At 56.7% G+C, this 55500-nt stretch carries 64 protein-coding genes (2 of these 64 running past the window's edge); 58 read left to right on the top strand and 6 right to left on the bottom strand.

The window, feature by feature from the left end; all coding sequences use genetic code 11:
* The 33 genes from rpoC to rplQ all read left to right on the top strand — a co-directional run.
* On the top strand, positions 1-2512 hold the 3' portion of the coding sequence (gene rpoC / locus K8I84_RS15855) for a DNA-directed RNA polymerase subunit beta' (RefSeq protein ID WP_223795747.1). Its footprint begins 1703 nt before the window's first position; the window shows 2512 of its 4215 coding nt (coding positions 1704-4215); its start codon lies off the left edge, out of view; it ends in the stop codon at positions 2510-2512.
* Between the two features lie 168 nt (positions 2513-2680).
* Positions 2681-3055: a 30S ribosomal protein S12 gene (gene rpsL, locus K8I84_RS15850; RefSeq protein ID WP_008174844.1), complete on the top strand. Its 375-nt coding sequence runs from the start codon at positions 2681-2683 to the stop codon at positions 3053-3055.
* Positions 3056-3170: 115 nt separating this feature from the next.
* Positions 3171-3641 carry a 30S ribosomal protein S7 gene (rpsG, locus tag K8I84_RS15845; RefSeq protein WP_223795746.1) on the top strand — a complete coding sequence of 157 codons (471 nt, stop codon included), beginning with the start codon at positions 3171-3173 and terminating at the stop codon, positions 3639-3641.
* A gap of 18 nt (positions 3642-3659) precedes the next feature.
* Positions 3660-5762, top strand: a complete 2103-nt coding sequence (gene fusA, locus K8I84_RS15840; RefSeq protein ID WP_223795745.1) for an elongation factor G — start codon at positions 3660-3662, stop codon at positions 5760-5762.
* Positions 5763-5796: 34 nt separating this feature from the next.
* Positions 5797-6993: an elongation factor Tu gene (gene tuf, locus K8I84_RS15835; RefSeq protein WP_223795744.1), complete on the top strand. Its 1197-nt coding sequence runs from the start codon at positions 5797-5799 to the stop codon at positions 6991-6993.
* A gap of 187 nt (positions 6994-7180) precedes the next feature.
* Positions 7181-7492 (top strand): 30S ribosomal protein S10, encoded by a 312-nt coding sequence (gene rpsJ, locus K8I84_RS15830; RefSeq protein WP_004580743.1) that lies wholly within the window; start codon positions 7181-7183, stop codon positions 7490-7492.
* 76 nt (positions 7493-7568) lie between these two features.
* Entirely contained in the window at positions 7569-8207 is a 639-nt protein-coding gene (gene rplC / locus K8I84_RS15825; RefSeq protein WP_223795743.1) for a 50S ribosomal protein L3, read from the top strand.
* Between the two features lie 11 nt (positions 8208-8218).
* Positions 8219-8824, top strand: coding sequence for a 50S ribosomal protein L4 (rplD, locus tag K8I84_RS15820; protein ID WP_223795742.1), 606 nt, complete (start codon positions 8219-8221; stop codon positions 8822-8824).
* Complete coding sequence (rplW, locus tag K8I84_RS15815; RefSeq protein WP_206645231.1) at positions 8821-9114, top strand: 50S ribosomal protein L23; 294 nt, start codon at positions 8821-8823, stop codon at positions 9112-9114. The genes rplD and rplW overlap by 4 nt, the downstream gene beginning before the upstream one ends.
* Before the next feature lie 17 nt (positions 9115-9131).
* Complete coding sequence (gene rplB, locus K8I84_RS15810; protein WP_223795741.1) at positions 9132-9959, top strand: 50S ribosomal protein L2; 828 nt, start codon at positions 9132-9134, stop codon at positions 9957-9959.
* 23 nt (positions 9960-9982) lie between these two features.
* Positions 9983-10258 carry a 30S ribosomal protein S19 gene (rpsS, locus tag K8I84_RS15805; protein ID WP_007154011.1) on the top strand — a complete coding sequence of 92 codons (276 nt, stop codon included), beginning with the start codon at positions 9983-9985 and terminating at the stop codon, positions 10256-10258.
* Positions 10259-10274: 16 nt separating this feature from the next.
* Positions 10275-10607, top strand: coding sequence for a 50S ribosomal protein L22 (rplV, locus tag K8I84_RS15800; RefSeq protein WP_223795740.1), 333 nt, complete (start codon positions 10275-10277; stop codon positions 10605-10607).
* A gap of 11 nt (positions 10608-10618) precedes the next feature.
* A complete protein-coding gene (gene rpsC / locus K8I84_RS15795) occupies positions 10619-11302 on the top strand; it encodes a 30S ribosomal protein S3 (RefSeq protein ID WP_223795739.1) in 684 nt (227 codons plus the stop codon).
* A 12-nt stretch (positions 11303-11314) separates the two neighbouring features.
* On the top strand, positions 11315-11728 hold the full coding sequence (gene rplP / locus K8I84_RS15790) for a 50S ribosomal protein L16 (RefSeq protein ID WP_223795738.1): 414 nt from the start codon (positions 11315-11317) through the stop codon (positions 11726-11728).
* Positions 11728-11919, top strand: a complete 192-nt coding sequence (gene rpmC, locus K8I84_RS15785) for a 50S ribosomal protein L29 (RefSeq protein ID WP_223795768.1) — start codon at positions 11728-11730, stop codon at positions 11917-11919. The genes rplP and rpmC overlap by 1 nt, the downstream gene beginning before the upstream one ends.
* A gap of 1 nt (position 11920) precedes the next feature.
* Complete coding sequence (gene rpsQ, locus K8I84_RS15780; RefSeq protein ID WP_223795737.1) at positions 11921-12187, top strand: 30S ribosomal protein S17; 267 nt, start codon at positions 11921-11923, stop codon at positions 12185-12187.
* A gap of 18 nt (positions 12188-12205) precedes the next feature.
* Positions 12206-12574 carry a 50S ribosomal protein L14 gene (gene rplN / locus K8I84_RS15775; protein WP_206645236.1) on the top strand — a complete coding sequence of 123 codons (369 nt, stop codon included), beginning with the start codon at positions 12206-12208 and terminating at the stop codon, positions 12572-12574.
* Between the two features lie 17 nt (positions 12575-12591).
* On the top strand, positions 12592-12912 hold the full coding sequence (rplX, locus tag K8I84_RS15770; protein WP_223795736.1) for a 50S ribosomal protein L24: 321 nt from the start codon (positions 12592-12594) through the stop codon (positions 12910-12912).
* Positions 12913-12927: 15 nt separating this feature from the next.
* A complete protein-coding gene (gene rplE, locus K8I84_RS15765; protein WP_223795735.1) occupies positions 12928-13467 on the top strand; it encodes a 50S ribosomal protein L5 in 540 nt (179 codons plus the stop codon).
* Positions 13468-13480: 13 nt separating this feature from the next.
* Positions 13481-13786 (top strand): 30S ribosomal protein S14, encoded by a 306-nt coding sequence (gene rpsN / locus K8I84_RS15760; protein ID WP_223795734.1) that lies wholly within the window; start codon positions 13481-13483, stop codon positions 13784-13786.
* Between the two features lie 88 nt (positions 13787-13874).
* Positions 13875-14267: a 30S ribosomal protein S8 gene (gene rpsH / locus K8I84_RS15755; RefSeq protein WP_223795733.1), complete on the top strand. Its 393-nt coding sequence runs from the start codon at positions 13875-13877 to the stop codon at positions 14265-14267.
* Between the two features lie 9 nt (positions 14268-14276).
* Positions 14277-14810 (top strand): 50S ribosomal protein L6, encoded by a 534-nt coding sequence (rplF, locus tag K8I84_RS15750; protein WP_223795732.1) that lies wholly within the window; start codon positions 14277-14279, stop codon positions 14808-14810.
* Between the two features lie 9 nt (positions 14811-14819).
* Positions 14820-15167: a 50S ribosomal protein L18 gene (gene rplR, locus K8I84_RS15745; protein ID WP_223795731.1), complete on the top strand. Its 348-nt coding sequence runs from the start codon at positions 14820-14822 to the stop codon at positions 15165-15167.
* Between the two features lie 12 nt (positions 15168-15179).
* Positions 15180-15680, top strand: coding sequence for a 30S ribosomal protein S5 (gene rpsE, locus K8I84_RS15740; protein ID WP_223795730.1), 501 nt, complete (start codon positions 15180-15182; stop codon positions 15678-15680).
* Between the two features lie 4 nt (positions 15681-15684).
* Positions 15685-15873, top strand: a complete 189-nt coding sequence (gene rpmD / locus K8I84_RS15735) for a 50S ribosomal protein L30 (protein ID WP_223795729.1) — start codon at positions 15685-15687, stop codon at positions 15871-15873.
* A gap of 1 nt (position 15874) precedes the next feature.
* On the top strand, positions 15875-16309 hold the full coding sequence (rplO, locus tag K8I84_RS15730; RefSeq protein WP_223795728.1) for a 50S ribosomal protein L15: 435 nt from the start codon (positions 15875-15877) through the stop codon (positions 16307-16309).
* A 17-nt stretch (positions 16310-16326) separates the two neighbouring features.
* Complete coding sequence (gene secY / locus K8I84_RS15725) at positions 16327-17649, top strand: preprotein translocase subunit SecY (protein WP_223795727.1); 1323 nt, start codon at positions 16327-16329, stop codon at positions 17647-17649.
* A gap of 29 nt (positions 17650-17678) precedes the next feature.
* Positions 17679-17792 carry a 50S ribosomal protein L36 gene (rpmJ, locus tag K8I84_RS15720; protein WP_004580765.1) on the top strand — a complete coding sequence of 38 codons (114 nt, stop codon included), beginning with the start codon at positions 17679-17681 and terminating at the stop codon, positions 17790-17792.
* Between the two features lie 140 nt (positions 17793-17932).
* Complete coding sequence (rpsM, locus tag K8I84_RS15715; protein WP_206645246.1) at positions 17933-18289, top strand: 30S ribosomal protein S13; 357 nt, start codon at positions 17933-17935, stop codon at positions 18287-18289.
* Positions 18290-18302: 13 nt separating this feature from the next.
* Positions 18303-18692, top strand: coding sequence for a 30S ribosomal protein S11 (rpsK, locus tag K8I84_RS15710; protein ID WP_007153992.1), 390 nt, complete (start codon positions 18303-18305; stop codon positions 18690-18692).
* An 18-nt stretch (positions 18693-18710) separates the two neighbouring features.
* A complete protein-coding gene (gene rpsD / locus K8I84_RS15705) occupies positions 18711-19331 on the top strand; it encodes a 30S ribosomal protein S4 (protein ID WP_223795726.1) in 621 nt (206 codons plus the stop codon).
* Between the two features lie 35 nt (positions 19332-19366).
* Complete coding sequence (locus K8I84_RS15700; RefSeq protein ID WP_223795725.1) at positions 19367-20371, top strand: DNA-directed RNA polymerase subunit alpha; 1005 nt, start codon at positions 19367-19369, stop codon at positions 20369-20371.
* 33 nt (positions 20372-20404) lie between these two features.
* Positions 20405-20803 carry a 50S ribosomal protein L17 gene (rplQ, locus tag K8I84_RS15695; RefSeq protein ID WP_206645249.1) on the top strand — a complete coding sequence of 133 codons (399 nt, stop codon included), beginning with the start codon at positions 20405-20407 and terminating at the stop codon, positions 20801-20803.
* A 333-nt stretch (positions 20804-21136) separates the two neighbouring features.
* On the opposite strand, the gene uvrA is transcribed toward rplQ, so the two are convergent.
* Positions 21137-23959: an excinuclease ABC subunit UvrA gene (uvrA, locus tag K8I84_RS15690; protein ID WP_223795724.1), complete on the bottom strand. Its 2823-nt coding sequence runs from the start codon at positions 23957-23959 to the stop codon at positions 21137-21139.
* Between the two features lie 181 nt (positions 23960-24140).
* Between uvrA and K8I84_RS15685 the strand changes: the two genes are divergently transcribed.
* The 19 genes from K8I84_RS15685 to K8I84_RS15595 all read left to right on the top strand — a co-directional run bounded on the left by K8I84_RS15685 (position 24141) and on the right by K8I84_RS15595 (position 42014).
* Complete coding sequence (locus tag K8I84_RS15685; RefSeq protein WP_223795723.1) at positions 24141-25511, top strand: MFS transporter; 1371 nt, start codon at positions 24141-24143, stop codon at positions 25509-25511.
* Between the two features lie 45 nt (positions 25512-25556).
* Complete coding sequence (ssb, locus tag K8I84_RS15680; protein WP_223795722.1) at positions 25557-26102, top strand: single-stranded DNA-binding protein; 546 nt, start codon at positions 25557-25559, stop codon at positions 26100-26102.
* A gap of 265 nt (positions 26103-26367) precedes the next feature.
* The gene (locus tag K8I84_RS15675; protein WP_223795721.1) at positions 26368-27300 is read left to right on the top strand and encodes a biogenesis protein MshI; all 933 of its coding nucleotides are present in this window, start codon (positions 26368-26370) and stop codon (positions 27298-27300) included.
* Complete coding sequence (locus K8I84_RS15670; protein ID WP_223795720.1) at positions 27297-27902, top strand: PilN domain-containing protein; 606 nt, start codon at positions 27297-27299, stop codon at positions 27900-27902. Before K8I84_RS15675 ends, K8I84_RS15670 begins: the two co-directional genes overlap by 4 nt.
* Positions 27902-28591, top strand: coding sequence for an MSHA biogenesis protein MshJ (locus K8I84_RS15665; protein ID WP_223795719.1), 690 nt, complete (start codon positions 27902-27904; stop codon positions 28589-28591). The genes K8I84_RS15670 and K8I84_RS15665 overlap by 1 nt, the downstream gene beginning before the upstream one ends.
* A 1-nt stretch (position 28592) precedes the next feature.
* Entirely contained in the window at positions 28593-28940 is a 348-nt protein-coding gene (locus K8I84_RS15660) for a hypothetical protein (protein WP_223795718.1), read from the top strand.
* The gene (gene mshL, locus K8I84_RS15655; RefSeq protein ID WP_223795717.1) at positions 28937-30664 is read left to right on the top strand and encodes a pilus (MSHA type) biogenesis protein MshL; all 1728 of its coding nucleotides are present in this window, start codon (positions 28937-28939) and stop codon (positions 30662-30664) included. Before K8I84_RS15660 ends, mshL begins: the two co-directional genes overlap by 4 nt.
* A gap of 2 nt (positions 30665-30666) precedes the next feature.
* Positions 30667-31506, top strand: coding sequence for an ExeA family protein (locus K8I84_RS15650; RefSeq protein ID WP_223795716.1), 840 nt, complete (start codon positions 30667-30669; stop codon positions 31504-31506).
* Positions 31503-32624, top strand: a complete 1122-nt coding sequence (locus K8I84_RS15645; protein ID WP_223795715.1) for a tetratricopeptide repeat protein — start codon at positions 31503-31505, stop codon at positions 32622-32624. Before K8I84_RS15650 ends, K8I84_RS15645 begins: the two co-directional genes overlap by 4 nt.
* A 2-nt stretch (positions 32625-32626) precedes the next feature.
* Positions 32627-34396 (top strand): GspE/PulE family protein, encoded by a 1770-nt coding sequence (locus tag K8I84_RS15640; RefSeq protein WP_223795714.1) that lies wholly within the window; start codon positions 32627-32629, stop codon positions 34394-34396.
* A complete protein-coding gene (locus K8I84_RS15635; protein WP_223795713.1) occupies positions 34396-35625 on the top strand; it encodes a type II secretion system F family protein in 1230 nt (409 codons plus the stop codon). Before K8I84_RS15640 ends, K8I84_RS15635 begins: the two co-directional genes overlap by 1 nt.
* Before the next feature lie 6 nt (positions 35626-35631).
* A complete protein-coding gene (locus tag K8I84_RS15630; RefSeq protein WP_223795712.1) occupies positions 35632-36204 on the top strand; it encodes a hypothetical protein in 573 nt (190 codons plus the stop codon).
* A gap of 31 nt (positions 36205-36235) precedes the next feature.
* Positions 36236-36751: a prepilin-type N-terminal cleavage/methylation domain-containing protein gene (locus tag K8I84_RS15625; protein WP_223795711.1), complete on the top strand. Its 516-nt coding sequence runs from the start codon at positions 36236-36238 to the stop codon at positions 36749-36751.
* Between the two features lie 38 nt (positions 36752-36789).
* Complete coding sequence (locus tag K8I84_RS17030) at positions 36790-37230, top strand: type II secretion system protein (RefSeq protein ID WP_317848224.1); 441 nt, start codon at positions 36790-36792, stop codon at positions 37228-37230.
* A 28-nt stretch (positions 37231-37258) separates the two neighbouring features.
* Positions 37259-37714: a Tfp pilus assembly protein FimT/FimU gene (locus K8I84_RS15615; protein ID WP_223795710.1), complete on the top strand. Its 456-nt coding sequence runs from the start codon at positions 37259-37261 to the stop codon at positions 37712-37714.
* Complete coding sequence (locus K8I84_RS15610) at positions 37711-38199, top strand: prepilin-type N-terminal cleavage/methylation domain-containing protein (protein ID WP_223795709.1); 489 nt, start codon at positions 37711-37713, stop codon at positions 38197-38199. Before K8I84_RS15615 ends, K8I84_RS15610 begins: the two co-directional genes overlap by 4 nt.
* Positions 38199-38984 (top strand): Tfp pilus assembly protein FimT/FimU, encoded by a 786-nt coding sequence (locus K8I84_RS15605; RefSeq protein WP_223795708.1) that lies wholly within the window; start codon positions 38199-38201, stop codon positions 38982-38984. Before K8I84_RS15610 ends, K8I84_RS15605 begins: the two co-directional genes overlap by 1 nt.
* Positions 38974-39387, top strand: a complete 414-nt coding sequence (locus tag K8I84_RS15600; RefSeq protein WP_223795707.1) for a hypothetical protein — start codon at positions 38974-38976, stop codon at positions 39385-39387. The genes K8I84_RS15605 and K8I84_RS15600 overlap by 11 nt, the downstream gene beginning before the upstream one ends.
* A 173-nt stretch (positions 39388-39560) precedes the next feature.
* Complete coding sequence (locus K8I84_RS15595) at positions 39561-42014, top strand: DUF6701 domain-containing protein (protein WP_223795706.1); 2454 nt, start codon at positions 39561-39563, stop codon at positions 42012-42014.
* Positions 42015-42059: 45 nt separating this feature from the next.
* On the opposite strand, the gene ntrC is transcribed toward K8I84_RS15595, so the two are convergent.
* The 4 genes from ntrC to glnA form a co-directional block, all read right to left on the bottom strand.
* Positions 42060-43487 (bottom strand): nitrogen regulation protein NR(I), encoded by a 1428-nt coding sequence (ntrC, locus tag K8I84_RS15590; protein WP_223795705.1) that lies wholly within the window; start codon positions 43485-43487, stop codon positions 42060-42062.
* Positions 43484-44578, bottom strand: a complete 1095-nt coding sequence (gene glnL / locus K8I84_RS15585) for a nitrogen regulation protein NR(II) (protein WP_223795704.1) — start codon at positions 44576-44578, stop codon at positions 43484-43486. The genes ntrC and glnL overlap by 4 nt, the downstream gene beginning before the upstream one ends.
* A gap of 246 nt (positions 44579-44824) precedes the next feature.
* Entirely contained in the window at positions 44825-45349 is a 525-nt protein-coding gene (locus tag K8I84_RS15580; protein ID WP_223795703.1) for a DUF4124 domain-containing protein, read from the bottom strand.
* Positions 45350-45545: 196 nt separating this feature from the next.
* On the bottom strand, positions 45546-46949 hold the full coding sequence (gene glnA, locus K8I84_RS15575) for a glutamate--ammonia ligase (RefSeq protein ID WP_223795702.1): 1404 nt from the start codon (positions 46947-46949) through the stop codon (positions 45546-45548).
* 524 nt (positions 46950-47473) lie between these two features.
* Here glnA and typA point away from each other — a divergent pair.
* The 5 genes from typA (at position 47474) to K8I84_RS15550 (ending at position 53334) form a co-directional block, all read left to right on the top strand.
* Positions 47474-49285: a translational GTPase TypA gene (gene typA / locus K8I84_RS15570; RefSeq protein ID WP_302910702.1), complete on the top strand. Its 1812-nt coding sequence runs from the start codon at positions 47474-47476 to the stop codon at positions 49283-49285.
* Positions 49286-49413: 128 nt separating this feature from the next.
* Positions 49414-50376 carry a prolyl aminopeptidase gene (gene pip / locus K8I84_RS15565; RefSeq protein ID WP_223795701.1) on the top strand — a complete coding sequence of 321 codons (963 nt, stop codon included), beginning with the start codon at positions 49414-49416 and terminating at the stop codon, positions 50374-50376.
* 89 nt (positions 50377-50465) lie between these two features.
* A complete protein-coding gene (dtd, locus tag K8I84_RS15560; protein ID WP_223795700.1) occupies positions 50466-50927 on the top strand; it encodes a D-aminoacyl-tRNA deacylase in 462 nt (153 codons plus the stop codon).
* A gap of 501 nt (positions 50928-51428) precedes the next feature.
* Complete coding sequence (locus K8I84_RS15555; RefSeq protein WP_223795699.1) at positions 51429-52382, top strand: porin; 954 nt, start codon at positions 51429-51431, stop codon at positions 52380-52382.
* A 112-nt stretch (positions 52383-52494) separates the two neighbouring features.
* Positions 52495-53334, top strand: a complete 840-nt coding sequence (locus K8I84_RS15550; protein ID WP_223795698.1) for a CYTH domain-containing protein — start codon at positions 52495-52497, stop codon at positions 53332-53334.
* A 35-nt stretch (positions 53335-53369) separates the two neighbouring features.
* Here the strand turns inward: K8I84_RS15550 and K8I84_RS15545 are convergent, their stop codons facing one another.
* Entirely contained in the window at positions 53370-54518 is a 1149-nt protein-coding gene (locus K8I84_RS15545) for a potassium channel family protein (RefSeq protein ID WP_223795697.1), read from the bottom strand.
* Positions 54519-54597: 79 nt separating this feature from the next.
* Between K8I84_RS15545 and glnE the strand changes: the two genes are divergently transcribed.
* Positions 54598-55500: the 5' portion of a bifunctional [glutamate--ammonia ligase]-adenylyl-L-tyrosine phosphorylase/[glutamate--ammonia-ligase] adenylyltransferase gene (gene glnE / locus K8I84_RS15540; RefSeq protein ID WP_223795696.1), read on the top strand. It continues 2001 nt past the right edge of the window; 903 of the gene's 2904 nt are visible here — the first part of the coding sequence; it begins with the start codon at positions 54598-54600; the stop codon falls past the right edge of the window.

Here is a 55500-nt window from a genome sequence, read left to right as displayed (position 1 = left end):
GGTCGTTGAGACCACCGTTGGCCGTTCGCTGCTGTTTGATATCGTGCCGGATGGCCTGTCGTTCGATCTGGTCAACAAGCCGATGGTCAAGAAGGCCATTTCCGGTCTGATCAATACCTGCTATCGCGATGCGGGCCTGAAAGACACCGTTATCTTTGCTGACCAGCTCATGTACATGGGTTACCACTACGCGACCGTGTCCGGTATCTCGATCTGTTTCAACGACTTCGAGATCCCGCCCGAGAAGTACGAGATGGTCGACGCGGCTACCGATGAAGTTAAGGACATCGAAAACCAGTACGCATCCGGTCTCCTGACCCAGGGTGAGAAGTACAATAAGGTCATCGATATCTGGTCCCGCGCCAACGACAAAGTCTCCAAGGCTATGATGGAGCGTTTGTCGAAAGAGCAGGTTATCGGGCCTGATGGCCTGCCTGTGAAGGGCGAAGACGGCGAAGACCTGATGCAGGAGTCGTTCAACTCCGTCTACATGATGGCCGACTCCGGGGCGCGGGGTTCTGCGGCCCAGATCCGTCAGTTGGCGGGTATGCGTGGTCTGATGGCCAAGCCGGATGGCTCGATCATTGAGACGCCGATCACTGCGAACTTCCGTGAAGGTCTGAACGTACTCCAGTACTTCATCTCGACCCACGGTGCTCGTAAGGGTCTGGCAGATACCGCTCTGAAGACTGCGAACTCCGGTTACCTGACCCGTCGTCTGGTCGATGTATCCCAGGATCTGGTGGTCACCGAAGAAGACTGTGGCACGGCCGAAGGCCTGCTGATGACGCCGCACATCGAGGGTGGCGACGTTGTTGTGCCGCTGGGCGATCGTGTGCTGGGTCGTGTTACCGCTCGCGATGCGTTTACCCCGACCGACAAGGACAACGCGGTTGTTCCGTCCGGCACCCTGCTGGATGAGAAGACCGTCGAGACGCTCGAGCGGGCCGGTGTAGACGAGGTCTGGGTGCGCTCTGCGATCACCTGTGAAACCCGCCACGGTATCTGCTCCAAGTGTTACGGCCGTGATCTGGCCCGTGGACACCAGGTTAACGTTGGTGAGGCCGTTGGTGTTATCGCGGCTCAGTCCATCGGTGAGCCGGGTACCCAGCTGACCATGCGTACCTTCCACATCGGTGGTGCGGCGAGCCGGGCCTCCGCGGTGGATAACATTCAGGTCAAGCATGGCGGTACTGTTCGCCTGCATAACCTGAAGTCTATTGAGAAGACCGATGGCAGCCTGGTGGTTGTATCCCGTTCCTCAGCGCTGGCCATTGCCGATGAACAGGGTCGTGAGCGTGAGTGGTATAAGCTGCCCTACGGTGCCGTGCTGTCTGTTAAGAACGGCGATGCGGTTGAGGCCGGTGTGGTTGTGGCTAAGTGGGATCCGCATACCCACCCGATTATTGCCGAAGCCCAGGGTACAGCCAAGTTTGTCAACATGGAGCAGGGCATCAGCGTCCGCACCCAGACTGACGAGCTGACAGGCCTGTCTACCATGGAAGTGATCGACCCGAAGGATCGCCCTGCTGCTGGTAAGGACGTTCGTCCGGGTATCCAGCTGCTGGATGAGTCCGGTAATGAGGTCGAGCTTCCGGGTGGCGCAACGGCTATGTACTTCCTGCCAGCCAACGCCCTGGTCACCATGGCCAATGGCGCCAAGGTTGAGCTGGGTGACGTGGTTGCGCGGATTCCGCAGGAAAGCTCGAAGACACGGGATATAACCGGTGGTCTGCCGCGGGTTGCGGATCTGTTCGAGGCGCGTCGTCCGAAAGAGTCTGCGATCCTGGCAGAAATCAGCGGCACCGTGTCCTTCGGCAAGGAAACCAAGGGCAAGAAGCGTCTGGTGATTACGCCGAAAGATGCAGACGCTTACGAGGTTCTGATTCCGAAGCATCGTCAGCTTAACGTGTTCGAGGGCGAAACTGTTGAGCGGGGCGAGGTGATTTCTGATGGCCCGTCTAACCCGCACGACATTCTGCGTCTTCTGGGTGTGGTCGAGCTGGCCAAGTACATCACTAACGAAATCCAGGACGTGTACCGTCTGCAGGGTGTTGTCATCAACGACAAGCACATCGAAGTTATCGTTCGCCAGATGCTGCGCAAGGTTGAAGTGACCGACCCGGGCGATACGACTCTGCTTTCCGGCGACCAGGTGGAAATCAACCAGGTGCTCGAAGAGAACGAGAAGGCCGATGCTGCTGACAAAGAGCCGGCGCGCTTCGAGCGTCTGCTGCTGGGTATCACCAAGGCTTCTCTGGCGACCGAGTCGTTCATTTCTGCTGCGTCGTTCCAGGAAACCACGCGGGTCCTCACCGAAGGTGCGGTTACCGGCAAGCGTGATTACCTGCGCGGCCTGAAAGAGAACGTGGTTGTTGGTCGTCTGATTCCGGCCGGCACTGGTCTGGCGTACCACAGCGAGCGCCGTCGCAAGCGCGAACTGGGTGAGCAGGGTGTGACCGCGGCGGATGTCGAAGAGGCGCTCAGCGCAGAGCTCAACCGCGAAAGCTGAGTTGGGCTGGCGAGCCACCTCCGGATAGATACCTATTCCGAAGGTGGTTAAAAAGAGATCAGTCATCTTGACTGACATGGGCCGCAGGCTTAAACTTGCGGCCCTCAAATTTTACCCCCTGTACCCAGGGGGTAAGTTTCATTGGAATGGTTTTTGGAGTTTGCTTACATGGCAACGATTAATCAGTTGGTGCGTAAGCCTCGTAAGCGCAAGGTAGCCAAGAGCGACGTTCCCGCTCTCCAGGCCTGTCCTCAGCGCCGTGGTGTGTGCACTCGTGTGTACACCACAACGCCGAAGAAGCCGAACTCAGCACTGCGTAAAGTGTGCCGTGTTCGTCTGACTAACGGCTACGAGGTTTCCTCATACATCGGTGGTGAAGGTCATAACCTTCAGGAGCACAGCGTAGTGCTTATCCGTGGCGGTCGTGTAAAGGACCTCCCGGGTGTGCGTTACCACACTGTTCGCGGAACACTGGACACCCAGGGTGTGCAGAACCGTAAGCAGGGTCGCTCCAAGTACGGTGCAAAACGACCCAAGTCCTGATGTCCCTAATGGGTGTCTTTTATCGTTGCTTGTTAGAACGGTAAGAGTAAGGCTGAGTAGCAATTGGCTATCTCAGGGGTTCCTGAAGACCTTTTAAATAGATAAGGGCTTATCGATGCCTAGAAGAAGAGTTGCAGCTAAACGGGAAATTATCCCGGATCCTAAATTCGGCAGTGCACGCCTTGCCAAGTTCATCAACCACGTGATGGAAAGCGGCAAGAAGTCTGTTGCAGAGCGCATTGTTTACGGCGCGCTCGATATCGTCGCCGAAAAATCCAAGGAAGAGCCGATCGACATGTTCGAGAAGGCCCTGGAGAACATCCAGCCGATGGTTGAGGTTAAATCCCGTCGTGTTGGTGGTGCTACCTACCAGGTGCCTGTAGAAGTTCGGCCTTCCCGTCAGAACGCGCTGGCCATGCGCTGGCTCGTTGAATTCTCACGGAAGCGTGGTGAGAAGTCCATGGCTCAGCGTCTGGCCGGAGAAATCCTGGACGCCGTTGAGAGCAAGGGCGCCGCTGTGAAGAAGCGCGAAGACGTTCACCGCATGGCAGAAGCCAACAAGGCTTTCTCCCACTTCCGTTTCTAATAAGCCGAGGTTTATACAGTGGCACGCAAAACTCCAATCAAGCGATACAGAAACATCGGTATTTGTGCGCACGTTGATGCGGGCAAAACCACGACCACCGAGCGGGTTCTGTTCTATACCGGTCTGTCTCACAAGATCGGTGAGGTTCATGATGGCGCCGCCACCATGGACTGGATGGAACAGGAGCAGGAGCGTGGTATCACCATTACCTCTGCTGCGACCACCTGTTTCTGGCAGGGTATGGACAAGCAATATCCTGAGCACCGTATCAACATCATCGATACTCCGGGGCACGTAGACTTCACCATCGAAGTAGAGCGTTCCCTGCGTGTACTCGACGGTGCGGTGGTTGTTTTCTGTGGTTCTTCTGGTGTTGAGCCGCAGTCTGAAACTGTTTGGCGTCAGGCTAACAAGTATGAAGTTCCCCGCATGGTGTTCGTCAACAAGATGGACCGTGCTGGTGCTAACTTCCTGCGTGTTGTGGATCAGATCAAGAACCGTCTGGGTGCGACTCCTGTGCCCATTCAGCTGCCGATCGGTGCCGAGGAAGACTTCCAGGGCGTGGTAGACCTCATTCGTATGAAGGCTATCTACTGGAATGAAGCTGATTCCGGAATGACCTACGAAGAGAGGGACATTCCTGCTGAGCTGCTCGAAGAGTGTGAAATGTACCGTGAGCAGATGGTTGAGGCTGCTGCCGAAGCCAACGAAGAGTTCATGGACAAGTACCTGGAAGGCGGCGAGCTGACCAATGACGAGATCAAGGCTGGTCTGCGTCAGCGCACCCTGGCTAACGAGATCGTGCTGGCTACCTGTGGTTCTGCGTTCAAGAACAAGGGTGTTCAGGCGGTTCTGGATGCGGTTATCGAGTTCCTGCCGGCTCCGGACGAAGTTAAGGCCATCCGCGGTGAAGTTGACGACGAAGGTACCGAGGAAACTCGTCCGGTCGACGACAACGCCCCGTTCGCGGCGCTGGCGTTCAAGATCGCCACTGACCCGTTTGTTGGTACTCTGACGTTCTTCCGTGTGTACTCGGGAACCCTGGAAAGCGGCAATGCGGTCTACAACTCTGTGAAGGGTAAGAAAGAGCGTGTTGGTCGTATGGTGCAGATGCACTCGAAGGACCGTCAGGAAATCAAAGAAGTACTGGCTGGTGACATCGCTGCGGCTATCGGTCTGAAGAGCGTGACGACTGGTGACACCCTGTGTGATGAGAACAACAAAATCGTTCTCGAGCGCATGGAGTTCCCGGAGCCGGTTATCTCTGTAGCAGTTGAGCCGAAGTCCAAGGCTGATCAGGAAAAGATGGGTGTTGCCCTGGGTAAGCTGGCTCAGGAAGATCCGTCGTTCCGCGTTCGCACGGACGAAGAGTCTGGCCAGACCATCATTTCCGGTATGGGTGAGCTTCACCTGGACATCATTGTTGATCGTATGCGTCGCGAGTTCAAGGTTGAGGCCAACATTGGTAAGCCGCAGGTGGCCTACCGTGAGTGCATCCGGAAGCCGGTTGATGTCGAAGGCAAGTTCGTGCGCCAGTCTGGCGGTCGTGGTCAGTACGGTCACGTCAAGGTCAAGCTGGAGCCGCTGCCTCTGGACGACGATACCGAAAACTTCATTTTCGTGAACGAGATCGTCGGTGGTGTGGTTCCGAAGGAATACATCCCGGCGGTTCAGCAGGGCATCGAAGAGCAGATGCAAAACGGCTGTCTGGCCGGTTACCCGCTGCTGGGTATCAAGGCCACTCTGTATGATGGCTCCTACCACGATGTGGACTCCAACGAAATGGCGTTCAAGATCGCGGGTTCCATGGCCATGAAGAAGGGCGCGCTTGAGGCGAACCCGGCGCTGCTTGAGCCGATCATGAAGGTTGAAGTTGTCACTCCTGAAGACTACATGGGTGACGTCGTCGGTGACCTGAACCGTCGTCGTGGTCTGGTTCAGGGTATGGATGAAAATCCCTCCGGCAAGCTGGTTCGAGCTGAAGTTCCGCTGGCGGAGATGTTCGGTTATGCCACCGACCTGCGTTCTGCGACTCAGGGTCGGGCGTCATACTCCATGGAGTTCTCCGGTTACTCGGAAGCGCCGTCGAACATTGCCGAAGCAATCATGAAACAGGGTTGATTCCCGGACTTAAGAAACAGGAAGAGGTGTAACCGTGTCTAAAGAAAAATTTGAACGTAGTAAGCCCCACGTAAACGTGGGCACCATCGGTCACGTTGACCATGGTAAAACCACTCTGACTGCCGCTCTGACTCGTGTGTGTCACGAAGTATGGGGTACAGGTACTGCCAGTGCGTTTGACCAGATCGATAACGCTCCGGAAGAGAAAGCGCGTGGTATCACCATCGCTACTTCTCACGTTGAGTACGATTCTCCGACTCGTCACTACGCGCACGTAGACTGCCCGGGCCACGCTGACTATGTGAAGAACATGATCACTGGTGCGGCGCAGATGGACGGCGCGATCCTGGTTTGCTCCGCAGCTGACGGCCCCATGCCGCAGACTCGTGAGCACATCCTGCTGTCCCGTCAGGTTGGCGTTCCTTTCATCGTTGTGTTCCTGAACAAGGCCGACATGGTTGACGATGAAGAGCTGCTTGAGCTGGTAGAGATGGAAGTTCGTGACCTGCTGAGCCAGTACGACTTCCCGGGTGACGACACTCCGATCATCACCGGTTCTGCCCTGATGGCTCTGGAAGGTAAGGATGACAACGAAATGGGTACTACCGCTGTTAAGAAGCTGGTAGAAGCCCTGGACGACTACATCCCTGAGCCGGAGCGTGCCATTGACCAGCCGTTCCTGATGCCGATCGAGGACGTATTCTCTATCTCTGGCCGTGGTACTGTTGTTACCGGTCGTGTAGAGCGTGGCATCATCAAGGTTGGCGACGAAGTTGAAATTGTTGGTATCCGTGAGACCACCAAGACCACCTGTACCGGTGTTGAAATGTTCCGTAAGCTGCTCGACGAAGGTCGTGCCGGTGAGAACGTTGGTGTTCTGCTGCGTGGTACCAAGCGTGACGACGTTGAGCGTGGCCAGGTTCTGGCGGTGCCGGGTTCCATCACTCCGCACACCAAGTTCGAGTGCGAAGTGTACGTACTGAGCAAAGAAGAAGGTGGTCGTCATACCCCGTTCTTCAAGGGCTACCGTCCTCAGTTCTACTTCCGTACCACCGACGTAACCGGTTCTTGCGAACTGCCGGAAGGCGTAGAAATGGTTATGCCGGGTGACAACGTGAAGATGAGTGTTACCCTGATCGCTCCGATCGCCATGGAAGATGGTCTGCGCTTCGCAATCCGCGAAGGTGGCCGTACCGTTGGTGCCGGCGTGGTATCCAAGATCATCGAGTAATATTCTCGGGTGATCCTGAGAAAGGGGCTGATTTATCAGCCCCTTTTTCTATTTAAGTCGCAAAGTCCTTGCCCGCTCCCGTCGGTGGCTATAGCTGTTGACAGGGTTGGGTATTATGCATACAATGCGGCTCCTTTTTTTGAAGGTCGGCTAACTAGTAGCTGCTACGAGTGGAGTTTGGTGCATCATGCAAAGCCAAAAAATTCGAATTCGGTTGAAGGCGTTTGATTATCGTCTTATCGACCAGTCCACGCAGGAGATTGTCGATACCGCCAAGCGGACCGGCGCTCAGGTGCGTGGCCCTATCCCTCTGCCGACGCGGAAGGAAAAGTACACCGTTCTGATCTCTCCGCACGTCAATAAAGACGCGCGTGATCAGTATGAAATTCGTACTCACAAGCGTCTGCTCGACATTGTTGAGCCGACGGAAAAGACAGTAGATGCTCTGATGAAACTGGACCTGGCAGCAGGTGTAGACGTTCAGATCAGCCTCGGCTAATACCGCCCGGTATTAGTCTGTGTAACTGTCCTAAGGCCATAGAGGGTGAGAGCCCCGTACACTTAAGAGGTGAAACATGGCAATTGGTATTGTCGGTCGCAAGGCCGGTATGACCCGTATTTTTACGGATGAAGGGCACGCAGTGCCTGTAACGGTAATCGAGGTTGAGCCCAACCGGATTACTCAGTTGAAAACCCTTGAAAGCGATGGCTACCGCGCCGTTCAGGTGACCGTAGGTGCTCGTCGTGCTTCTCGTGTAACCAAGAGTGCAGCAGGTCACTTTGCCAAAGCCGGCGTAGAAGCTGGTCGTGGCGTGTGGGAATTCCGCCTGGCTGACGGTGAAGGTGAAGAGCTGGCGCTGGGTGGCGAAATTAATGCCTCCATCTTCGAAGATGGTCAGGTTGTCGATGCGATCGGTCAGTCCAAGGGTAAGGGCTTCCAGGGCGGTGTTAAGCGCTGGAACTTCTCCACGCAAGACGCTACTCACGGTAACTCCCTGTCCCATCGTGCGCCTGGTTCTATCGGTCAGAACCAGACTCCGGGTCGGGTATTTAAGGGCAAGAAGATGGCGGGGCAGATGGGTAATGCGCGTGTCACCGTGCAGAACCTGAAAGTTGTCCGTGTCGACGCCGAGCGCAACCTGCTGCTGGTAAGTGGTGCCGTACCTGGCGCAACTGGCGGCGATGTTGTCATCAAGCCTGCAGTTAAAGCCTGAGGAGCGGTGCGATGGAATTGACAATTACTGGTAGCGGAAAGGGCGTTTCTGTTTCCGACGCTACTTTCGCAAGAGATTTTAACGAGTCCCTGGTTCACCAGGTGGTAACTGCCTACATGGCGGCCGGCCGTCAGGGTACCAAGGCTCAGAAGACGCGTTCTGAAGTTAGTGGCGGTGGTAAGAAGCCGTGGCGTCAGAAGGGTACTGGTCGTGCTCGTGCGGGTACCATTCGTAGTCCGATCTGGCGTTCTGGTGGTGTGACTTTTGCTGCCAAGCCGCGCGACTTTGAGCAGAAGGTTAACCGCAAGATGTACCGTGCGGCCATGCGCTCTATTCTGTCCGAGCTGGTTCGCCAGGAGCGTCTGGTAGTGGTTGACGACATGAATGTCGAGACTCCGAAGACCAAGGCGTTTACTGCCAAGCTGAAGGATATCGGTGTATCTAATGCTCTGATCCTGTCTGACAGTGTGGAGCAGAACCTTCACCTGGCATCCCGCAACATTCCGCACGTTGATGTGCGTGATGTCGCTGGCCTGGATCCGGTTAGCCTGGTTGCCTTCGAGAAAGTCGTAGTGACTGTTCCCGCTCTGAAGAAGATCGAGGAGATGCTGGGATGAATCAGGAACGTATTTATAAGGTTCTTCTGGGACCTCACGTATCAGAAAAAGCGTCTCTGGCGGCAGAGCGTGGTCAGGTTGTCTTTCGTGTAGCGCCTGATGCAACCAAGCCGGAGATCAAGAAGGCCGTTGAGCAGTTGTTCAACGTCACTGTAGAAGGTGTTCAGGTTCTGAACCGCAAGGGTAAGCTCAAGCGTACTATCCGCGGGTTCGGCAAGCGTAATGACATTCGTAAGGCTTACGTAAAGCTGGCAGAAGGTCAGGACATCGATTTTATGGATGTGGAATAAGGTAAAGGGGTCGTAAAATGCCGATCGTCAAAACCAAGCCAACATCTGCCGGACGCCGTCACGTTGTAAAAACTTACAACCCTGATCTGTACAAAGGGCGCCCTTACGAGCCGTTGGTAGAGACTCTGAAAAAGTCGGGTGGTCGTAACAATGCTGGTCGCATTACCACTCGTCACATTGGTGGTGGTCATAAGCAGCACTACCGTGTCATTGATTTTAAGCGGACCAAAGATGGTGTTCCGGCGACTATTGAGCGTCTGGAATACGATCCGAACCGCTCTGCGCACATTGCTCTTCTGAAGTATGCCGATGGTGAGCGTCGTTACATCATTGCTCCCAAGGGCATGAAGGTAGGCGATCCTGTGCGCTCTGGCGTCGACGCGCCGATTAAGGTGGGTTCCACTCTGCCGCTCCGGAATATTCCGGTTGGTTCTGTGATCCACTGCGTCGAACTCAAGCCTGGCAAAGGTGCTCAGCTGGCTCGCTCCGCGGGCGCATCCGTACAGCTGGTGGCTCGGGAAGGTGCGTATGCAACCATCCGCCTGCGCTCAGGTGAAATGCGAAAGGTGCTTGTAGATTGCCGTGCAACGCTGGGTGAAGTATGTAACAGCGAGCACAGCCTCAAGCAGCTTGGTAAAGCGGGTGCATCACGTTGGCGCGGCAAACGCCCAACAGTACGTGGTGTTGCTATGAACCCAGTTGACCACCCGCATGGTGGTGGTGAAGGGCGTACCTCTGGCGGGCGTCACCCGGTTACTCCGTGGGGTGTTCCGACCAAAGGGCATAAGACTCGTAAGAACAAGCGTACTGACAAAATGATAGTACGTCGTCGTTCAGCCAAGTAAACGACTACATAGAGGTAATTGCTGTGCCACGTTCTTTAAAGAAAGGTCCTTTTATAGACCTGCATCTGTTGAAGAAGGTCGAGGCAGCTCTGGAAGCTAACGACAAGCGGCCGATCAAAACCTGGTCCCGCCGGTCCACAGTCTTCCCGGAGATGGTAGGCCTGACCATTGCAGTCCATAACGGCAAGCAGCACGTGCCGGTTTATGTCACCGAAGATATGGTTGGACATAAGCTGGGTGAGTTCGCGGCAACGCGTACTTATCGTGGTCATGCAGCCGACAAGAAAGCTAAACGCTGATTGTGAGGTAATAGAAATGGAAGTAGCAGCCAAGTACAAGGGCGCTCGCCTCTCAGCTCAGAAAGCACGTCTTGTCGCCGACCAGGTACGCGGCAAGGCTGTTGAGGACGCCCTGAATATTTTGACTTTTAGCCCGAAGAAGGCAGCTGTAGTTATCAAGAAAGCTCTTGAGTCTGCAATTGCCAACGCTGAGCACAACGAAGGTCTGGATGTGGATGACCTGAAGGTGTCTACCGTAATGGTGGACGAGGGGCCGACGCTCAAGCGCATTAAAGCTCGAGCCAAGGGGCGCGCTGATCGTATTTTCAAGCGCACCTGTCATATCACCGTCAAGGTCGCCGACAAGTAGGAGATGCTCAGATGGGTCATAAAGTAAATCCAACCGGCATTCGCCTGGGTGTGATCAAAGAGCACAACTCAGTCTGGTATGCCGACAAGAAGGACTACGCGAAAAACCTTTTGAATGATATCGAGGTTCGCGAGTTCCTGGACAAGCGTCTGGTCAAGGCGTCTGTCAGCAAGATTGTGATCGAGCGCCCCGCTCAGAACGCCCGTATCACGATCCATACTGCCCGTCCCGGTATTGTTATCGGTAAGAAGGGTGAAGATGTTGACCGTCTGCGTCGCGAAGTCAGCGACATGATGGGCGTGCCTGTGCACATCAACATCGAAGAAGTTCGCAAGCCGGATCTGGATGCTCGCCTGGTAGCACAAAACGTTGCTGGTCAGCTTGAGCGTCGCGTGATGTTCCGTCGTGCCATGAAGCGTGCGGTACAAAACGCCATGCGTCAGGGCGCCAAGGGCATCAAGATTCAGGTTGGCGGCCGTCTTGGGGGTGCTGAAATCGCTCGTTCCGAGTGGTATCGCGAAGGTCGTGTACCTCTGCACACACTGCGTGCAGACATTGATTACGCAACCTATGAAGCGCATACCACCTACGGCGTAATCGGCGTCAAGGTATGGATCTTCAAAGGTGAGATTCTTGGTGGTATGGAGCAGGTCCGTGCTGACAAGAAAGCCTCTGGGAAGAAAGGTTCTAAGTAAAGGGGCACTCTTATGCTGCAACCAAAACGCACCAAATTTCGCAAGGTAATGAAAGGCCGTAACACCGGTCTTGCTCAGCGAGCTAATAAGGTGAGCTTCGGTGAATACGGATTGAAGGCGACCAGCCGTGGGCGTATAACTGCGCGCCAGATTGAGGCAGCGCGTCGTACCATGACTCGTCGTATCAAGCGGGGCGGTAAGATCTGGATCCGGGTGTTCCCGGACAAGCCGATCACCGGTAAGCCGCTGGAAGTACGTATGGGTAAAGGTAAAGGTTCTGTCGAGTATTGGGTGGCTGAAATCCAGCCTGGTAGGATGCTTTACGAGATGGAAGGTGTGAGCGAGGAACTCGCGCGTGAAGCCTTCACGCTCGCGGCAGCCAAACTGCCGGTTCAGACCACCTTTGTAACGAGGACGGTGATGTGATGAAAGCAACAGAGCTGCGTGAAAAATCAGTCGAGGAGCTGAACAAAGAGCTGATCGACCTGCTGAAGGAGCAGTTCAACCTTCGCATGCGCAAAGCGACAGGTCAGCTGAATCAGTCTCACCTCCTCGCCAAGGTGAAGCGTGACATCGCTCGCGTGAAAACAGTATTGAACGAAAAGGCAGGACAGTGACATGACCGAAGCTACCCAAACTGCCAGAACTCTGAGCGGCAAGGTCGTGAGCAACAAGATGGATAAGTCCATCGTGGTTCTGGTTGAGCGTCAGGTTAAGCACCCTCTGTACGGTAAGTACATGAAGCGCTCTACCAAGATTCACGCTCATGATGAGAATAACCAGTGCAACATCGGTGACACTGTGACCATTCAGGAAACCCGTCCGGTCTCCAAGACCAAGACCTGGGCCCTGGTGGAAGTGACCGAAGCTGCATCCAAGGTGTAATTCGCCCGGAGAACAACCATGATTCAGACTCAAACAATGCTTGAAGTCGCGGATAACAGCGGTGCACGTCAGGTGATGTGCATCAAGGTCCTGGGCGGTTCACACCGGCGTTACGCTAGCGTTGGGGATATCATCAAGGTGACCGTCAAGGAAGCCATCCCCCGCGGTAAGGTGAAGAAAGGCCAGGTCCTGAAGGCTGTTGTGGTGCGTACTCGCAAGGGTGTGCGTCGCTCAGACGGTTCGCTGATCCGTTTCGACGGAAATGCTGCAGTACTTCTGAACAATCAGGACGCACCAATCGGTACCCGTATCTTCGGGCCGGTTACTCGTGAACTGCGTAATGAGAAGTTCATGAAAATTATTTCACTGGCACCCGAAGTACTTTAAAGGACCAGAGGCCGGTTATGAAAAAGATCAAACGAGATGACGAAGTAATCGTCACCACGGGGAAAGATAAAGGCAAACGTGGTAAAGTTCTGCGCGTTCAGGACGACGGCCGTGTTGTAGTTTCTGGTATCAATATGATCAAGAAGCACACCAAGCCGAACCCGATGCTGGGCACCCCGGGTGGTATCGTCGAGAAAGAAGCACCTATCCAGGCTTCGAATGTGGCTATTTTTAATCCGCAGACCGGCAAAGCCGATCGTGTAGGCTTCCAGGTTAAGGAAGACGGCACCAAGGTGCGGATTTTTAAGTCCACAAACGAAACTGTCGATAGCCAGTAATCGGGGGTGGTGACGATGCTGAACATGAAAGAGCAGTACACGAAAGAAGTGGTACCCGCCCTGCAGAAAGAGTTCGGTTACAAGAATCCGATGCAGGTTCCGCGTATCGAAAAGATCACCCTCAACATGGGTGTCGGCGAAGCGGTTGGCGACAAGAAGCTGATCGAGAACGCTGTTGCTGATCTTGAGCGTCTGGCAGGCCAAAAGGCTGTAGTAACCAAGGCGCGTAAGTCAGTGGCTGGCTTCAAGATCCGTGAAGGTTGGCCGATCGGCTGTAAAGTTACTCTGCGTGGCGAGCGTATGTGGGACTTCTTTGACCGTCTGGTGCACATTGCGGTTCCCCGCATTCGTGACTTCCGCGGTCTGAACCCCAAGTCGTTCGACGGTCGTGGTAACTACAGCATGGGAGTGCGTGAGCAGATCATTTTCCCGGAAATCGAGTACGACAAAGTCGACAAGATCCGTGGTCTGGACATCACCATTACCACCACAGCCGGCTCCGATGATGAAGGCCGCGAACTGTTGAAAGCCTTCGGCTTTCCGTTCAAGAAATAAAGGAACGAGTGTAATGGCTAAGGTTTCCATGAAAAACCGTGAGCTCAAGCGCGAAAAGACTGTGGCTAAGTACGCAGCCAAGCGCGCCGAGCTCAAGGCGATTATCAAGAACCCTAACACCAGCGATGAAGACCGCTGGGACGCGCAGATGAAGCTCCAGCAGCTTCCTCGTGACGCGAGTCCCGCACGTCTTCGGAATCGTTGCCAGGTAACTGGTCGCCCTCACGGCGTCCTGCGCAAGTTCGAGCTGTCACGGATCAAGCTCCGTGAATACGGCATGCGCGGTGACGTTCCGGGCCTGACCAAAGCAAGCTGGTAAGATAGGCAGCCTGACTTCGGTCAGGTGCCTGTTGGTAAGCGGTGCGGCAAGCCGCTGCACAACTAAAAAGATCAGGAGCCTCATACCAATGAGTATGCAAGACACGCTTGCGGATATGTTTACCCGTATTCGTAATGCTCAGATGGCGTCGAAAGCTGACGTGACGATGCCGTCTTCAAAAATGAAAGTCTCCGTAGCCCAGGTCCTGAAGGACGAAGGTTATGTTGAGGATTTCTCCGTATCAGCCGACGCGAAGCCCGAGCTGACCATCACTCTGAAGTACTTCGGCGGTAAGCCTGTGATCGAAGAGATCAAGCGGGTCAGTCGTCCGAGTCTGCGCCAATATAAAGGTGCTGAGGAGCTGCCGAAAGTTTCCGGTGGTCTTGGGGTCGCGATTGTCTCAACGTCCAAGGGCGTTATGACAGACCGCGCTGCACGTGCTGCAGGCGTGGGTGGCGAAGTCATCTGCACCGTATTCTAGGAGATACACATGTCCAGGGTTGCCAATAATCCTGTCGTGCTGCCTTCCGGTGTTGAGGTTAAGCTGAACGGACAGGAAATCAGTGTTAAGGGTTCCAAAGGGACTCTTGAAATGAACATCCACCAGGCGGTGGAAGTAAAGCAGGAAGAGAACGTACTGCGTTTCGCGGCGCGCGATGGCGCCAAGCAGTCCCGCGCTCTTGCAGGTACCACCCGTGCACTGGTCAACAACATGGTTGTCGGCGTTTCCACTGGCTTTGAGCGCAAGCTCCAGCTGGTAGGCGTTGGATACCGTGCCCAGGCGCAGGGCAAGAAGCTCAATCTGACGCTGGGTTTCTCTCACCCGGTCGAGTACGAGCTGCCTGAGGGTATTACCGCCGAAACACCTTCGAACACCGAAGTTGTGATTCGCGGTATCGACAAGCAACAGGTTGGCCAGGTCGCTGCGGACGTCCGCGCGTACCGTCCGCCCGAGCCTTATAAGGGTAAGGGTGTTCGTTATGCGGATGAGCAGGTCAGACGCAAAGAAGCCAAGAAGAAATAAGGCGGGACTATGAGCGCGAATATCGAAAGAATGCGTCGCGCACGTAAAGTGCGTATGAAGATTCGTGAGCTGGGTGTCAATCGTCTGTGTGTTCACCGCACACCGCGTCACATGTACGCCCAGGTTACTACTGCAGATGGCAGCAAGGTTCTGGCATCTGCCTCCACGTTGGATAAGGAACTGCGCCAGAGTGCAACCGGTAACGTGGACGCCGCCAAGAAGGTCGGTCAGCTGGTTGCTGAGCGTGCCAAGGCGGCAGGTGTTGAGCAGGTCGCATTTGACCGCTCCGGTTACCGTTACCACGGTCGTGTCCAGGCAGTTGCCGACGGCGCCCGTGAAGCTGGCTTGCAATTCTAAGAGGTGGAGAAAATGAGCGTTAACGAACAGAAGGCGCCTGAGCTCCAGGAAAGACTGGTTCAGGTGAACCGTGTCGCCAAGGTTGTTAAGGGTGGCCGTATTTTTGCCTTCACCGCACTGACTGTAGTGGGTGACGGCAAAGGTCGCGTTGGTTTCGGTCGTGGTAAGGCCCGGGAAGTTCCGGTTGCTATCCAGAAGGCCATGGAAGCTGCGCGCAAGAACATGGTTGACGTCCCTCTGGACGGCAACACACTGCAGTACCCGGTAAAGGCCCAGCATGGCGGCTCCAAGGTCTACATGCAGCCGGCTTCCGAGGGTACCGGTGTTATCGCCGGCGGTGCAATGCGCGCCGTACTGGAAGTGACAGGTGTTCAGAACGTACTGTCCAAGTGTTACGGGTCTACCAACCCGGTGAACGTGGTACGTTCCACCATCAAGGCTCTTCAGGCCATGCAGGCTCCTGAAGATATCGCAGCCAAGCGCGGGAAGACCGTGGAAGAAATTCTGGGTTGAAGTCATGGCGAACGCAAAAACGATCAAAGTAACTCTGACCCGCAGCCCAATTGGCTGTCAGCCCAAGCACAAACTGTGTGTAAAGGGCCTGGGTCTTCGTAAAATCGGTCACACCGTTGAAGTGGAAGATACTCCTTCCGTCCGCGGCATGATCAACCGGGTAGATTACCTGGTTCGGGTTGAGGAGAACTAAGATGCGTCTGAACGAACTTAGTCCAGAGCCCGGTTCACGCCCAACTGGTAAGCGCGTTGGTCGTGGTATCGGTAGTGGTCTCGGGAAAACTGGTGGTCGCGGTCATAAGGGTCTGAAGTCCCGTTCCGGCGGCTCCGTTGCTCCGGGCTTCGAAGGCGGTCAGCAGCCTCTGGCTCGTCGTCTGCCGAAGTTTGGTTTCACTTCTCGCCAGCAGCGTTACGTTGCTGAGATTCGTCTGAACGAATTGGCGAAAGTGGAAGGCGACGTTGTGGATCTGGCTGCTCTGAAAAAAGCAGACATCATTCGCGAGGAAATCCGTGAAGCCAAGGTTATTCTGTCTGGCGAACTGAGCCGTGCAGTAACTGTTAAGGGCCTGCGGGTAACCAAGGGTGCACGCGAGGCAATTACTGCCGCGGGTGGAAAAGTCGAAGACTAAGGCGAGTCGAGGACTAAATGGCCAAGACAGCATCATTGCCTGCGGGCGCAGGAAAAGGATTGGCAGAGCTTCGGTCGAGGCTCTGGTTTGTATTCCTGGCATTGCTGGTGTACCGGATCGGTGCCCACATCCCGGTGCCGGGGATTAATCCTGACCGGCTCGCAGCCTTGTTCGAGCAGAATCAGGGCACAATCCTGAGCATGTTCAACATGTTTTCCGGTGGTGCGCTTGAGCGCATGAGTATCTTCGCTCTCGGTATTATGCCGTACATCTCGGCTTCTATTATCATGCAGCTCATGACTGCGGTGAGTCCGCAGCTTGAGCAGCTGAAGAAGGAAGGCGAGGCTGGCCGTCGTAAGATCAGCCAGTACACGCGGTATCTGACAGTGGTTCTGGCCCTGGTTCAGGGCGCCGGCATTTCGGTAGGTCTGGCATCCCAGGGTGTGACCTTCAACGACAGCTTCAGCTTCCACTTCGTGGCGGTTGTATCTTTCGTGAGTGGCGCCGTGTTCATGATGTGGCTGGGCGAGCAGATCACCGAGCGGGGCGTTGGTAACGGTATTTCGCTGCTGATTTTTGCGGGTATCGTTGCTGGCCTGCCTGGCGCTATCGGTCAGACTCTGGAACAGGCCCGGAATGGCGAAATGAGCCTGCTGGTTGTCCTGGGTATTGGTGTTCTGGCAGTGGCTGTTATCGGTTTCGTGGTCTTCATGGAGCGTGGTCAGCGACGTCTGACGATCAACTATGCGAAGCGCCAGCAAGGGCGTCGCGTGTTTGCTCAGCAGTCGAGCCATCTGCCTCTGAAGGTCAACATGGCTGGTGTGATTCCGCCCATCTTTGCGTCTTCCATTCTGCTGTTCCCGGCATCGATCGGTCAGTGGTTTGGTCAGGGCGAAGGCATGGAGTGGTTGAGCAGCCTGTCCCAGGCGCTGGCGCCGAGTCAGCCGTTGTATATCATCCTGTTCGCAGCAGCAGTGGTTTTCTTCTGCTTCTTCTATACGGCTCTGATGTACAACCCGAAAGAAGTAGCGGATAACCTCAAGCGCTCTGGAGCGTTTATTCCGGGCATTCGTCCCGGTGATCAGACCGCCAAGTACATCGATGGCGTGCTGACCCGGCTGACCCTGTTCGGTGCTATGTATATCGCAGCAGTTTCCCTGTTCCCTCAGTTCCTGATGGTGGCCGGGAATGTACCGTTCTACCTGGGTGGGACGTCGCTGCTGATTGTTGTAGTCGTGGTGATGGATTTCATGGCGCAGGTACAGTCTCATCTGATGTCTCATCAGTATGAGTCCCTGATGAAGAAATCCAATCTCAAGGGCTATGGACGGAACGGCTGAGCCGTTCCCCTTGAAAACTGGAGTCGACAATGAAAGTACGCGCTTCGGTAAAGAAAATTTGCCGTAACTGCAAAGTAATTCGTCGCAATGGCTCAGTTCGAGTCATCTGCACGGAGCCTCGTCACAAGCAGCGTCAGGGTTAATCCTTATCCGGAAACCTGATTGCACAAAAGGCGATCGAAATGTTGGCGCTTGACTCCATAAGGGGTCAAGCGCTATTATTTCGCGCCCTTTTTGTGGCGGAAAATTCACACAGCAAAGCTTTGAACGCGGAGTAATTTGGATGGCACGTATAGCCGGTGTCAATATACCCGATAACAAACATGCTGTTATCTCGCTCACCTATATCTTTGGTGTTGGCAAGACAACAGCCCAGAAGCTTTGCGATGCAACCGGCGTTAAGCCGGACGTCAAGGTCAAAGACCTGAGCGACGAGCAGCTGGAGTCACTTCGTACCGAAGTAACCAAGCTGACTGTCGAAGGCGATCTGCGTCGTGAAGTTCAGATGAACATTAAGCGTTTGAAGGATCTCGGCTGCTTCCGTGGTCTGCGCCACCGTCATGGACTTCCGGTCCGTGGTCAGCGCACGAAGACCAACGCACGCACCCGTAAAGGTCCTCGCAAACCGATTCGCAAGTAACAGGTAGGCAATCATGGCAAAGCCAGGTACACGTACCCGTAAAAAGGTGAAAAAGACGGTTGTTGATGGCGTCGCGCACATTCACGCGTCCTTCAACAACACTATCGTGACCATTTCCGACCGTCAGGGCAACGTACTGTCCTGGGCCACTTCAGGTGGTTCTGGTTTCCGTGGGTCGCGTAAGAGTACACCTTTTGCTGCGCAGGTAGCAGCTGAAAGAGCCGGTAACGCGGCTGCTGAATACGGCCTGAAAAACCTGGATGTTGAAGTGAAGGGTCCTGGACCCGGACGTGAATCTGCAGTTCGCGCGCTGAACGCGTGTGGCTACAAGATCACCAACATCACAGATGTGACGCCGATTCCCCATAACGGTTGTCGCCCGCCGAAAAAGCGCCGCGTCTAACACAGGAGACAGTGAATTATGGCTCGTTATATAGGCCCGAAGTGCAAGCTGTCTCGTCGTGAAGGGACAGATCTTTTTCTGAAGAGCGGTGTTCGCGCACTCGACTCCAAGTGCAACATTGAGACAAAGCCAGGCATGCACGGCGCAGGCCGTGGTCGTCTGTCCGAATACGGCGTACAGCTTCGCGAAAAGCAGAAAGTTCGTCGCATCTACGGCGTTCTTGAGAAGCAGTTCCGTAATTATTACAAAGAGGCTGCCCGTCTGAAGGGTGCAACCGGTGAAAACCTGCTGCAGCTTCTGGAAGGCCGTCTCGACAACGTTGTATACCGCATGGGGTTTGGTTCTACCCGTGCTGAATCCCGTCAGCTCGTTTCTCACAAGGCGATTCTGGTAAACGACAAGGTAGTGAACATTGCTTCCTACCAGGTCAAGCCGGGTGACGTTGTGAGCGTGCGTGAAAAGGCCAAGAACCAGCTGCGTGTTAAAGGCGCACTGGAACTGTCTGCTAGCCGCGCACCGGTGAGCTGGGTAGAGGTCGACGCCAACAAGATGTCCGGCGTTTACAAGTCAGTACCTGAGCGTACTGAGCTGCCGGCTGACATCAATGAGAACCTCATCGTCGAGCTTTACTCCAAGTAAAGCCTAGTTAGCAACGATAGCAGATAGGGGCGTCTATGCAGCGTTCAGTACATGAGTTATTGACACCTCGTACGATTGACGTGAAGGAGTTGAGCGGCACGCGAGCCAAGGTGACGCTGGAACCTCTGGAAAGGGGCTTCGGTCATACCCTGGGTAGCGCTTTGCGCCGTATTCTCCTGTCTTCGATGCCGGGCTGCGCTATCACTGAAGCGCAGATCGACGGTGTCTTGCACGAGTACAGCGCCATTGAGGGTGTTCAAGAAGACGTCATCGAGATTCTCCTGAATCTCAAAGGCGTTGCCGTAAAGTTGGACGGTCGGGACGACGTTGAGCTGACGCTCAGCAAGAAGGGCCCGGGCGTTGTAACCGCTGGCGATATCAAGCTTGACCACGGTGTCGAGATTGCCAATCCGGACCATGAGATCTGTCACCTGAGTGAAAACGGTGAAGTGAACATGCGCTTGCGCATTGCCCGCGGTCGTGGCTATGAGCCGGCTGACCAGCGCGGTCTTGACGAGGACGAAACTCGCGCGATTGGACGCCTGCAGCTGGATGCGACATTCAGCCCAGTTCGTCGTGTGGCTTATGCCGTGGAAAGTGCACGGGTTGAGCAGCGCACCGACCTGGACAAGCTGGTTATTGACCTGGAGACCAATGGTACTATCGATCCGGAAGAAGCAATTCGTCGGGCCGCGACCATTCTCCAGCAGCAACTGGCAGTGTTTGTTGATTTCGATCACGAGAAAGAGCCTGAGCGTGTAGAAGAAGAGGAAGAAATCGATCCGATTCTGCTGCGCCCGGTTGATGATCTGGAATTGACAGTGCGTTCAGCTAACTGCTTGAAGGCGGAAAATATTTACTACATCGGCGATCTGATTCAGCGCACTGAAGTTGAGCTGCTGAAGACGCCTAACCTGGGTAAAAAGTCGCTGACCGAGATCAAGGACGTTCTGGCGTCCCGTGGTTTGTCTCTGGGCATGCGTCTTGATAACTGGCCGCCGGCGAGCCTTCGTGGCGACGACCGGGTTCTGGGCGGTTAATCGCCGATTAGTTTAAGGTAAGGAATCAGAGCAATGCGTCATCGTAAGAGTGGTCGTAAGTTCAGTCGGACCAGCGCGCATCGCAAAGCCATGTTTCGTAACATGACTGCGTCGCTGGTTGAACACGAGCTGATCAAAACAACGCTGCCGAAAGCCAAAGAGCTTCGTCGGGTGGCTGAGCCTTTGATCACGCTGTCCAAAAATGATTCGGTTGCAAACCGTCGTCTGGCGTTCGCGCGCCTGCGTAGCGACGAAGCGGTTGCCAAGCTGTTTGATGAGCTGGGCCCCCGTTACAGCGACCGTCCTGGCGGTTACCTTCGTATCCTGAAGTGTGGCTTCCGTGCCGGCGACAATGCCCCGATGGCATTCGTTGAGCTGGTGGGTCGTCCGCTGGATATCGAAGCGGAAGAGGTGGACGAAGACGAGGCGTAATAGCTTCGGATTTGTCCAGCGAAAAACCGGGTGCCGAAAGGTTCCCGGTTTTTTTGTGTCCGGAGTTTGGTGCCTGAGTGGGGGCGGAGGGTGGATAGGTTTTCTTATGGAAAAAGAAACTCGCTGCGCTCAGACAGCTTTTCCCAACTAAAACCTATCCACCCTCCTTGGCAAGCATCACCGGTCACCTTCTCCTGAATTTCTGACGGGAGGGGTCTGGGTGGTCTTTCTGCCGGGAAAATATGTCGGAGCGAAGCGAGTTATTTTTCCAGAAGAAAGGCTGCCCAGATCCCGTACTCCTTATTGCCGCAATTGTACCGATAGGAATTGGGCTTATTTCGACAGCATCGGCTTCAAATACCGCCCAGTATGAGATCTCTCATTCTCGGATACTTCCTCCGGAGTCCCCTCAGCAATAATCTGCCCGCCACCAGAGCCGCCCTCCGGGCCGAGGTCGACAATCCAGTCAGCGGTCTTGATGACATCCAGGTTGTGCTCGATCACCACGATCGTGTTGCCGTGATCACGCAGTCGCTCTAGAACGTTCAGCAGTTGTTGAATGTCGTAGAAGTGCAGGCCAGTCGTAGGTTCGTCGAGGATATAAAGAGTTTTGCCGGTATCCCGCTTGGACAACTCCTTGGCGAGCTTGACCCGCTGGGCCTCACCTCCGGAGAGGGTGACGGCACTCTGACCAAGACGGATGTAGGAAAGGCCTACGTCAATCAGGGTCTGGAGCTTGCGGGCAATAAATGGGACGGCATCGAAGAATTCCCGTCCCTCTTCCACGGTCATTTCCAGCACTTCGTGGATGTTCTTGCCCTTGTAGCGAACTTCCAGGGTCTCCCGGTTGTAGCGTTTGCCTTTGCAGACGTCGCAGGGAACATAGACGTCGGGAAGGAAGTGCATCTCAACCTTGATGACGCCGTCGCCTTGGCAGGCCTCACAGCGGCCGCCTTTGACGTTGAAGGAGAATCGGCCGGGTTTGTAGCCTCGGGAGCGGGCTTCCTGGGTGCCAGCGAACAGTTCACGGATCGGCGTGAAAAGGCCGGTGTAGGTGGCCGGATTTGAGCGTGGCGTTCTGCCAATCGGGCTCTGGTCAATGTCGATCACTTTATCGAGGTGATCGAGACCTTTCAGGTCGCCGTGTGGCGACGCGCTGAGACTTGTGGCTTTGTTCAGCTTGGTGGCTGCGACAGGATACAGGGTGCTGTTAATCAGTGTGGACTTGCCCGATCCTGATACGCCGGTAACGCAGGTCATCACACCAAGCGGAATCTTCAGGGTAACGTCTTGCAGGTTGTTGCCGCTGGCGCCCGTCAGCGTCAGGTATTTTCCCGTACCCTTGTTGCGCTCGGCGGGTACCGCTATCTCCTTGGTGCCATTCAGGTACTGGCCGGTGAGTGAGTCGGCATTGTCCAGAATCTGTTGGGGGGTGCCCTGGGCGATTACCTGGCCTCCATGCACGCCAGCGCCGGGCCCGATATCAACAACGTGATCGGCGGCGCGGATGGCGTCTTCATCGTGCTCCACCACGATCACCGTATTGCCCAGATCCCGCAGGTGGGTGAGGGTCGCCAGCAGGCGGTCGTTGTCCCGCTGGTGCAGGCCAATGGATGGTTCGTCGAGGATGTACATGACACCCACGAGGCCCGCGCCAATCTGGCTGGCCAGCCGGATACGCTGGGCTTCGCCTCCTGAAAGGGTGTCCGCGCTGCGCTCGAGGGTCAGGTATTCCAGGCCAACGTTGACGAGGAACTGGAGGCGTTGGCGGATTTCCTTCAGGATTTTTTCTGCGATTTCGCCTTTGCGGCCGGGCAGCGCCAGGGTTTCAAAATACCCATGGGCATCACCTACCGGGAGGCGGGTTACGTCCGCAAGGTTATGGTCCTCGATAAAGACATGGCGGGCGCTGCGGCGCAGGCGTGAGCCACCGCAGTCCTTGCACGGCTGGGTGCTGAGGTTTCTGGCCAGCTCTTCCCGCATACTCTGGGAATCGGTTTCCCGGTAGCGGCGTTCCAGGTTTGGCAGGATGCCTTCGAACGAGTGCGCCTTTTCCATGATGTGGCCACGAGAGTTCACGTAGCGGAACGAAATGGCTTCTTTGCCGGAACCATTGAGCAGCGTGTCCCGAAACCCTTCGGGCAGCTCCGACCAGGGCGTTTCCAGATCAATCCCGTAATGCTCGGCCACGGATGTGAGCATCTGAAAGTAGTACACCGCCCGGCGGTCCCAGCCCTTGATGGCACCGGCGGCGAGGGTCGCGTCCGGGTTCTGGATAATTTTGTCCGGATCGAAAAACTGTTTGACGCCCAGGCCATCGCAGGTCGGACAGGCGCCGGCCGGGTTGTTGAAAGAGAAGATGCGGGGTTCCAGTTCACTCAGGGCGTAACCGCACTGGGTACAGGCATAACGGGCGGAGAAGATATGTTCTTCACCCTCGCCGCTCATGGGGGCGACCATGGCGATGCCATCGGCCAGCTCCAGCGCGGTTTCGAAGCTCTCAGCCAGGCGTTGCTCCAGTCCGCCTTTGACCTTGAAGCGGTCCACGACAACATCGATCTGGTGTTTGCGCTTTTTATCCAGGGCGGGCACGTCGTCGATGTCATAAACCGTTCCGTCCACGCGCAGGCGAATGAAGCCCTGGCTTTTCATGGTCTCGATGATCTGGTGGTGTTCGCCCTTTCGGTCCCGAATGACGGGCGCCAGAATCATCAGTTTGCTGTCGGCCGGCATGGCGACAACCTGATCCACCATCTGGCTGATGGTCTGGGCTTCCAGAGGTTGTCCGTGATCGGGACAGCGTGGTTCGCCAGCCCGGGCGAACAACAGGCGAAGGTAGTCGTAGATTTCGGTGATGGTGCCGACGGTCGAGCGGGGGTTATGGGACGTCGATTTCTGTTCGATGGAAATGGCTGGCGATAGCCCCTCTATGTGGTCCACATCGGGCTTTTCCATCATCGACAGGAACTGACGGGCGTAGGTGGACAGGGACTCCACGTAGCGGCGCTGGCCCTCGGCGTAAAGGGTGTCGAACGCCAGGGACGACTTACCGGAACCCGACAACCCGGTCACCACGATCAGCTTGTCCCGTGGCAGATCCAGGTCGATATTCTTCAGGTTGTGGGTGCGTGCGCCCTTGATCTCAATACGGTCCATAACACCTCGCTCAGAGAAAAAACGGAAAGTATAACGTGTTCACCGGGGGACAGCGAAAGCACTGATTGCGGTGGTCCTTGGCGGTGCCGGGCAGGTTTTCGTTCTGCTACAATGCGCCGCCTGCAACGGCTGCCTGATGTTCGGGTAGCTGGTGATCAATCCCGGTTTAGGTATCGCTTTCATGAATACGTTGGAACGTCGATCAGTCACGGCCCTCGCATCTGTGTACGCCATGCGTATGCTGGGGTTGTTCATGGTCATGCCGGTATTCGTGTTGCTCGGTGGCGATCTCAAGGGCGCAACCCCGGCGTTGCTCGGTTTTGCCATTGGTGCCTACGGGTTAAGCCAGGCTCTTTTACAGATTCCGTTTGGTTTGCTGTCCGACCGGGTAGGGCGCAAACGGATGATCTACATCGGCCTGGTGATTTTCGCTGCCGGAAGTCTTCTGGCCGGATCGGCTGAGTCCATATACGTTGTCATTCTGGGGCGGATTCTTCAGGGCGCCGGTGCCATTGCCAGTGTCTTGATGGCGTTGCTGAGTGATTTGACCCGGGAGGAAGAGCGCACCAAGGCGATGGCCACGGTGGGTATTTCCATTGGTTTGTCGTTCTCGGTGTCCTTGGTTCTGGGGCCCTTGCTAGGGAGCATCTGGGGGCTTTCCGGCATCTTTTACGCCACCGCGGTGCTTGCACTGATCGCGCTGGTGATTGTTAATCGTCTGGTTCCAACGCCGCATCAGCATAAAAACAGCGCGGATACCCATCCGGCAAAGGAAATGTTGAGCACCGTCTTGTCCGATCGTCGCCTGCTGCGGCTGGATTTCGGTATCTTTGCGCTTCATTTTGTTCTGACGGCGTTGTTTCTGTTGTTTCCCTCCATCCTGCAGGATCAGCTCGGGCTGGCCAGTAAGTCTCACTGGTGGTTTTACCTGAGCGTGATGGTCACCTCGTTCTTTGCCATGGTGCCGTTCATCATCATTGGTGAGAAGAAGCGCAAGATGAAGCCGATTCTGTGCGGCGCCATTGCCCTGCTTACGCTGGCCACGGCGGCGCTGACCTCGGCGACCACCGGCCTGGTTGTGGCCTGGGGGGTGTTGTTTGCGTTCTTCATGGCGTTCAATCTGCTGGAAGCCAGTCTGCCGTCGCTGATCAGCAAGGAAGCCCCAGCTGCGAGTAAAGGAACCGCCATGGGCGTGTATTCGACGTCCCAGTTTTTCGGTGCCTTCCTTGGCGGGGCACTGGGGGGCGTCCTGCTGGAAGCCGTCGGTTTTACCGGTGTACTCTGGCTTATGGTCGGTGTTTTGGGCGTGTGGTTGCTGATCGCGATGACGATGCCAAGCCCGGGATACACGACCAGTTTCGTGGTACAGTTGCAGCAAGTAGTTGGTGACCAGTTCGACCAGATCGATGACGATCTTCGGAAATTGCCCGGCGTGAAAGACGTGGTGATTGTCGAAGAGGCGGCGACAGCCTATCTGAAAGTGGATCGCCAACAGTTTGATGAAGCTTTGCTGTCGAATGTTGCATTCGTTCGGCAGGGTGAAGGTTCTTAAATTTGAACGCCCGATTTTCCCGGGATACTCAGTCAGGAGCAAAGCATGGCACGAGGTGTAAACAAAGTTATTCTCATCGGGAACCTTGGGCAGGATCCTGAAACCCGCTATACCCCTAGTGGCAATGCGGTGGTCAATCTGAACCTGGCCACCGACGAAAGCTATAAGGATCGTCAGACCGGCCAGATGGTGCCCAAGACCGAATGGCACCGCATCGTGATGTTCGGCAAGATCGCCGAGGTCGCTGGCCAGTACCTGCGCAAGGGTTCCAAGGTCTACATCGAAGGCAAGCTGCAAACCCGTAAATGGCAGGACCAGAGCGGTCAGGACCGTTACACCACCGAAGTGGTGGTCGACATCAACGGCCAGATGCAGATGCTCGATAGCCGTGGCGAGGGCGGAGGCATGGGGCAGGGCGCTCCGGCGGGTCGTCCCCAGCAGTCCTACAACCAGCCGGCGGCTCAGCAGCAGCCACAGGGTGGCGGTTATCAGGGCGGCCAGTCTGGTGGTTATAACCAGCCGGCACCGCAGCAGCCTCAGGGCGGCATGCCTGAGCCGGTTGACGATTTTGACGACGACATTCCCTTCTAGGAAGTCCATCATGCAGTTTGTAACGTAAGTCCGTTACGAGTAGTCATAAAGCCCCGCTATGTCGGGGCTTTTTTGTGGGCGCTGATTGGGATCGGTTACAGGCCGCGTAATGTTATCGAACTGCAAAAATATGTGAAACGGTTCACAAAACGTCAATCCATTAACGCTTTTTCATTTTTTATGTAAGTCAATGTAAAAACTGCTGAAAGTTCAATCAGAATAACTAGAATCGGGGCACATAGGCAGCTTCCTTCTGTAGGAATTCATGACACAACGCTCTTTGCTTTCAAAGATAACCGGCTTGCTGAACGGGGCTGGCGGACGCCTTCAGGTTTTCCTTGAGGTGCGCCCCGACGGTATTGCATGGGCAGAAATCGCTGGCGGCAAGTCGTCCGGTGCAGGCTTTGTTGAGTGCATGCCGGCCAGGCGTCTGAAAGCGTTGCAGGATCTGGTTGACCAGCGACATTGGCGTGGGGCAAAGGCCACGCTTGTATTGCCACTGGATCAGTATCGGGTATTCCAGATGGAGCGGCCCGAAGGCATTGAAGACTCTGAACTGGGCGACGCATTGAAATGGAAGCTCAAGGACTTTCTGGATTTCCCGCCGGCCGATGCCATTTCTGATGTCTTTCCATTTCCTGAAGATGCCTCTCGTGGGCGTGGTTCCCTGGTGAATGTGGTTGCTGCCCGCAAATCGCTGGTGCAGGAACTGGTGAGCCTGGTTCGGGAATCCGGGCTGAAGCTGGTCTGTATTGATATCGCCGAACTGGCCCTGCGCAATCTGGTCAGTGCCCTGGATGAGAACGGTCGCGGTGCGGCCTTGGTTCACCTGCGTGATAGCTACGGGCAGATGGTGGTGTGCCGGGACGATACCCTCTATCTCTCCCGTCGCCTCGACGTGGCGGCCGATGATCTAAAGGATGCGGCACGCCAGGGAAGCGCCGTTCAGTCGCTGGCTCTGGAGATGCAGCGTTCGCTTGATTACTACGAGAGTCAGCTTGGGCAGGTGCCCCCGGCGACGATCCAGCTTGTGGCCCGGGACAGTTCCTTGCCCCTCGCCTCCATGGTGTCGTCCTATTTGGCCGTCGGTGTCCAGATGCTGGACTGGTCTGCGCTCGGGGGGGATCCGTCCGCGGACAGCCGCTGTTTGCCTGCCTGGAGTGCCGCCCTGGCGATGACCGGAGGAGACCGTTCATGAGCCAGAGCGTCAACCTGTATACCGAAGAGTTGCGCCCACGTCGGGAAAGCCTGCAGGCAGGGACTCTGGTGGTCCTGGTCGCGCTGGTGGTGGTTGGATTAGTGGCCGGTAGTGGCTTGGCTCACTACCGGTCCAGTGAATTGCAGGCACAGATTGAAAAACTTGAGGCGGATAATCGTGGCCTCGAGCAAAGCATTGAGCGTCAGACCGTGGCCGTGCTGGCACGTCGTCCTTCTCCGGAGATTCACGAGCAGCTGGCGGATGTGACCGAGCGGCTCGCCCGTCGTCAGCGTTTGCTCGAACGCGTGGAAAACCTGGTGCTGGGTGTTGGCGGGCAGTTCTCCCCGCAAATGGCGGCACTGGCCCGTCAGATCCCGGACGACGTTTGGCTGACCGGTGTGTGGCTGGACGCGGAGCAGTCGCAGGTTGCCCTCGAAGGCCTCGCCCGTTCCGGGGCATTGGTACCTTCCTATCTTGAAAATCTGGGTGACGAGCCCGCGTTCAGTGGCAGGACCTTTGGCGCCTTCCGTCTGTCCCGGCCGGAAAACGAACGGGGTATCCGTTTTCATGTGGCCACGGACCGTAACGGGGAGGACAGCTGATGGCTGAGTCCCTTAAAACCTCGGTCAAGCAGGCCGCAGACTGGTTTAATGCACGCCCCCTGCGTGAGCGTGGCCTGATTACGGCAACCGCCCTGATTGCCTGCCTGTTTGTAGGCTGGGAGCTGGGTGTCGCCCCGGCGCTGAAGCAGAAAGAGGCATTGGCAAGCCAGCTGAGTGTGCTGTTCTCCTCCCATGAGCGGCTGCTGATGCAACAGCAGAATCTCAATGATCAGCTGGCCACCGATCCCTCTCTGGAACTCCGTCAGGAACTGGCAGCCCGCCAGGGCCGGCTGGACCAGCTGGAACAGCAGATTGCCGACTCCACCGCCAAGCTGATTGCGCCGAAGGCCATGGTGTCTTTGCTCAGGGACATGCTCTCTGCCCAGCAGTCATTGCGTCTGGAGTCACTGGAGCTGAAATCACCAGAGCCCGTGTTTGCGCCGGCGGTAGCAAGTGCAGGCGACACAGAGACACCGGCAGATCGCGAGCCGTTGCTGTTTGCCCACGATGTGGAATTGAAAATCCGTGGCAGTTACCTGGACGTTCTCGCGTATCTCGAACGCCTGGAGTCGCTGGATGAGCGTCTGGGCTGGGTGACGTTTGAGTACGATGCCAACGCCTGGCCGGCGGGTGAAGCAATGATTCGGGTCCGGACCCTCAGTCTGGAGCCAGTATGGTTGGGAGTGTGAGATGAAGCAGTACACGCGTCTTAAATCCGTAGGCCTGATGGCCTCACTTCTGGCCGCGCTCTGGGCCTTTTCCGCGCCGGCGCTGGCGCTTAAGGATCCCACTCGCCCGCCGGGGTTCGGTGGTGCACCGTCAAAGGCCGTGCCCAAGACCAGTCTGGCTGTTCAGTCGATTCTTGTGGGTAATGGTCGCAAGGTGGCGGTGATCAATGGCGAGACCCGGGCGGAAGGACAGTCCTTCGGCAAAATCCGGGTGCGACGGATTCTCCGGGATCGGGTTGAGGTTCTGGACCATGGCCGGCTCCGCACGCTTTATCTGGAGCAGCTTCCGCAGGTGCGGAGGACTCAATGAACCAACAGCAGGCAATCATGACCAATAAGATCAAACCTCTGGCCGTTGCATTGCTGGCGGGCACGCTGGCGGCGTGCAGTAACAACCCACTGATGCGTTCGTCCAACGCGACATCCACCGATGTGGCGACCGCGATAGATGAGACGCTGGCGGCCTCCGAATCTCAGGCTGCTGCCTCAACACCGGCACCGACGACGGCAACGTCAACACTGCCGGCGGATGTCAGTGCCGCTCTGTTGCCGCCGTTATCGCCTAATCAAGAATTGGACGAACGCTTTGATGTCAACGCCCGTGCTATCGCTGCGGGTATTTTCTTCGAGTCGCTGGTGGAAGGTACCCGCTACAATGTGGTGGTTCATCCGGATGTGGATGTGGCCGTTGATCTGCGCCTGCAGGATGTCACCGTGCCAGAGGTGATGGACATTACCGCTGAACTGTACGGCCTGGATATCCAGCGCAGTGGTCGCCTGTTCAAGGTGCAGGCGGATCATATCCAGACCCGGATCTTCCCGATCGATTACCTGCACTTCAAGCGCAAGGGTGGTTCGGAAACGCGCGTGAGTTCCGGGCAGGTCACCAACACCCAGAGCAATGGCAATGGTGATTCGGTGGATAATCGCGGCCGCGCCGGTACCACGCTGGCAGGTACCACGATTTCCACCGAAACCGAGTCCAACTTCTGGGCGGATATCCGCGACGCGGTTTCCATGATCGTTGGTACCCGCGACAGCCGGCAGGTGATCGTGAACCCGGGTGCCGGCCTGGTGATGGTTCGTGCTGGCGGTGAGGAGTTGAGGCTGGTGGAGGAATACCTGCGCCGCACCGAGCTGATCATGCAGCGCCAGGTGGTACTGGAAGCCAAGATCCTGGAGATCATCCTCGACGAAGGCTACCAGCAAGGCATCAACTGGTCCGATTTGCAGAGTGGCAGCAGCATTGTGGCCTCTGACGGGCTGCCCGCAGACTTTACCGCCCAGGCGCTGGCCGGGCAGGCGATCCGGACTTCCGACATTGGCGGCCTGTTTTCTGCCAGCGTTCGCGCCGGCGATTTCTCCGCGCTGATCCAGCTGCTGGGTGAGCAGGGCAATGTCCAGATCTTGTCCAGCCCGCGAATTTCCACTGTCAACAACCAGAAGGCCGTGATCAAGGTGGGCACCGACGAGTTCTTCGTGACCGATATCGACTTCGACGACGACAACTCCACGTTAACCGGTTCCGACAGTACCTCTACCTCGGTGGAGCTCACGCCGTTTTTCTCCGGCATTTCCCTGGACGTGACCCCGCAGATTTCCGACAGCGGCAGCATTACCCTGCACGTTCACCCGTCGGTGAGTGAAGTGAACGATCAGGAAAAGGTCATCACTATCGGAGAGCGGGATGTAACCCTGCCGCTGGCCATCAGTACCGTGCGGGAGACCGACAGCGTGATCCGCGCCGAGAGCGGGCAGATTGTGGTGATCGGTGGCCTCATCCAGAACACCAGTGACGATTCGAATTCCGCCGTGCCCTTCTTCAGCGATATCCCGGTCGTGGGTGAGCTGTTCAAGCAGCGGCGTTTCCAGTCTCGCAAGAGCGAACTGGTGATCCTGCTGCGTCCGGTTGTGGCGTCGGCGGAACAGATGAACGCCGATGTTTCGGCCAGCCGTGAGCGTATGAATGTGCTGAAGGAACTGCTGCAGTCGTCCCAATCCGTGACTCCGAAGCCCGAGCGAGCCGTTCGCTGACGATGTACGAATCCCATTTCGGACTGCAGGAAGCACCGTTCGCATTGACGCCCAACACACGCTACTTCCTGCGTGCCCCCAGCCATGGGGATGCGCTAGAACTGCTGCTGGTGGCGCTGGGCGAACGGGAAGGCTTTATCAAGATTACCGGCGAAGTCGGCACCGGCAAGACACTGTTGTGCCGGCTGTTGCTGAACGAGCTGGAGTCCAAGGCGTATACCGCATACCTGCCGAACCCACACTTGGCACCGGACGCCCTTTATGAAGCGGTGGCCGAGGAGCTGGGTGTGGATGTCTCCCGGTGTGCCAATACCCATCAGGTGCTGAAGGCACTGAATGCCGCCCTGATTGAGCTGGCGATGGAACAGAAGCCTGTGGTTCTGGTGATCGATGAAGCCCAGGCCATGCCGGAAGACACCATCGAAGCGCTCCGGCTGTTGACCAACCTGGAAACCGAGAGCACGCGCCTTCTGCAGGTGGTGCTGTTCGGTCAGCCGGAGCTGGATGCGATGCTGGCAAAAGACAGCCTGCGCCAGTTGCGTCAGCGCATTACCTTCCACTACCGCCTGATGCCCCTGACCCGGGATTCCGTGGCCCAGTATCTGCGCCATCGGTTATCCCAGGCCGGTTATAACGGCCCGGAACTGTTCTCGGCGGGTGCCCTGCGTCTGCTCACCCGGGCTACCGGAGGCATTCCCCGGCTGGTGAACATACTTGCCCACAAATCCATGCTAGCGGCGTGGGGGCAGGGCGACCGGACAATCTCCCGTGGCCATGTATTTCGTGCCATTCGGGACACGGAAAGTGTCCGGCCCCCTGGATTACTGGCGAGGTGGCTATGAGCTTGCTGAATGATGCCCTGCGCGCTGCCGAGCAACGTCAGAATCGCCCCGAGGGTGTGGCCGCCTACACCGGACAGCCCGGTGTGCAGCCTGCTCGCCCGTGGCGTTTGCCCGTGGCGGTGCTGGCGATCGCCGCCGTTGCAGCTGGCGGATACATGCTGCTTGACCGTGAACAAAATGTGCCATCGGGAGTCATGGAGGCTTCACCTGTGGTTGTGCCTCCAGCGCAGGAAAGAGTCGCATCGGATGAGGCAAAAGCCAACGTGGCACCCACGCCTAGGCCGGAGCAAGAAGCGATGGTGGTTTCGGATCAGGTGGTGAGTTCAGAGTCTCCCGCGCAAGCCAGGCCATCGCCCGAGCAAGAGCCAGAGATAGAGGTCGCACGAGTCAAGCCCCCGGTTCCTGCTCGTCGTGAGGTGGCAGCGGCTGATGAGGCTTCTCTTTCAAACGTGAATAAGCCCGAAACGGATGAAACCAAAACACGGGAATCCGCTGTTGCAAGCCAGGATTCTGAGGCTGCGCAGACCACGGTCAAACAGGTTCGCGAAACACCGGAAGCCATTGATCGCAGAGTCAGTCGTGAGCTTGAGCGTCTGCTCCGCGCTGGCGACTCCCGGCAGGCCGAGCAAAAGCTGGTTGAGCTGGCTTCAGGTCAGGCCGCACCTGTGAGCAGGGAGGTGTTTGCCCGCGCCATGCTGTTGCAGCAACAACCGGACCGCGCCCTGCGCTGGTTGAGTGACTCAGAGGTTAGCGCTTACCCCGCTCTCAGGCTGCTTAGGGCAAGGGCTTTGCTGACTACGGGTGACCTTTCCGGCGCGGTAGGTAGCCTGCGCGAGCAGGTGCCGCCGGTGCCAAGCCACATTGAGTACCGCGTCACCCTGGCAACCTTGCTACAGCAAGCCGGTGACAGCGAAGAGGCCGCCCGCCACTGGACAGCGCTGATTTCGGTGGATGACAGTCGCGCCGCCTGGTGGGTTGGGTTGGCCATTGCCCTCGAATCCCGTGGTGAACTGGCCAGCGCCGCCAGAGCTTACGGCCAGGCGGCCCAATTACCGGGGCTCTCGCCCTCGCTGGCGGATTATGTTCGCGAACGGCTAGAAACACTGCAGGCAGGTTAAGTATGACGGAACCGAAAAAGAAAATTCGACTTGGTGACCTGCTGGTTCATAACGATGTCATCAGTGAACAGCAGCTGATGACCGCGTTGCGGGAACAGAAGAACACGGGGCGAAAACTGGGTCGTACCCTGATCGATCTGGGGTACGTAGATGAGGACAATCTGCTCAACATCCTTTCTCGTCAGCTTGAGGTGCCTTTTGTCCAGCTACGGCACTATCGGTTCAACAATGAACTGGTGAAGAAACTGCCCGAGGCCATGGCCCGCCGGTTCCGCAGCATTGTGCTGGACGAACAGGGTGGCGAGCTGCTTATTGGTATGGCCGATCCATTTGATATCTTTGCCTACGATGAGCTGGTACGGATTCTCAAGCAGCCGGTCCGGCAGGCCGTTGTAAGTGAGAGTGAGCTGCTCAATACTCTCGATCTGGTATATCGCCGTACCGATGAAATCGCGTCCCTGGCGGAAGAGTTGGAAGATGAGCTGGGTGACGATGCCTTTGATTTGGCGGACCTGTCGGCGGAATCCGAGAGCGCCGAGGCACCGGTAGTGAAGTTGCTACAGACCCTGTTCGAAGACGCCGTTCAGGCCCGCAGTTCTGATATCCACATCGAACCCGATGAGACTTTGGTGCGGATTCGTCAGCGTGTGGATGGCGTGCTGCAAGAACAGGTGATGAAGGAAAAGAAGGTGAACGCCGCGCTGGTTCTTCGTCTGAAACTGATGGCGGGCCTGAATATTTCCGAGAAGCGTCTGCCACAGGACGGCCGGTTCAATATCCGGGTCAAGGGCCGCAGTATCGACGTGCGGGTGTCCACCATGCCGGTGCAGTATGGTGAGTCCGTCGTTATGCGTCTGCTCGATCAGAGTAAAGGCATGCTGAATCTCGACGGTACCGGTATGCCGGAAAATCTGCTGACACGTTTCCGCCAGATGATTCGTAAGCCCCATGGCATGATTCTGGTCACCGGACCTACCGGTAGCGGCAAGACCACCACCCTGTACGGCGCGCTGAACGAACTCAACCGCCCCGAGGTGAAAATCATTACCGCGGAGGACCCGGTGGAATACCGCCTGCCTCGGATTACCCAGGTTCAGGTCAACCCGAAGATCGGCCTGGAATTCGCCAGTGTCCTGCGGGCGGCACTTCGTCAGGACCCGGACGTGATCCTGGTAGGTGAGATGCGGGACCGTGAAACCGTTGAGATCGGTTTGCGGGCGGCGATGACCGGTCACCTGGTGCTGTCCACCCTGCACACCAACGATTCCATCAGCAGCGCAATGCGCCTGATCGACATGGGTGCCGAACCGTTCCTGGTAGCAAGCTCCCTGCTGGGCGTGGTGGCCCAACGTCTGGTTCGCCGTGTGTGTGACAACTGTGCCGAAGCCTACGAACCGACAGAGCAGGAGCGAATCTGGCTGGACAGCTTCCATCTGAATCCACTGGATCTGGAGGCCGGTTTTGTTAAGGGCCGCGGCTGTTATCAGTGCAGCAACACCGGCTACAGGGGCCGGGTGGGAGTTTACGAGTTGCTGGAAATGAACGAGCCCATGCTCGACGCGCTGCGGCAGAAAGACGTGGCAGCCTTCACCCGCGCAGCACGGCTGGGTGATGTATACCGGCCTCTGGGGCAATGTGCGATGGATTACGCCTTGCGTGGCGTGACCACCCTGGAAGAGGTTGCCCGTGTGGCCGCCACTTCGGAAGCCGACTTTGGCGGTAGTAGAACCAAGACGCTGGCGGATCTGGCGGTGGAAGAAGGTATGGCCTGATGCAGTTCAGTTATCGGGGCAAAGATAATCGCGGTATGACCCAGCAGGGCGCCATCGTGGCGGCCAGCGCGGACGCGGCTGCCACCGAACTGATGCGTCGGGGCATTACGCCCTTGGAAATCGAAGAACATTACGAGAAGGCGTCTGTTGGTAGACGCCTGGGCGGCCTGTCCCTGTTCCGTGACAAGGTCACGCTGGACGAACTGATCGTCTTTTGCCGCCAGATGCATGCGTTGACCAAGGCGGGCATCCCCATCATCCGTACCATGCGGGGATTGGCCGATACGACACGCTCGGAGGCGTTGGCGAAGGTACTGCGGGATGTGACAGGCAGGCTGGAAGGCGGTACCACCATGGCTATCGCCATGCAGGCCCATCCCAGGGTTTTTTCGGAGCTGTTCATTGCCATGATCCACGTGGGTGAGAACACCGGCATGCTGGATGACGCGTTCCGGCGCCTGTCTGAAATCCTTGAGCTGGAGCGGGATACGAGGCGCCGCATGAAGCAGGCCCTGCGTTACCCCTCGTTTGTGGTGGTTGCGCTGCTGGCGGCTCTGATGGTGGTGAATTTCCTGGTGATTCCCAAGTTTTCGGCGGTTTTCGCCAAATTGGGCGCGGATCTACCGTTCCTGACCCAACTGCTGGTAGACACTTCCGGCCTCCTGCTGAACTACTGGTACATCGGCCTCTTTGCTGTGGCCGCCGGCGCGGTTTTGCTGAGGCAATGGAAGCAGACCCCGCAGGGGCGCCTGACCTGGGACCGTTACAAACTTCGGGTACCCATTATTGGCCCGTTGCTGGAGCTGATTACCCTGAGCCGCTTTGCCCGGAACTTCGCCACCATGTTGTCGGCGGGGATGCCAGTGAGCCGCGCACTGACTGTGGTTTCCGATGCCACCGACAATGCCTGGATTTCCTCGCACATCAAGGAAATCCGGGCCGGTATCGAACGGGGTGAGAGTCTCGTGCGTGCTGCACGCCAGAGCCAGATGTTTACACCACTGATCCTGCAGATGATTGCGGTCGGTGAGGAAACCGGCTCGGTGGATGAAATGCTGAATAACGTGGCGGACTTCTATGACGAGGATGTGGATTACGGGTTGAAGCGACTGGCGGAATCCATCGAGCCCATATTGATCGTAGCCATGGGTGTTCTCGTACTGATCCTGGCTCTGGGGGTATTCCTGCCCATCTGGGATCTGGGTGCAGCTGCCATAGGGCGCGGGTAACACCGGGTGAAAGCACTGCCCGCAATCGACCGGTTGGCCTTGATAAGCAAGTTTCGGCTCGGTGTGTCGATGGTGGTGTTGGGGCTTCTGTACTGGTTCTTGCTCGCTGTGCTGGAGCGGGAAGCAGGCAAGGCAGAAGAACAGGCTGCCAACCTGGTGTTTAACCAGTTGAGTGCAGCACTGATGATACGGGGAGCAGAAGCAATGCTGAGCCGGACTGAGACGCTGGAGGGGCTGGTTGGTGCCAATCCGTTCGAGTGGCTCGAGCATTCCTGGCATAACTACGCCGGAGTTTGCCGACAGTGGCCCGAGCCCAGACAGTGGTGCTTTCTGCAACGGGAACAAAAAGAAACAGTTAGCGGTGCGAAAGGATGGTTAATTTATAACCCAGAGCAGCCGATAACGTTGAAAGGACAACAGACACAACCGGGGCAGCTTGTGGTCTGGCAAGTGGCGACTGACTTTGCCGACAGGAACAGCAATGGCCGCCGGGACGCCGGGGAAAGATCCTACGGATTGAAGCTGGCAGAAACCGTGCTCACACGACATGAAACGGCAGGCCTTGAAGCCGTGAACTAAACGCAACAGAAGTAAGGAAAGAGGCTGATCTATGACGCATTACAGTACCGAACAGAGGAACCGCGGTTTCACCCTGATCGAATTGGTGGTGGTTATCGCTATTCTGGCGATTCTGGCAGCGTTCGCCCTGCCACGGTTTGCCCAGCTGTCCCAGCAGGCCCATAACTCAAGTGTCGACGCGGCCACCGGCGCACTGGCTGCGGGGGTGGCACTGGCAAAAACACAGTGGGTGTCAAACGGATTTACTGCAGCGACCACTAACGTGGTTGGCTTTGGGAACGACACCATTGATGTCAGTGGCGATGGCTGGGCAGTCAGTACCACGGGTAATACGGTTCCTGCGCTGATGACTGCGGGCGAGTGTGTCGAGGTATGGAACGGTTTGCTGCAGGCTAACGCTCCTTCGGTGGCTACAGGCGCTGCGAGTACTCCTGATTACCTGGCATCCATTACTGCTGCCGGCTGTTTGTTCACCTATCAGCTGGACGGTCAGGGCACGACCATTTCCTACAACGCTGGCAACGGCGAAGTAACCAATAGTCTTTGAGTCATAACAAACGTCCTGAGGACAAATGGAGAAGTACCATGAAAGCAATGCCAACTAAAAAAGAGCAAGGTTTCACACTCATCGAGCTGGTGATGGTGATTGTTATTCTGGGCATCCTGGCTGCGTTTGCACTGCCGCGGTTTGCGGATTTGGGTGGAAACGCTCGTGCAGCCGTATTTGAAGGTGCGGTGGGCGCTGCTCGCTCAGCCAATGGCATCGTGCACAGTGCCGCTCTGGCCTCGGGTGCAACAGGCGCAACGGGCTCAGTTTCGCTTGAGGGAACACCCATCAACTTGGTGTATGGTTATCCTGCCGTTGCAGACCTTGATGACGCAGCTCAATTCGACGGTGATATTGCCTACGATGCAAGCGCAGGCACCATCACTGTAGGTTCCTGTGTAGCTACCTACACGGAAGCGACTGCAGCTGCAGCTTCTGGTATTGCCATCACCACTGGCCCTGCGTCAGGTGAGTGCTGATAGCTAGAGTTGTTCATCGGGAGTACCAATGAAGCCTCAATTGGTCAAATCCGCAGGCTTCACTGTGATTGAACTGGTGATGGCTATAGTGCTGATTGGTGTGATTTCAGCGCTGGGGATCGGTTTATTCGCAAGTCGATCCGCCTTCTCCCCACTCCTGGCCACCCAGCAACTCGCCTCCGCCACGCTGCTTGCCCAGCAAGCAGCGCTGGCGGGCAACTCCGCCGGTACGCTCACTGTTGAGCAAGCGGCGGAATCCTTTAGGTTTACCGTCGGTGCCGGTTCCCCGGAGGCTCGTGTCTTCAGCGTCGAGCGCGCCGGAACCAGTCTGACTGGTGTCGCGCTTCCCCTGACCCTGTCCTTCAATAGCCTCGGTGAAGTTTCAAGCGGTAGCAGTACTAGTTTGACCTTTGCCGGCGACAGCACTTACCAGACCTGCATCAGTTCCCTGGGAGCAGTCTATTCCGGAGGTTGTCTGCCATGAGGCGCGAACAGGGAGCAACGCTGGTGGAGCTGGTGATCACGATTGTGATTATCAGCATCGCCATTGCCGGCGTAGTGGGCGCGTTTTCTCTCATATCCGGTCGCAGTGCCGATCCGCTGAACGAGACCCGGGCAGTGGCGCTGGCCCAGCTGTATATGGATGAAATCCTCACCCGAAAATACGATGAACAGACCCCTCAGGGGGGCGTTCCCCGCTATAACGGTGCTTGCAGCATCGGATCAGACGGTGCTGAGATCCGGGCCACGTTTGATGACGTGGACGATTACAACGGATTAGTCGATTCACCGCCCTCCAGCGCCCTCAGCAGTCTGAGTGGCTACAGCGGATTCTCCGTTCAGGTGTCGGTGAGCTGTGCCGGTGCCGATGTCGGGCTGCCGGCCTCCGAGGCCAAGCGTATTGACCTTCTGGTGTCTGCCCCCGACAACCGGGATTTCACCTTTTCTGCCTACAGGGCGAATTTCTGATGCGCAGGGCGGAGGGCTTCACGCTCATCGAGCTGATCATGGTGATCGTTCTGCTGTCGATCGTCGCCACGATTTCCTTACGCTTTGTGACGCTGTCGACGCAGGGCGCCATTGATGTGGGTTCGCGCCAGCTGCGTTCGCTGTCCGGTGTTGTTCTCAGTGAACAGGTCAGCCGGGCTCTGCGAGAAGCGTTGCCGGGCTCGGTGCGGATAAACAGTGATGGTTCCTGCATCGAATGGATGCCTTTGCTGGCCGCTTCCAATTATCTCTCCCTGCCCGGTGGTGGAAGTCTGACCTCGTTCGAAGCAGTGCCGCTTGCGGGTGGTGAAACCGCGGCAGGTCGAGTTGTGGTTTACGGCTATGGCAGTGACCTGTATTCAGTGAGCAATCCTGGCCCGGTGTCGCCGGCAGCCACCTTGCCGACGGGCACGTCACCCGTCACCGTGAGCTTTGACGGCGGTGCCAGCCACCGCTTCTCGGGCCAGTCCCCGGCTCGAAAATTCTTTGTGATTGATGAACCGAGAACCCTGTGTCAGCAGGGGCCGTTCCTGTTCCGATATTCAAACTACGGTATCCAGTCCTCCGTGGCGTCGGGGTTGCCAACCGGGGCGCCAAACCGTGAAGTGCTGGCAGCTGGGCTTGTGAGCAATTCCCTGCAATTCGAGGTGGTGCCTCCCACACTGCAGCGTAACGGTGTCGTGGCGTTCACTTTCCAGCTGCAAAGTGAGCAAACCGGCGAGGTGACCACCGTGAGTCAGGAGGTGCAGATTCGTAATGTGCCCTGAGTCTTCCCTGCAAAAGCAGTCTGGTGCCGGTCTGCCGGTGGCGATTTTTGTGATGACAGTGCTGGCCTTGTTGGTGGTGGTCATGGCCCAGCTCCAGCAGGGCAGTGCCGAGGCGGTAAGTCTGCAGATACAGTCCCAGCGGGCGTTGTTCAGTGCTGAAAGCGGTGCTCAGGTCGGCGTGCGTGAGGTACTGGAGGCGAACAGTTGCAGCGGTCTTTCATCACCCAAGGTTTTTTCTTCGACTGGGCTGTCGGGCTGCCAGGCCGAGGTTTCCTGTGAGTCAGTGCTGGCGGATGTGCAGGGCTCGGGGGGAGCTCAGCCGGTGTTCACATTGATTAGTGCCGGCCAATGTGGCGCGGGGCTGGATCAGGCCCGGCGTGTGGTGGAGGTGAAGGTCCGGTGAAAGGCACGCTTCCTGCCATTGTAAGATTCTTTCGTTCGCTGGTGGTTCTCTGCACGGGCGTACTGGCTTCTGCTAACGCCCTTGCAGAGTGTTCTGCCTATTGGGGGCAGGCAACTATTAATGAGGTGCATAAACAATCTGAAGGCCAAACGAATTGGTTTGTCGAATTAAAAATGCTGTCTTTTTCGGCAACCGACAGTTATTCCGATTGGTCGCTGTCGCTGTGCAGTAATGCAGGTTGCAGTGGTGATATACCGTTAAGTGCTGCCACGGCATTGAGCCTTCCCTGGCTGGTGGTCGAAAAAGCGCAGATTGAAAATGGGGACGTCATCAACTTCCAGGCAATGGATATCCTGCTGAAAGATGGTGAGGGCAATACCATTGATTATCTGAGCGTTAATGGATTTGTCGACCAGGAGGATATGAATTGTGAACCGGCTTACAGTTGGCAAGCTTCGGGAGCTCAGACCAGCTCCAAGACCATATCCAGGCGTCCCGATGGCACGGGGGGGTGGCCCACCGAGCCGCCCAAAGGTAATGCGGACAAGCCAACTCAAGGTGGGTCCAACAATAACTCTGGCGGTGGCAATAATCTGGGTGGCTTTGAAGTTCTGGTGCCAGCGACTGGCAGCGTCTGTGCGCCGGTCGAGGTGACCATACGCGCCCTGAATCAGGGCGGAAACTTGCTGGCGGGTTACAGCGGGCAGATTGCTGTGCAGACAAGCTCCGGAAGCGGAAACTGGGCGGCAGGCAGCGCTGACGTACCTGCAGGTGTTTTAGCTCCAAATCCAGACACAGATAACAATGGTGGGGTTACCTACCAGTTCGTACCTGCGGATGGGGGGGCGGTGTCTTTGGCCTTGTCTAACGCAACGGCTGATGAGCTCACTATACAGGTAACAGAATTATCCGGTGTGGAGTCCCAGTCTTCTGCCATCCAGTTTCTGGAGAATGCTTTTCTGGTTGAAAGCTCGGACGTTAATGGACTCGATATTGTGGCTGAGCGCGACCATCAGTTTGTGGTCCGGGCCGTACGTCGCGATCCTGTAAATGGTGAGTGTGGCTCGATTCCGGATTACGAAGGCAGCATCGGGCTCAAAGCCTGGCTGTCCCGTACCGGAGATGACCCCGGCGGAAACGCGCCAGGCCTGAATATCGGAACGAGCACTGCGGGTGTTGCGAATGCGCTGCCCTCGGCGAACAACCTTTCCCTCAACTTTACGGGTGGCGAGGCATCGTTTTCACTGGTGACTTCGGATGTTGGTCAGTACGAGCTTAATCTGCTGGATGACACGTCCGGAATTGTACAGGACGTCATGGGGAGTCCGCTGCCGGTGGCGGGCGTCAGTGATCTCTGGACCGTCCGGCCTGACCGGTTCGAACTGTTCGTATCCGGCAATCCCTCTGCGAGCGATGCTTCCGGGCCGGTATTCCGGGCTGCGGGGGAGGCCTTTGACGTGCAACTGGCGGCGGTTGGTGCAAACGGCACGCCGCTGGCGAGTTACGGGCAGGAAGGTACTCCCCAGGGCGCTGACCTTACCCATACTCTGGTTCAGCCAGTTGGCCCTGGAAGCGAGGTGGGGCTGCTGTCCGGGGCTGGGTTGCTGTCAGGGTCTCTGTTCAGCAATGGCCAGGCGCTTGTCAGTGGCGTGAGCTGGAACGAGGTGGGGATCATAGCGCTGGCCGCGCGCAATGATTCCTACCTTGGTGCTACGCCACCGTTTCAAGGTCTGTCAGCCAACGTAGGGAGATTCATTCCGGACCGGTTTGAATTGTCGGTATCACCAGGGGAACTGGCTCCGTTTTGCAGCACCGGATCGCCGTTTACCTACACCGGGCAGGCCATGAGCTGGAACCTGATGCCGGAAATCACCATTTCGGCGATGGGGCCCGGCACGTACGTCACTCGCAACTACACAGAAACGGGGTTCATGAAGCTGAATGCTTCTGGCGTTAGTCGGACTTCGCCAACGACTGACAATGTCCAGACGGGGCTCTCCGGCGCATTAATACCCGTTACCGCCTCCATTCAAACCGGCATGGTGACAGTCTCCAGTCCCGGACAGGTGTCCTACATCTTCTCCAGTATGGACTCGCTGGTTTACGATAAATCCCCCGATGGCAAAGTCGGGCCGTTTGCTCCGAGTCTGACGCTTACGGTGACGGGCGTCGTCGATAGCGATGGTGTCGTTGCACCTTTGGTGCCAGTCCAGATTACGCCCGGCGCGCCCCTGGAAGTGCGATACGGTCGCTGGCATCTGGAGAATGTCTACGGACCGGAGAATGTCGCTTCGCTGTCGATGCCGTTTCGGGCGGAAGCCTGGAATGGCAGCCGTTTTGTCGAGCACGCCGATGATGGCTGCTCTGCCTGGAGTACGGCAAGCATCAGCGATCCGGAGGTGTACCATACGTTATCCGCCGATGCCGGCACGATTGGCGCTGGCAGCGGCGGCCCACTGACACTACAGCCCAACGGAACCCAGGGTACAGATGCGCTGACCTGGGATGTGCCCGGTTGGCTGGAGGCTGACTGGGATGGCGATGGTGCTCTGGACGATCCGGTCGGTCTGGCGACTTTCGGGGTTTACCGGGGGCACGACCGGGTGATTTTCTGGCAGGAGCGTTAAGGGAAACTGAAAGGCTCCTCCCCGTGTAAAGGGAGGAGCGTGGACTTACTCTTCTTCGTGTTCCGGGTGATCCATGCCCAACTCGTTGATCTTCCGGGTCAGGGTGTTGCGCCCCCATCCCAGCAGGATGGAGGCATCCCGACGGCGGCCGCCCGTATGCTTGAGTGCGGTCTCGATCATGATCTTTTCGAACTCGGGTACCGCGGTATCCAGAATGCCTTTCTTGCCCCGCTTCAGCTCCTGCTCTGCCCAGTTTCTCAGGCCTTCCTGCCAGGTCGATCCGGCGGTAGGTGTTTCGGCCTGATGCAGAAGTTCGGGGGGCAGGTCGTCGATATGGATCTCACGACCACTGGCCATCACGGTCAGCCAGCGACAGGTATTCTCCAACTGGCGGACGTTGCCGGGCCAGGGCAGGGTGGAGAGGTACTCCTCTGCATCCGGGCGTAACAGCTTGGATTCAACCGCCAGTTCTTTCGCAGCGCGCTTCAAGAAGTGCTGCATCAGTCGGGGAATGTCTTCCCGACGTTCTGCCAGCTTGGGCAGGTGCACCCGAATCACGTTCAGGCGGTGGAACAGGTCCTCCCGGAAGGAGCCTGCTTCCACCAGTTTTTCCAGATTCTGGTGAGTGGCCGCAATGATGCGCACATCGACTTTGATGGGTGTGGTGCCACCCACCCGGTAGAACTCGCCATCGGCCAGAACCCGCAATAATCGGGTCTGGGTGTCGGCGGGCATGTCGCCGATTTCGTCGAGGAACAGAGTTCCCCCGTTGGCCTGTTCGAATCGTCCCTGGCGCGCAGCGCCGGCACCGGTAAAGGCTCCTTTCTCGTGACCGAACAGTTCCGATTCAATCAGATCCTTGGGAATCGCCGCCATGTTCAGGGCGATGAACGGATGCTTGGCTCGTGGGCTGTGGTTGTGCAGGGCTTGGGCCACCAGCTCCTTGCCGGTACCGCTTTCACCGTTGATCAGAACGGTGATGTTGGAGTGGGAGAGCCGGCCGATGGCGCGAAAAACCTCCTGCATGGCCGGCGCTTCACCAATGATTTCGGTATTGCGCTGGAGGTTTTCCGGCTGCTTTTCCGTGCTGGCCCTTTTCTCGTGACTGTGGGCGACCGCACGTTTCACCAGAGCAACGGCATCGTCCACGTCAAAGGGTTTGGGCAGGTACTCAAACGCACCGGTCTGGTAACTAGTGACGGCACTTTCCAGGTCCGAATGCGCGGTCATGATGATTACCGGTACATCGGGGTGGTCGGCGACGATATCCGACAGCAGGGTGATGCCATCGACACCCGGCATTCGGATGTCGCTAATGACAGCGTCGGGCTGTTCGTGCTGCAGGCGCGTGGTGATGCCCTCGCCACTCTCAAAGACCCGGGGGTGCATGCCGGCTTGATTGAGGGCGCGTTCCAGCACCCAGCGAATGCTCCGGTCATCGTCGATGATCCAGACGTTAGCCGGTTGGCTCATGGGGTGTCCTCCAGAGGCAGGAAGATAGTGAAATCCGTCTGGCCGGGCTCACTGTCGCACTCAACCAGACCGTGATGTTGACCAATGATGCTTTGGGTGATGGACAGGCCAAGGCCGGTACCGCTGGCACGCCCACTGATCATTGGATAGAAGATGTTTTGCCGCAGTTCCGACGGAATGCCGGGACCGTTATCGATGACATTCACCCGGCACACCAGGCGGTGGCGGCGGTTGCCAATGGTAAACTGGCGCAGGGCCCGCGTCCGGAACGTGATGGTGGGTGGTTCATCACTGTCATGGTCGTTCTGGTTTTCGAACGCGGCTTCCATGGCGTTGCGGGCAATGTTCAGGAAGGCCTGAATCAACTGCTCTTTGTCACCGGGGAATTCCGGAATGCTGGGGTCGTAATCCCGCCGGAATAGCAGGCGGCCTTTGCTCTCGGCTTCCAGCAGGGTGCCAACGCGCTCCAGTATTTCGTGAATGTTGGTCGGCGCTAGCTTGAGAGCCTTGTTGGGGCCCAGCATCCGATCCACCAGGCTGCGAAGCCGGTCTGCCTCGTCAATGATGACCCGGGTGTATTCCCGCTGGTCTTCGTCATTCAGTTCCCGGTCCAGAAGCTGTGCCGCTCCGCGAATGCCCCCCAGAGGGTTCTTGATTTCGTGGGCCATGCCCCGTACCAGAATGCGAGTTGTTTCCTGCTGGGAGATGATGTCCTCTTCGCGGGTAATACGCAGCAGCCGGTCCCTGGGCTGGATCTCGATCAGCACCTCGGTGGGATCAATGCTGATCGGCGTGACCGAGTAATCGGCCGTCAGCCGCGAGCCGCTGGCCAGCGTAAACTCCGCTTCCCGCCGGGTATAGGACTGGCCGTTTTCCAGCGCGGCGTAGAGGGTTTCAAGGGCTTCCTCTGAATCGATGAGGATGGAGCCGAAAGGCTGGCCGAAACTGCGGGTCATGCTGGTCTCGAAAAGGCTTTCCGCCGCCGGGTTGAAGTATCGAATCTTGAGATAGTCCCCCAGCACCAGGACCGCCGTGGAAAGGCTGTCGAGAATGCTCTTGTAGCTCGGTGTGATGGGCTTGGACAGTGCCATGCGCGAATCCCGTTGAACGACCCGGTTTGTTTTAATATGTCCAAAGGATTGCAAGAAGCGAACCAGTTTAGACACCGTTGGTAAAACACAGGGCGATACGCGTATAAACGAGCCAAAACTGGCGGAATTATGCCGTAAGCTGGTGCAGGAGAGGGTATTTACTCTAACCAGCGGGGCTGTAACGCCCTGATGCTGGTCAGAGTATGGCGTGTTCTTGGTGCGAATGCACTGAAATGGTGCGCGGTATTAGTTCGCGACTGACGGGCGGTGCACGGTAAAGCTGATGGCGGAGCCGGTTTTCACCTGAACGCCGTTCTCATCCACGATGTGGACGCGGGCATCGTGGGTGCCCCGGTTTACGTTACTGACTGCGACAGTGCCAGAGGTGCTCTGGCCAATCGGCTGGCCATCCAGCGTCACTTCGTATTTGTGCCCCGATTGCAGCGCAGGGGAGCTGCTGACTTCAAAGCGGACTTCGCCACCGCCGCTGTGGAATGCCTGGTTATTCTGCGGATAGATGAACGAAACACTTTCATAAACCGAGCCTTCACGTTTGACTTCTTCCCGGAGCTTGTCGGTTTCCCGCACATTCTGGGGTTTCGGGAGAGTCACGGTTGTCACCGGTTTCACATCGATGGCTTCTGCGCCTTCGGTCGGCTCGTCGGAGTAAGTGACGTTGCCATAGGCATCGACGTTTCGGTAAACCTCTGCGCTGACGGAAGAGGTGGCCAGGATAAGGGCTGCGGTGAGCAATCCGGTCCTCGGTTTCATAACTGCACCTGTTGTCGTGGTTTTTAACCGATTATCGATGGCGCCTGAGGTCTTTTCAACGGCTCCGGTGGCGGTTGTTGGTTACATATCGTTAACGGCGGCAGGCACTTGCGAGGATTTTCCGGGTGAGGCCTGAAGAGGGCGAAAAAAAGCCCCGCACGGGGCGGGGCTTTTGGTTCTGTTGAATCTGTGGTGATTAAACAGAGTAGTACATGTCGAACTCAACCGGGTGAGTGGTCATGTTCAGGCGCTCAACTTCGCCGCGCTTCAGGTCGACGTAGCCAGCGATCATGTCTTCAGTGAACACACCGCCCTTGGTCAGGAACTCGTGATCCTTCTCGAGGCAATCCAGGGCTTCCTGGAATGTCTCGGCCACGGTTGGGATGTTCAGTGCTTCTTCCTTCGGCAGATCGTACAGATCCTTGTCCATGGCATCGCCCGGGTGGATCTTATTCTGGATGCCGTCGAGGCCGGCCATCAGCATGGCAGCGAACGCCAGGTACGGGTTGGCAGACGGATCCGGGAAGCGAACTTCGATACGACGTGCCTTCGGGCTGTTCACGAACGGGATACGGATGGAAGCGGAACGGTTACGGGCAGAGTAGGCCAGCATAACCGGAGCTTCGAAGCCCGGAACCAGGCGCTTGTAGCTGTTGGTAGAGGCGTTGGTGAAGGCGTTGATGGTCTTGGCGTGCTTGATGATACCGCCGATGTAGTACAGGGCGGTTTCGCTCAGACCGGCATAGCCGTCGCCAGCGAAGATGTTCTTGCCATCTTTGTTCAGGGACATGTGAACGTGCATGCCAGAGCCGTTGTCGCCAACCACCGGCTTCGGCATGAAGGTGGCGGTCTTGCCGTAAGCGTGAGCAACGTTGTGTACGCAGTACTTCAGGATCTGAACTTCGTCTGCCTTGCGGGTCAGGGTGTTGGCGCCAACGCCGATTTCACACTGGCCAGCGGTGCCCACTTCGTGGTGGTGTACTTCGATTTCCAGGCCCATGGATTCCATGGCCGCACACATCGCACCACGCAGATCGTGCAGGCTGTCTACCGGCGGAACCGGGAAGTAGCCGCCTTTGACACCCGGACGGTGACCAATGTTGTTGCGGTCGAAGTCTTCACCAGATACCCAGGCAGCTTCTTCAGAGTGGATGCTGTAGCCAGCGCCCTTCATGTCGACGTCCCACTTCACGGAATCGAATACGAAGAACTCGGGCTCAGGGCCAAACAGTGCGCCGTCGGCGACGCCGGTGGACTTCAGGTACTCTTCTGCGCGACGTGCAACAGAGCGTGGGTCACGCTCGTAGCCTTGCATGGTGGACGGCTCGACGATGTCACAGGTGATGTTGACCGTGGTTTCTTCGGTGAACGGGTCCAGCACAGACGTGTCGTCGGCCGGCATCAGGATCATGTCGGATTCGTTGATGCCCTTCCAGCCAGCGATTGAGGAACCGTCGAACATCTTGCCGTCGGTGAAGAAATCTTCGTCAATTTCAGAGGCCGGCAGGGTAACGTGCTGCTCTTTACCGCGGCTGTCGGTGAAGCGCAGATCGACCCACTTAACTTCGTGTTCTTTGATCAAATCAATCGTTTTGGACATTGTGCATGCTCCGTTGTTTATTCAGCGTCTGGGACGCATTCGTGGTCTTTTCGCCGGTTGTCGGATTGGTGATCCGATCCACCTCAGAGGCTTAGGCAGCTTATCAAATGGAAATGCCGCTTGCCTGTGATTTAGGGCTGAAATCTTTTAAGCAAGCGTCTTGCCAATTTCTGGGGCGTGGCCCTGATTGGCTCAGTGACGCGGGTTTTAGGGCTATGGCTGTTGGTTAGAGGGGTGTTATTGGTGCATGAAACAAGGTGTGACGCACTAAAATGGGGCGAAAAAAGCTGCCGATGATCTGAGTTGGTGCGGGTCCCCGAGTTCCGATAGGCGTTAATGTCCATATTCAGGGGTAGGACTTTTCGCTATACTTCGCGCCGCCTTATTTTGTGCCCCGGTTTCGGGGTGGTGCCGCCCGGCACATTCTTAATGGGCCCACCATTTACGGATTTGAGACGACATGTGAGGTTTGGCCTCAGGACGACGGCTCAGGTCAAAGACAGCATGTCGCAGGAATAATAGTTGTGATTGAGAAGCTTCGTAATATCGCCATCATCGCCCACGTTGACCATGGCAAAACCACACTCGTAGACCAGTTGCTGCGTCAATCCGGAACGCTGGAGCGTAAAGAGCTCGATAGCGAGCGCGTGATGGATTCGAACGATCAGGAAAAAGAGCGCGGTATCACCATCCTCGCGAAGAACACGGCGCTGAAATGGAATGACTACGACATCAACATCGTCGACACTCCGGGACACGCCGACTTTGGTGGTGAGGTTGAGCGTGTAATGAGCATGGTGGATTGTGTGCTGCTGGTTGTCGATTCGATCGATGGCCCGATGCCGCAAACCCGCTTCGTGACCCAGAAAGCCTTCGCGGCGGGCCTGCGCCCGATCGTGGTGGTGAACAAGATTGACCGTCCGGGTGCTCGTCCGGACTGGGTTATTGACCAGGTTTTCGATCTGTTTGATGCCCTGGGCGCGACAGACGAACAGCTGGACTTCCCGATTGTCTACGCCAGTGCCCTGAACGGCATTGCGGGTAACGATCACGAAAACCTCGACGACAACATGGATGCCGTGTTCCAGGCGATTGTTGACCATGTGCCGGCTCCAAAGGTTGACCTGGACGGCCCGTTCCAGATGCAGATCTCCCAGCTGGACTACAACAGCTTCCTGGGTGTTATCGGCATTGGCCGCATTATGCGCGGCAAGGTTAAGACCAATTCACCGGTAACCGCGATTGGTGCTGACGGTAAAAAGCGTAATGGTCGTATTCTCAAGATCATGGGGCATTCTGGTCTGCAGCGCGTGGAAGTCGAGGAAGCGCAGGCGGGTGATATCGTCTGTGTGAGCGGCATGGATGAGCTGTACATCTCCGATACCCTGTGCGACCAGTCTAATGTTGAGGCGCTGCCGCCGTTGACTGTGGACGAGCCGACCGTGTCCATGACCTTTCAGGTGAACGATTCGCCGTTCGCGGGTAAAGAAGGCAAGTACGTCACCAGCCGGAACATCAAAGAACGTCTGGAAAAAGAGCTGCTGCACAACGTTGCTCTGCGTGTTGAAGAGGGTGACTCCGCGGACAAGTTCAAGGTTTCCGGCCGGGGCGAGCTGCACCTGTCGGTACTGATCGAGAACATGCGTCGTGAAAACTTCGAGCTGGCGGTTGGCCGTCCTGAAGTGGTCATTCGTGAAATCGATGGCGAGAAGCAAGAGCCGTACGAGAACGTAATTGTCGACATCGAGGAGCAGCATCAGGGCTCTGTCATGGAGCAGATGGGGTTGCGCAAGGGCGATCTGACCAACATGGCTCCGGATGGTAAAGGGCGTATGCGCCTTGAGTACACCATTCCGGCGCGCGGACTGATTGGTTTCCGTAACGCTTTCCTGACCATGACGTCAGGTACCGGTATCCTGACATCAACGTTCAGCCACTACGGTCCGATCAAAATGGGTGATGTCACCAGCCGCCAGAACGGTGTTCTGGTCTCCATGGCGACGGGCACTGCGCTGACTTACTCACTGGAGACCTTGCAGAGCCGCGGTAAGCTGTTCCTGGATCCGGGCCAGGAAATCTATGAAGGCCAGTTGTGTGGTATTCACAGCCGTGACAGCGATCTGGTTGTGAACCCGACCAAGGGCAAGAAGCTCGACAACATGCGCGCTTCCGGTAAGGATGAAGTGATCGGTCTGGTGCCGCCTATCAAGCACACTCTGGAGCAGGCGCTTGAGTTCATCGACGACGACGAGCTGGTTGAAGTAACGCCGAAGTCGATCCGTCTGCGCAAGAAGCTGCTGACTGAAAACGAGCGTAAGCGCGCGAACAAGAAGTAAGCCTGCCGAAGCTCTGATAAAACCGGGCCCGCCTGACAGGTGGTGCCCGGTTTTTTTATGGCGGTTCATGTCATTGCAGTGAGGTGCTTGACTACACTCAGGGAACACTCGTTGCCGGAAGTGTTGCCATGCTGACCCTCTATCCTGAAATCACCCCTAACGCCCATCATACCCTGGCGGTTGATCCACCCCATGAGCTTTATGTGGAAGAGAGCGGTAACCCGAATGGTATCCCTGTGCTTGTGGTTCATGGGGGGCCTGGGGGTGGGTGTGAGGATTACCAGCGCCGGTTTTTCGATGCGGAACGGTTCCGTATCATCCTGATGGACCAGCGTGGAGCTGGGCGGTCCACGCCATTGGCAGAGTTGGAGGGGAATAGCACTGACCGGCTGGTGGCCGACATGGAAACCGTTCGTGCCTTTCTGGGGGTGGAGCGCTGGTTACTTTTTGGTGGCAGTTGGGGTTCTACGCTGAGCCTGGTATACGCCCAGGCCCACCCGGACCGTGTGCTGGGGTTGGTGATGCGGGGTATCTTTCTGTGTCGTCCGGAGGATATTCAGTGGTTTTACCAATCCGGTGCCAGCCGGATTTTTCCCGATTACTGGGAGGAGTATGAAGCGCAGATTCCGCAGTCCGAGCGATCTGATATGGTGTCTGCCTATTATCGGCGCCTGACGAGCAGTAACGAACTGGAACAAATTCAGGCGGCCAAGGCCTGGTCCGTGTGGGAGGGGCGTTGCGCGACCCTGCATCCGAATCCCCGTATTGTTGAGCATTTTGGCCATCCCCATGTGGCGATCGCACTGGCACGTATCGAGTGCCATTACTTTATGAATGCAGCCTTCCTTGAACCGGACCAGATCCTGCGGGATGCAGGAAAGCTTGCGGATATACCTGGCGTTATTGTCCATGGGCGCTACGACATGGTGTGCACGGTAGATAACGCCTTTGCCCTGAGTAAAGCCTGGCCAGGAGCGGAGCTCCGGATTATCCGGGATGCTGGTCATTCCGCAGCGGAACCGGCGATCGTCGACGCTCTCATTCGGGGGGTGGAGGAGGTGGTGAGCAAATCACAACAAAGCGCCAGTTAGTTACCGCTTTTCCTGTTGCGGTTCCTCGCTGGTCCCGATAGACTCCCGTCCGACTAATAACAAAACCCTTGCTGTATCCAGAGTTGTGAATGAAAGGGCTTATCCAGCGAGTATCAGAAGCGAGTGTTGCTGTAGATGGTGAGCAGATCGCCATCAGTGGTGAGGGCTTGCTGCTTCTTCTGGGCGTTGAGCGTGAAGACTCCGCCGATACTGCCGCCGACCTTTGCCGGAAAATTCTGTCATACCGTGTCTTCCCGGATGACCAGGGGCGAATGAACCGAAGCCTTCTGGATACCGGCGGTGACCTTCTTGTGGTTCCTCAGTTTACCCTTGCGGCCGATACCAACTCTGGTACCCGTCCGAGTTTTTCCTCCGCTGCCCCGCCCGCAATTGCCAATGACCTGTTCGAGTACTTCGTGGCTCAGGCCCGCGACGGGCTGGGAAGGGATCGCGTGAGCGTCGGGCGTTTCGGTGCGGATATGAAAGTGGGCCTGGTGAACGACGGACCGGTTACATTTTTGCTGGAAACGCCTGTTTCTGGGCGAGGGTGAGGTGCACAGATCAGGGGCGCGTAAGGAGACGGTGTTTCCTCTTGGTGCGTAAAAGTGTAGGTTATACCCCGTGTGATTTCGGTTGTTTCGGATTGTGCGATTCAACTTATTGAAAGGAAAGAAAAGTTTTTGAGTTGGCCCTGTAATTGTTTGCGTTCTTGCGGAGGGCTGTTGAGCGCCAGAAAGCATAAACACTTGCGTTTCTGGTGCGAAACGAGCTAAAAATGCACCCGCAATGATTTGCAAAATTGGGTTCAGTATATTAAAACAGTTTCATCATTCGGGGCTTTAAAAAGGTCCCGTAAGTGATTGAGCTTTAAAGATCTGCATGATGCGGATTGCATAACTAGAAAAAAAGTTACCCAGATTGTCATGAAACTGACGTAAGGGTAATCCAGAATCGGGTCCAACCAGTTTTTCTGGTTAGGCCTAAAAAAAATCGGGATCCGAACCCGTTTTATAACGCTAAAACCTGAGTTAACTCACAAAGGAAGACGCAAAATGAAAAAAACGCTCATCGCATCAGCTGTTGCAGCCGCAACTTTCTCTGGCGCTGCGCTTGCCGACGCTCACATGCCGACCGTTTACGGTAACATCCAGTACGCTCTGGCGTACAGCGATGTTAAAGGCGGCGAAAGCGGCCTCGAGCACTTCGACAACGGCACTACTATTGGCCTGTCTCACGAGCACGAAATTGCTCCGGGCGTAACCGGTTTCTACAAGCTGGAGCTGGAGCGTATCGGCGCTGACGACAAAGCTGGCAGCAACGGTGTTGCTGGCCTGGACGAAGCCTACATCGGTGCTCAGGGCGACTTCGGTAAGGTTTGGGTTGGTTCTGACGACTCCACTTACGAGCGCGCCGCTGTTCTGATCGGTAACTTCCACGAAGTTGGTTCCAACATCTTCACTCTGGGCGACACTGGCGAAGGCGACCTGATCCAGTACGAAACTCCGTCTTTCGGTGGCCTGACTGTAGGTGCTGCTGTTCAGGTTAACGGTGAGAACGACGCCAAGGGCGGAACTGATAAGTCCTTCCCGTACCAGTTGGCCGCTACTTACTCTGTTGATGCCCTGACTGTAGCTTTCGCTATGGACAGCAACGACGGTGGTCAGAGCGACAACAACGAAAACACTTACGGTCTGACCGGTACTTTCAACGCTGGCAACCTGAGCATCATCGGTGAATACCAGACTCGTAAAGACGTCGCCGACATCTATGGCATCATGGGTGTTTACGGCCTGGGTGCCAACCAGTTCGCCCTGTCTTACCAGGTTCAGGACAACGAAGCTGGCGACGAGCTGGACACCGTTATCCTGCAGGCTCTGCACAACGTATCTGACCACATGTACGTTTACGCTGAAGGCTACCTGCTGGGCGGTGATGACGGTTCCTTCGGTGTTGCTGACGAAAGCGAAGCTTCCGTTGCAGCCGTTGGTGCGGTTTACTACTTCTGATCTGGCCTTTAGCCTGATTTAAAAGTAGTTGAAGAAGACGGCGACCCTCGGGTCGCCGTTTTTTATTGGGGTGTGTATGCTGGCGGCATTGTTATTGCTGTGAGCGAAAACCATGCCTCAGGAACTGGAAATCAAACTGACCTTGGACCCTTCCTCCGCCGAAGATGCCTATCGCTGGCTTTCTTCCCTGCCCGAAGCGTCTGCGGGCCCCACCAAAAGCCTTATTAATACTTATTTTGATACCCCGGCAGCGGAGCTGAATCGTCGCCGTGCTGCGTTGCGTATCCGCCAGGCGGGTGACCGGTATATCCAAACCCTGAAAACCCAGGGCGACTTTGTTGATGGCGCGCACCGGAGGCAGGAATGGGAGTGGCCGGTTCCGGGGCCATCTCTGGATTTCGATTTGCTGGGGGAGACGCCTTTGGCCTCCGATATCGATCTAACTGCCTTAAAGCCTATTTTTGAAACCAACTTCGAGCGCCGGATCGTGATGCTGGATGACGGTGCTGCAGTGATCGAGTGTGCCGTTGATATCGGCGAAATCACGTCTGGTTCCGACGCGTTGCCGTTATGCGAGGTGGAATTTGAACTCAAATCCGGTGACGAAAAACGTCTGCTCCACTGGGTCGGAAAGCTGGCGGAACAGGTGCCATTTTTCATCAACTTGATCAGCAAAGCAGAGCAAGGCTATTACCTGGCGGGAATCCATCGGCCTGAGCCATTGCCACGGGAATCCGATGCTGTTGCCCGGTTGTTCCATGGAATCAGTACGCTCTGGCTGACGGGCGAGAAAACCTCTGAGTTCGATGAGGCTGTGGTGGAGCTTGAGGGAGCATCAGCGCTTGTCGGATCGTCCGATGCAGCGAAGGTATTCGAGCAGTTCCAGGCTGACCCTATTCCTGAGCGAATTCCGTCACTGGGGCCTTTGCAAGTGGCTTTGTTGCGCTCGTAAGCGCTCCTGGCAATGGAGTGTGTCCCCTAGGGGGGTTACTCTTTGCTTTTGCTTGCTGTCTGCAATTCGTGCCAACGGTTTATGAAATCCCGATAGCGATCCAGCGCCTCTTTAACCACCTCCACCGAGGGCGTGTGGTTCGATTTAACTAGAACAATCAATCCCTTGCCCTCAATCTCCGTATTGATCTCCGGGTGACAGATTACCTGATCATCACGGTCAATATAGGCGAGGGCAGTACCTATGCCGTGTCGAATCAGAGCGCTGACAATATCTGCCCAATTCAGGTCGTCCAGTGTTATTTCATAGCGGTGCGGATGGTCATGCTCATAGTTGAACAGGTCTTCCAAGACCTTTTCGGAGCCGGGTGCGACCACCGATCGCACCATGATTTCCGGGTAGGTCCGAACCGGGCGGATCACCGTTCGTATTCCCAGGTTTTCGAAACGGGGCCGGTTTGCGTCGCTGACGCATTCAATGGTCGTCCGGCTGCCAAGGTTGAGTTCGCATAGCCGGTGGGCAATGTCGAAGGTAAGGCTGTCGGAGTAAGCATCGGATTCATCGGCGGCAAGCACCACAATGTGCCGGGCACTGCCGGCATGGACGGCCTTGAGGGCCTCTGGATCGAAACCGGAACCATGGTAGTGAACCAGCCCCACGTCCCTGAGTTCCGGTGGCAGGCCCTCGGGAAACTGGCGCGTCAGGAGCATGATGGGAATGGAGGTGTAGCCAGGTACCGAGCGAACCTGGGAGGCGAAGCGTAGAAAGTACTGTTCTCCGCCCGTCTGAGGGGTGTTGATGATTACGATGTGGTCGTTCATTTTGTATACCCATCTCCCGGTAAGAATGCGTTCCCGACGATAAAAACGGTATTCGATAAAGTCACTGACGATCAGTGTAAGCAGCGTGATGGCGCCAACAAACATCACCACGATGGTGCTGATTCGTCCTATCAGGGTTTGCGGTGCGAAATCGCCGTAGCCAACAGTGGATACCGTGGTCATGGTGATCCAAACTGACTCGAACAGATTCAGATCCTCGAACGTCCAGATCACCAATATCTGAAGGGCGAGCATCCCGCTCAGGATCAGGAACAGCCGTTTCATCCGTTTCTGAATCATACTGCCCATGGGCAGGTGGGTCTGTTGGTGTTCCGGATTGAGGGGGCGTCGGTTTCTCTGCATCCGTTCTGGAGCCTGTTCAGTCGGGGTGGCATTCGTTATACAGTACCGGAAATATAACAGAGAAACAGGGGTTTGCCTTATGTCCAGTCCTTGGAGCTCCCTTCCGCCCGTGTTGGCGGACGATGTTGCCCGCAGCTGGAACACGGTGTTTCCGGATGGTTGCCCGGCGTGGCTGACAGCGGTCGATGATCTGACGGCGGAGGTGGTTGCCGATGCCTTGTCTCGTAGTCCATTTCTCCGGCAGGTTCTGGAGCGCTCTCCCGATCACATCCGTGAATGTCTGAATATTCGGGGGCTTTCGCAACCTACAACGCCAGAATTCCTGAACCATCGTTGGCAAGACTATCTGACACACGTAACAGACGAGGCATCTTTGCAGGTCGCGCTCCGACGATTCCGGCGGGAAGCCCAGTTCCGGATCATCTGGAGAGACCTGATGCGGTGGGCAGATCTGTCCGAAACAGTGGCTGCGGCCAGTGCCTTTGCCGATGTGTGCATCGAGGGGGCGCTGGAGTGGTTATACGGTGACTCGTGCGAGCAATTCGGAACTCCCTGGGGTATTGACCCGGTCTCCGGAAAGGAGGCGCCCCAGAAGATGGTTGTTCTGGGTATGGGCAAGCTCGGTGGCGGCGAGTTGAATGTTTCCTCCGATATCGATCTGATCTTTGCCTTTCCCAGTGCTGGTGAAACCCGGGATGGGCGCCGTGCCCTGGATAATCAGACCTTTTTTATCCGGCTTGGTCAGCGCCTGATACAGGCGCTGGACCAGATCACCGCTGATGGCTTCGTGTTCCGGGTGGACATGCGCCTGCGCCCCTATGGCCAGAGTGGCGCGTTGGCTTTGAGCTTTGCCGCCCTGGAAGCCTACTATCAGGATCAGGGCCGGGACTGGGAGCGCTACGCCATGGTCAAGGCCCGTGTGGTGGCGGGAGACCAGCGCGCAGGGCAGGTTCTGATGCGCAGCCTGCGACCGTTCGTGTAT

The organism is Marinobacter sp. F4216 (genome assembly GCF_019931195.1).
In the GTDB taxonomy this organism is placed as follows: domain Bacteria; phylum Pseudomonadota; class Gammaproteobacteria; order Pseudomonadales; family Oleiphilaceae; genus Marinobacter; species Marinobacter suaedae.
This window is presented reverse-complemented; position numbering and strand designations above follow the sequence as displayed.

Coding starts and splice junctions, on each gene's coding strand:
- rpsL (WP_008174844.1), top strand. CDS start 2,681: ATGGCAACGATTAATCAGTTGGTGCGTAAGCCTCGTAAGCGCAAGGTA.
- rpsG (WP_223795746.1), top strand. CDS start 3,171: ATGCCTAGAAGAAGAGTTGCAGCTAAACGGGAAATTATCCCGGATCCT.
- rpsJ (WP_004580743.1), top strand. CDS start 7,181: ATGCAAAGCCAAAAAATTCGAATTCGGTTGAAGGCGTTTGATTATCGT.
- rplC (WP_223795743.1), top strand. CDS start 7,569: ATGGCAATTGGTATTGTCGGTCGCAAGGCCGGTATGACCCGTATTTTT.
- rplD (WP_223795742.1), top strand. CDS start 8,219: ATGGAATTGACAATTACTGGTAGCGGAAAGGGCGTTTCTGTTTCCGAC.
- rplW (WP_206645231.1), top strand. CDS start 8,821: ATGAATCAGGAACGTATTTATAAGGTTCTTCTGGGACCTCACGTATCA.
- rplB (WP_223795741.1), top strand. CDS start 9,132: ATGCCGATCGTCAAAACCAAGCCAACATCTGCCGGACGCCGTCACGTT.
- rplV (WP_223795740.1), top strand. CDS start 10,275: ATGGAAGTAGCAGCCAAGTACAAGGGCGCTCGCCTCTCAGCTCAGAAA.
- rpsC (WP_223795739.1), top strand. CDS start 10,619: ATGGGTCATAAAGTAAATCCAACCGGCATTCGCCTGGGTGTGATCAAA.
- rplP (WP_223795738.1), top strand. CDS start 11,315: ATGCTGCAACCAAAACGCACCAAATTTCGCAAGGTAATGAAAGGCCGT.
- rpmC (WP_223795768.1), top strand. CDS start 11,728: ATGAAAGCAACAGAGCTGCGTGAAAAATCAGTCGAGGAGCTGAACAAA.
- rpsQ (WP_223795737.1), top strand. CDS start 11,921: ATGACCGAAGCTACCCAAACTGCCAGAACTCTGAGCGGCAAGGTCGTG.
- rplN (WP_206645236.1), top strand. CDS start 12,206: ATGATTCAGACTCAAACAATGCTTGAAGTCGCGGATAACAGCGGTGCA.
- rplX (WP_223795736.1), top strand. CDS start 12,592: ATGAAAAAGATCAAACGAGATGACGAAGTAATCGTCACCACGGGGAAA.
- rplE (WP_223795735.1), top strand. CDS start 12,928: ATGCTGAACATGAAAGAGCAGTACACGAAAGAAGTGGTACCCGCCCTG.
- rpsN (WP_223795734.1), top strand. CDS start 13,481: ATGGCTAAGGTTTCCATGAAAAACCGTGAGCTCAAGCGCGAAAAGACT.
- rpsH (WP_223795733.1), top strand. CDS start 13,875: ATGAGTATGCAAGACACGCTTGCGGATATGTTTACCCGTATTCGTAAT.
- rplF (WP_223795732.1), top strand. CDS start 14,277: ATGTCCAGGGTTGCCAATAATCCTGTCGTGCTGCCTTCCGGTGTTGAG.
- rplR (WP_223795731.1), top strand. CDS start 14,820: ATGAGCGCGAATATCGAAAGAATGCGTCGCGCACGTAAAGTGCGTATG.
- rpsE (WP_223795730.1), top strand. CDS start 15,180: ATGAGCGTTAACGAACAGAAGGCGCCTGAGCTCCAGGAAAGACTGGTT.
- rpmD (WP_223795729.1), top strand. CDS start 15,685: ATGGCGAACGCAAAAACGATCAAAGTAACTCTGACCCGCAGCCCAATT.
- rplO (WP_223795728.1), top strand. CDS start 15,875: ATGCGTCTGAACGAACTTAGTCCAGAGCCCGGTTCACGCCCAACTGGT.
- secY (WP_223795727.1), top strand. CDS start 16,327: ATGGCCAAGACAGCATCATTGCCTGCGGGCGCAGGAAAAGGATTGGCA.
- rpmJ (WP_004580765.1), top strand. CDS start 17,679: ATGAAAGTACGCGCTTCGGTAAAGAAAATTTGCCGTAACTGCAAAGTA.
- rpsM (WP_206645246.1), top strand. CDS start 17,933: ATGGCACGTATAGCCGGTGTCAATATACCCGATAACAAACATGCTGTT.
- rpsK (WP_007153992.1), top strand. CDS start 18,303: ATGGCAAAGCCAGGTACACGTACCCGTAAAAAGGTGAAAAAGACGGTT.
- rpsD (WP_223795726.1), top strand. CDS start 18,711: ATGGCTCGTTATATAGGCCCGAAGTGCAAGCTGTCTCGTCGTGAAGGG.
- K8I84_RS15700 (WP_223795725.1), top strand. CDS start 19,367: ATGCAGCGTTCAGTACATGAGTTATTGACACCTCGTACGATTGACGTG.
- rplQ (WP_206645249.1), top strand. CDS start 20,405: ATGCGTCATCGTAAGAGTGGTCGTAAGTTCAGTCGGACCAGCGCGCAT.
- uvrA (WP_223795724.1), bottom strand. CDS start 23,959: ATGGACCGTATTGAGATCAAGGGCGCACGCACCCACAACCTGAAGAAT.
- K8I84_RS15685 (WP_223795723.1), top strand. CDS start 24,141: ATGAATACGTTGGAACGTCGATCAGTCACGGCCCTCGCATCTGTGTAC.
- ssb (WP_223795722.1), top strand. CDS start 25,557: ATGGCACGAGGTGTAAACAAAGTTATTCTCATCGGGAACCTTGGGCAG.
- K8I84_RS15675 (WP_223795721.1), top strand. CDS start 26,368: ATGACACAACGCTCTTTGCTTTCAAAGATAACCGGCTTGCTGAACGGG.
- K8I84_RS15670 (WP_223795720.1), top strand. CDS start 27,297: ATGAGCCAGAGCGTCAACCTGTATACCGAAGAGTTGCGCCCACGTCGG.
- K8I84_RS15665 (WP_223795719.1), top strand. CDS start 27,902: ATGGCTGAGTCCCTTAAAACCTCGGTCAAGCAGGCCGCAGACTGGTTT.
- K8I84_RS15660 (WP_223795718.1), top strand. CDS start 28,593: ATGAAGCAGTACACGCGTCTTAAATCCGTAGGCCTGATGGCCTCACTT.
- mshL (WP_223795717.1), top strand. CDS start 28,937: ATGAACCAACAGCAGGCAATCATGACCAATAAGATCAAACCTCTGGCC.
- K8I84_RS15650 (WP_223795716.1), top strand. CDS start 30,667: ATGTACGAATCCCATTTCGGACTGCAGGAAGCACCGTTCGCATTGACG.
- K8I84_RS15645 (WP_223795715.1), top strand. CDS start 31,503: ATGAGCTTGCTGAATGATGCCCTGCGCGCTGCCGAGCAACGTCAGAAT.
- K8I84_RS15640 (WP_223795714.1), top strand. CDS start 32,627: ATGACGGAACCGAAAAAGAAAATTCGACTTGGTGACCTGCTGGTTCAT.
- K8I84_RS15635 (WP_223795713.1), top strand. CDS start 34,396: ATGCAGTTCAGTTATCGGGGCAAAGATAATCGCGGTATGACCCAGCAG.
- K8I84_RS15625 (WP_223795711.1), top strand. CDS start 36,236: ATGACGCATTACAGTACCGAACAGAGGAACCGCGGTTTCACCCTGATC.
- K8I84_RS17030 (WP_317848224.1), top strand. CDS start 36,790: ATGAAAGCAATGCCAACTAAAAAAGAGCAAGGTTTCACACTCATCGAG.
- K8I84_RS15615 (WP_223795710.1), top strand. CDS start 37,259: ATGAAGCCTCAATTGGTCAAATCCGCAGGCTTCACTGTGATTGAACTG.
- K8I84_RS15610 (WP_223795709.1), top strand. CDS start 37,711: ATGAGGCGCGAACAGGGAGCAACGCTGGTGGAGCTGGTGATCACGATT.
- K8I84_RS15605 (WP_223795708.1), top strand. CDS start 38,199: ATGCGCAGGGCGGAGGGCTTCACGCTCATCGAGCTGATCATGGTGATC.
- K8I84_RS15600 (WP_223795707.1), top strand. CDS start 38,974: ATGTGCCCTGAGTCTTCCCTGCAAAAGCAGTCTGGTGCCGGTCTGCCG.
- K8I84_RS15595 (WP_223795706.1), top strand. CDS start 39,561: ATGCTGTCTTTTTCGGCAACCGACAGTTATTCCGATTGGTCGCTGTCG.
- ntrC (WP_223795705.1), bottom strand. CDS start 43,487: ATGAGCCAACCGGCTAACGTCTGGATCATCGACGATGACCGGAGCATT.
- glnL (WP_223795704.1), bottom strand. CDS start 44,578: ATGGCACTGTCCAAGCCCATCACACCGAGCTACAAGAGCATTCTCGAC.
- K8I84_RS15580 (WP_223795703.1), bottom strand. CDS start 45,349: ATGAAACCGAGGACCGGATTGCTCACCGCAGCCCTTATCCTGGCCACC.
- glnA (WP_223795702.1), bottom strand. CDS start 46,949: ATGTCCAAAACGATTGATTTGATCAAAGAACACGAAGTTAAGTGGGTC.
- pip (WP_223795701.1), top strand. CDS start 49,414: ATGCTGACCCTCTATCCTGAAATCACCCCTAACGCCCATCATACCCTG.
- dtd (WP_223795700.1), top strand. CDS start 50,466: ATGAAAGGGCTTATCCAGCGAGTATCAGAAGCGAGTGTTGCTGTAGAT.
- K8I84_RS15555 (WP_223795699.1), top strand. CDS start 51,429: ATGAAAAAAACGCTCATCGCATCAGCTGTTGCAGCCGCAACTTTCTCT.
- K8I84_RS15550 (WP_223795698.1), top strand. CDS start 52,495: ATGCCTCAGGAACTGGAAATCAAACTGACCTTGGACCCTTCCTCCGCC.
- K8I84_RS15545 (WP_223795697.1), bottom strand. CDS start 54,518: ATGCAGAGAAACCGACGCCCCCTCAATCCGGAACACCAACAGACCCAC.